General features: G+C 73.1%; 48 protein-coding genes and 1 pseudogene. 42 read left to right on the top strand and 7 right to left on the bottom strand.

Translation table 11 applies throughout. The annotated features are described in order from the left end of the window. The 4 genes from VIB11_RS10585 to VIB11_RS10570 form a co-directional block, all read left to right on the top strand. A partial coding sequence (locus VIB11_RS10585) for a CTP synthase (protein WP_332031016.1) occupies window positions 1-1,218 on the top strand: 1,218 nt, incomplete at its 5' end. Window position 1,219: 1 nt separating this feature from the next. Then, the gene (locus VIB11_RS10580) at window positions 1,220-1,930 is read left to right on the top strand and encodes an NUDIX domain-containing protein (RefSeq protein ID WP_414695809.1); all 711 of its coding nucleotides are present in this window, start codon (window positions 1,220-1,222) and stop codon (window positions 1,928-1,930) included. 52 nt (window positions 1,931-1,982) lie between these two features. Beyond that, on the top strand, window positions 1,983-2,702 hold the full coding sequence (locus tag VIB11_RS10575) for a VOC family protein (protein ID WP_332031014.1): 720 nt from the start codon (window positions 1,983-1,985) through the stop codon (window positions 2,700-2,702). Beyond that, window positions 2,699-3,097: a YchJ family protein gene (locus VIB11_RS10570; protein ID WP_332031012.1), complete on the top strand. Its 399-nt coding sequence runs from the start codon at window positions 2,699-2,701 to the stop codon at window positions 3,095-3,097. The genes VIB11_RS10575 and VIB11_RS10570 overlap by 4 nt, the downstream gene beginning before the upstream one ends. On the opposite strand, the gene VIB11_RS10565 is transcribed toward VIB11_RS10570, so the two are convergent. Then, window positions 3,070-3,954 (bottom strand): hypothetical protein, encoded by an 885-nt coding sequence (locus VIB11_RS10565; protein WP_332031010.1) that lies wholly within the window; start codon window positions 3,952-3,954, stop codon window positions 3,070-3,072. The genes VIB11_RS10570 and VIB11_RS10565 overlap by 28 nt on opposite strands. A 205-nt stretch (window positions 3,955-4,159) precedes the next feature. Between VIB11_RS10565 and aspS the strand changes: the two genes are divergently transcribed. From aspS to VIB11_RS10550, 3 genes are read left to right on the top strand one after another with little or no spacing between them, the layout of a single operon-like run. Continuing rightward, on the top strand, window positions 4,160-5,953 hold the full coding sequence (aspS, locus tag VIB11_RS10560) for an aspartate--tRNA ligase (RefSeq protein WP_332031008.1): 1,794 nt from the start codon (window positions 4,160-4,162) through the stop codon (window positions 5,951-5,953). 52 nt (window positions 5,954-6,005) lie between these two features. Continuing rightward, window positions 6,006-6,458: an AraC family transcriptional regulator gene (locus VIB11_RS10555; RefSeq protein WP_332031007.1), complete on the top strand. Its 453-nt coding sequence runs from the start codon at window positions 6,006-6,008 to the stop codon at window positions 6,456-6,458. A gap of 10 nt (window positions 6,459-6,468) precedes the next feature. Then, window positions 6,469-6,897, top strand: coding sequence for a VOC family protein (locus VIB11_RS10550; RefSeq protein WP_332031005.1), 429 nt, complete (start codon window positions 6,469-6,471; stop codon window positions 6,895-6,897). A 75-nt stretch (window positions 6,898-6,972) separates the two neighbouring features. Here VIB11_RS10550 and VIB11_RS10545 read toward each other — a convergent pair whose 3' ends face one another. The 3 genes from VIB11_RS10545 to VIB11_RS10535 form a co-directional block, all read right to left on the bottom strand. After that, entirely contained in the window at window positions 6,973-7,797 is an 825-nt protein-coding gene (locus VIB11_RS10545) for an alpha/beta hydrolase (protein WP_332031003.1), read from the bottom strand. A gap of 93 nt (window positions 7,798-7,890) precedes the next feature. Further along, entirely contained in the window at window positions 7,891-8,643 is a 753-nt protein-coding gene (locus VIB11_RS10540; RefSeq protein WP_332031001.1) for a GNAT family N-acetyltransferase, read from the bottom strand. After that, on the bottom strand, window positions 8,640-10,847 hold the full coding sequence (locus VIB11_RS10535; protein ID WP_332030999.1) for an MMPL family transporter: 2,208 nt from the start codon (window positions 10,845-10,847) through the stop codon (window positions 8,640-8,642). The genes VIB11_RS10540 and VIB11_RS10535 overlap by 4 nt, the downstream gene beginning before the upstream one ends. 19 nt (window positions 10,848-10,866) lie before the next feature. Between VIB11_RS10535 and VIB11_RS10530 the strand changes: the two genes are divergently transcribed. The 12 genes from VIB11_RS10530 to aroB all read left to right on the top strand — a co-directional run bounded on the left by VIB11_RS10530 (window position 10,867) and on the right by aroB (window position 24,598). Next, window positions 10,867-12,261 (top strand): replication-associated recombination protein A, encoded by a 1,395-nt coding sequence (locus tag VIB11_RS10530; RefSeq protein ID WP_414695808.1) that lies wholly within the window; start codon window positions 10,867-10,869, stop codon window positions 12,259-12,261. Between the two features lie 79 nt (window positions 12,262-12,340). Next, window positions 12,341-12,724, top strand: a complete 384-nt coding sequence (locus VIB11_RS10525; protein WP_332031024.1) for a DUF948 domain-containing protein — start codon at window positions 12,341-12,343, stop codon at window positions 12,722-12,724. Between the two features lie 5 nt (window positions 12,725-12,729). Next, window positions 12,730-13,038, top strand: coding sequence for a DUF6167 family protein (locus VIB11_RS10520; RefSeq protein WP_332030997.1), 309 nt, complete (start codon window positions 12,730-12,732; stop codon window positions 13,036-13,038). A 104-nt stretch (window positions 13,039-13,142) separates the two neighbouring features. Continuing rightward, complete coding sequence (gene alaS / locus VIB11_RS10515; RefSeq protein WP_332030995.1) at window positions 13,143-15,836, top strand: alanine--tRNA ligase; 2,694 nt, start codon at window positions 13,143-13,145, stop codon at window positions 15,834-15,836. 7 nt (window positions 15,837-15,843) lie between these two features. Beyond that, on the top strand, window positions 15,844-16,347 hold the full coding sequence (gene ruvX, locus VIB11_RS10510) for a Holliday junction resolvase RuvX (RefSeq protein ID WP_332030993.1): 504 nt from the start codon (window positions 15,844-15,846) through the stop codon (window positions 16,345-16,347). Next, window positions 16,344-17,495: an endolytic transglycosylase MltG gene (mltG, locus tag VIB11_RS10505; RefSeq protein WP_332030991.1), complete on the top strand. Its 1,152-nt coding sequence runs from the start codon at window positions 16,344-16,346 to the stop codon at window positions 17,493-17,495. The genes ruvX and mltG overlap by 4 nt, the downstream gene beginning before the upstream one ends. Then, window positions 17,489-18,292 (top strand): shikimate dehydrogenase, encoded by an 804-nt coding sequence (locus VIB11_RS10500; protein WP_332030990.1) that lies wholly within the window; start codon window positions 17,489-17,491, stop codon window positions 18,290-18,292. Before mltG ends, VIB11_RS10500 begins: the two co-directional genes overlap by 7 nt. Continuing rightward, a complete protein-coding gene (locus VIB11_RS10495) occupies window positions 18,289-18,990 on the top strand; it encodes a prepilin peptidase (RefSeq protein ID WP_332030988.1) in 702 nt (233 codons plus the stop codon). Before VIB11_RS10500 ends, VIB11_RS10495 begins: the two co-directional genes overlap by 4 nt. Window positions 18,991-19,043: 53 nt before the next feature. Then, window positions 19,044-21,710 carry a pyruvate, phosphate dikinase gene (gene ppdK / locus VIB11_RS10490; protein ID WP_332030986.1) on the top strand — a complete coding sequence of 889 codons (2,667 nt, stop codon included), beginning with the start codon at window positions 19,044-19,046 and terminating at the stop codon, window positions 21,708-21,710. A 46-nt stretch (window positions 21,711-21,756) separates the two neighbouring features. Next, the gene (aroC, locus tag VIB11_RS10485) at window positions 21,757-22,980 is read left to right on the top strand and encodes a chorismate synthase (protein ID WP_332030984.1); all 1,224 of its coding nucleotides are present in this window, start codon (window positions 21,757-21,759) and stop codon (window positions 22,978-22,980) included. Continuing rightward, on the top strand, window positions 22,974-23,501 hold the full coding sequence (locus tag VIB11_RS10480; protein ID WP_332030982.1) for a shikimate kinase: 528 nt from the start codon (window positions 22,974-22,976) through the stop codon (window positions 23,499-23,501). Before aroC ends, VIB11_RS10480 begins: the two co-directional genes overlap by 7 nt. Then, window positions 23,498-24,598 carry a 3-dehydroquinate synthase gene (gene aroB / locus VIB11_RS10475; protein WP_332030981.1) on the top strand — a complete coding sequence of 367 codons (1,101 nt, stop codon included), beginning with the start codon at window positions 23,498-23,500 and terminating at the stop codon, window positions 24,596-24,598. The genes VIB11_RS10480 and aroB overlap by 4 nt, the downstream gene beginning before the upstream one ends. Before the next feature lie 18 nt (window positions 24,599-24,616). Here aroB and VIB11_RS10470 read toward each other — a convergent pair whose 3' ends face one another. After that, a complete protein-coding gene (locus VIB11_RS10470) occupies window positions 24,617-26,329 on the bottom strand; it encodes a DUF4012 domain-containing protein (protein WP_332030979.1) in 1,713 nt (570 codons plus the stop codon). A gap of 86 nt (window positions 26,330-26,415) precedes the next feature. Next, complete coding sequence (locus VIB11_RS10465) at window positions 26,416-26,976, bottom strand: hypothetical protein (RefSeq protein WP_332030977.1); 561 nt, start codon at window positions 26,974-26,976, stop codon at window positions 26,416-26,418. Between the two features lie 271 nt (window positions 26,977-27,247). Between VIB11_RS10465 and VIB11_RS10460 the strand changes: the two genes are divergently transcribed. The 21 genes from VIB11_RS10460 (at window position 27,248) to VIB11_RS10360 (ending at window position 49,611) form a co-directional block, all read left to right on the top strand. Further along, entirely contained in the window at window positions 27,248-28,159 is a 912-nt protein-coding gene (locus VIB11_RS10460) for a 3,4-dioxygenase subunit beta (protein WP_414695807.1), read from the top strand. 144 nt (window positions 28,160-28,303) lie between these two features. Beyond that, window positions 28,304-28,864 (top strand): elongation factor P, encoded by a 561-nt coding sequence (gene efp / locus VIB11_RS10455; RefSeq protein ID WP_332030976.1) that lies wholly within the window; start codon window positions 28,304-28,306, stop codon window positions 28,862-28,864. Window position 28,865: 1 nt separating this feature from the next. After that, window positions 28,866-29,279, top strand: coding sequence for a transcription antitermination factor NusB (nusB, locus tag VIB11_RS10450; protein ID WP_332030974.1), 414 nt, complete (start codon window positions 28,866-28,868; stop codon window positions 29,277-29,279). Between the two features lie 313 nt (window positions 29,280-29,592). Further along, window positions 29,593-30,231 carry a bifunctional pyr operon transcriptional regulator/uracil phosphoribosyltransferase PyrR gene (gene pyrR / locus VIB11_RS10445; protein WP_332030972.1) on the top strand — a complete coding sequence of 213 codons (639 nt, stop codon included), beginning with the start codon at window positions 29,593-29,595 and terminating at the stop codon, window positions 30,229-30,231. After that, window positions 30,228-31,211, top strand: a complete 984-nt coding sequence (locus VIB11_RS10440; protein WP_332030970.1) for an aspartate carbamoyltransferase catalytic subunit — start codon at window positions 30,228-30,230, stop codon at window positions 31,209-31,211. Before pyrR ends, VIB11_RS10440 begins: the two co-directional genes overlap by 4 nt. Then, window positions 31,208-32,497, top strand: coding sequence for a dihydroorotase (locus VIB11_RS10435; protein WP_332030968.1), 1,290 nt, complete (start codon window positions 31,208-31,210; stop codon window positions 32,495-32,497). The genes VIB11_RS10440 and VIB11_RS10435 overlap by 4 nt, the downstream gene beginning before the upstream one ends. Then, complete coding sequence (locus VIB11_RS10430) at window positions 32,494-33,063, top strand: hypothetical protein (RefSeq protein WP_332030966.1); 570 nt, start codon at window positions 32,494-32,496, stop codon at window positions 33,061-33,063. Before VIB11_RS10435 ends, VIB11_RS10430 begins: the two co-directional genes overlap by 4 nt. Window positions 33,064-33,113: 50 nt before the next feature. Next, window positions 33,114-34,310, top strand: coding sequence for a glutamine-hydrolyzing carbamoyl-phosphate synthase small subunit (carA, locus tag VIB11_RS10425; RefSeq protein WP_332031020.1), 1,197 nt, complete (start codon window positions 33,114-33,116; stop codon window positions 34,308-34,310). After that, entirely contained in the window at window positions 34,310-37,645 is a 3,336-nt protein-coding gene (gene carB / locus VIB11_RS10420; RefSeq protein WP_332030964.1) for a carbamoyl-phosphate synthase large subunit, read from the top strand. The genes carA and carB overlap by 1 nt, the downstream gene beginning before the upstream one ends. Continuing rightward, the gene (locus VIB11_RS10415; protein WP_332030961.1) at window positions 37,642-38,538 is read left to right on the top strand and encodes a dihydroorotate dehydrogenase electron transfer subunit; all 897 of its coding nucleotides are present in this window, start codon (window positions 37,642-37,644) and stop codon (window positions 38,536-38,538) included. The genes carB and VIB11_RS10415 overlap by 4 nt, the downstream gene beginning before the upstream one ends. Further along, entirely contained in the window at window positions 38,538-39,626 is a 1,089-nt protein-coding gene (locus VIB11_RS10410) for a dihydroorotate dehydrogenase (protein WP_414695806.1), read from the top strand. The genes VIB11_RS10415 and VIB11_RS10410 overlap by 1 nt, the downstream gene beginning before the upstream one ends. Before the next feature lies 1 nt (window position 39,627). Next, window positions 39,628-40,482, top strand: coding sequence for an orotidine-5'-phosphate decarboxylase (gene pyrF / locus VIB11_RS10405; protein ID WP_332030959.1), 855 nt, complete (start codon window positions 39,628-39,630; stop codon window positions 40,480-40,482). 129 nt (window positions 40,483-40,611) lie between these two features. After that, complete coding sequence (mihF, locus tag VIB11_RS10400) at window positions 40,612-40,929, top strand: integration host factor, actinobacterial type (RefSeq protein WP_332030958.1); 318 nt, start codon at window positions 40,612-40,614, stop codon at window positions 40,927-40,929. Then, a complete protein-coding gene (gene gmk, locus VIB11_RS10395) occupies window positions 40,926-41,486 on the top strand; it encodes a guanylate kinase (RefSeq protein ID WP_332030956.1) in 561 nt (186 codons plus the stop codon). The genes mihF and gmk overlap by 4 nt, the downstream gene beginning before the upstream one ends. A gap of 85 nt (window positions 41,487-41,571) precedes the next feature. After that, window positions 41,572-41,835 (top strand): DNA-directed RNA polymerase subunit omega, encoded by a 264-nt coding sequence (rpoZ, locus tag VIB11_RS10390; RefSeq protein ID WP_332030954.1) that lies wholly within the window; start codon window positions 41,572-41,574, stop codon window positions 41,833-41,835. A 56-nt stretch (window positions 41,836-41,891) separates the two neighbouring features. Beyond that, on the top strand, window positions 41,892-43,163 hold the full coding sequence (coaBC, locus tag VIB11_RS10385) for a bifunctional phosphopantothenoylcysteine decarboxylase/phosphopantothenate--cysteine ligase CoaBC (protein ID WP_332030952.1): 1,272 nt from the start codon (window positions 41,892-41,894) through the stop codon (window positions 43,161-43,163). Between the two features lie 85 nt (window positions 43,164-43,248). Next, window positions 43,249-44,469, top strand: coding sequence for a methionine adenosyltransferase (gene metK / locus VIB11_RS10380; RefSeq protein ID WP_332030950.1), 1,221 nt, complete (start codon window positions 43,249-43,251; stop codon window positions 44,467-44,469). A 43-nt stretch (window positions 44,470-44,512) separates the two neighbouring features. Then, window positions 44,513-46,576, top strand: a complete 2,064-nt coding sequence (locus VIB11_RS10375; protein ID WP_332030948.1) for a primosomal protein N' — start codon at window positions 44,513-44,515, stop codon at window positions 46,574-46,576. A gap of 23 nt (window positions 46,577-46,599) precedes the next feature. Continuing rightward, entirely contained in the window at window positions 46,600-47,145 is a 546-nt protein-coding gene (gene def / locus VIB11_RS10370) for a peptide deformylase (protein WP_332030946.1), read from the top strand. A gap of 2 nt (window positions 47,146-47,147) precedes the next feature. Next, window positions 47,148-48,086, top strand: a complete 939-nt coding sequence (fmt, locus tag VIB11_RS10365) for a methionyl-tRNA formyltransferase (RefSeq protein WP_332030945.1) — start codon at window positions 47,148-47,150, stop codon at window positions 48,084-48,086. Further along, window positions 48,079-49,611, top strand: coding sequence for an RsmB/NOP family class I SAM-dependent RNA methyltransferase (locus tag VIB11_RS10360; RefSeq protein ID WP_332030943.1), 1,533 nt, complete (start codon window positions 48,079-48,081; stop codon window positions 49,609-49,611). The genes fmt and VIB11_RS10360 overlap by 8 nt, the downstream gene beginning before the upstream one ends. A gap of 31 nt (window positions 49,612-49,642) precedes the next feature. On the opposite strand, the gene VIB11_RS10355 is transcribed toward VIB11_RS10360, so the two are convergent. Further along, the gene (locus tag VIB11_RS10355) at window positions 49,643-50,143 is read right to left on the bottom strand and encodes an Lrp/AsnC family transcriptional regulator (RefSeq protein WP_332030941.1); all 501 of its coding nucleotides are present in this window, start codon (window positions 50,141-50,143) and stop codon (window positions 49,643-49,645) included. 96 nt (window positions 50,144-50,239) lie between these two features. On the opposite strand from VIB11_RS10355, the gene VIB11_RS10350 reads away from it, so the two are divergent. Together VIB11_RS10350 and VIB11_RS10345 are read left to right on the top strand one after the other, a co-directional pair. Continuing rightward, window positions 50,240-51,406, top strand: coding sequence for a PLP-dependent aspartate aminotransferase family protein (locus VIB11_RS10350; RefSeq protein WP_332030939.1), 1,167 nt, complete (start codon window positions 50,240-50,242; stop codon window positions 51,404-51,406). Window positions 51,407-51,493: 87 nt separating this feature from the next. Further along, window positions 51,494-51,630, top strand: a pseudogene (locus VIB11_RS10345) (ribulose-phosphate 3-epimerase); the annotation flags it as partial.

Here is a 51,630-nt window from a genome sequence, read left to right as displayed (position 1 = left end):
TTCCTGGAGGCGATCCGGCAGGTCCGCCACGACGTGGGCCGGGACAACTGCTTCTACCTGCACGTGTCGCTGGTGCCGTACCTGGCGCCCAGCGGCGAGCTGAAGACCAAGCCGACGCAGCACTCGGTGGCGGCGCTGCGGCAGGTCGGTATCCAGCCCGACGGGCTCGTGCTCCGCGCGGACCGCGAGATCCCCGACGGGATCAAGCGCAAGATCTCGCTCATGTGCGACGTCGACACCGAGGCCTGCGCGGCCGCGGTCGACGCGCCGAGCATCTACGACATCCCCAAGGTGCTGCACACCGAGGGCCTCGACGCCTACGTCATCCGCCGTCTCGGGCTGAACTTCCGTGACGTCGACTGGACCGACTGGGACCTCCTGCTGCGCCGGGTCCACAACCCCGAGCACGACGTCGAGATCGCGCTGGTCGGCAAGTACATCGACCTGCCGGACGCCTACCTGTCGGTGACCGAGGCGATGCGCGCAGGCGGCTTCCACCACGACGCCAAGGTGCAGATCCGCTGGGTCGCGAGCGACGAGTGCCAGACCGAGGCCGGCGCACAGAAGGCGCTCGGCGGCGTGGACGCCGTCCTCGTGCCCGGCGGCTTCGGCATCCGCGGCATCGAGGGCAAGCTCGGCGCGCTGAGGTGGGCCCGCGAGCGCCAGGTGCCGACCCTGGGCATCTGCCTGGGCCTGCAGTGCATGGTGATCGAGTTCGCCCGGGACGTCGCCGGCATCGAGGGCGCCTCCTCGACCGAGTTCGACCCGCAGACCCCGGCGCCGGTCATCGCCACGATGGAGGAGCAGAAGGCGTTCGTCGAGGGCGCCGGCGACCTCGGCGGCACGATGCGCCTGGGCTCGCAGCCGGCCACCCTCGTCGAGGGCTCACTGGCGGCAGAGGTCTACGGCACCACGACGGTCCACGAGCGCCACCGGCACCGCTACGAGGTCAACAACGAGTACCGCTCGCAGCTCGAGGAGGCCGGGCTCGTGATCAGCGGCACGCACCCCGACCTGGGGCTCGTCGAGTTCGTCGAGCTGCCCCGCGAGATGCACCCCTACTACGTCTCGACGCAGGCGCACCCGGAGTTCAAGTCGCGCCCGCACCGGGCCCACCCGCTGTTCGCGGGCCTGGTCGGGGCGGCGATCGACCGGCAGCGCGAGTCGCGGCTGCTCGACGTCGAGCGCCCGCGCGAGACCGCCGACGCCACGGCCTGACGTGCCCGGCGCCGAGCAGCAGGGGCAGCCGGAGCTGGATGCACGGGAGCCGGTGGAGCGGGAGCCGGTGGACCAGGTCGAGCCGCTGGCCGACCGCATCGGCGCCCGGCCCGTCGTCCGGTCCGAGGTCCTGCACCACGGCATGGTGTGGGACGTCGTCCGTGAGACGGTCGACCTCGGCGACGCCGGGGAGGTGACACGCGAGTTCGTCCGGCACCCCGGCGCTGTCTCGGTCGTCGCCCTCGACGACCGGGGCCGGGTCGCGCTGGTGCAGCAGTACCGCCACCCGGTGCGCGGCTATCTCTGGGAGGTGCCCGCCGGGCTGCTCGACGTCGACGGCGAGGACCCCTGGGTGGCCGCCGCCCGGGAGCTCCACGAGGAGGCGGACCTCAGCGCCGCCACCTGGCACGTCCTCGCCGACTACTTCTCCTCGCCCGGCGGCATGGACGAGGCGCTGCGGGTCTACCTCGCCCGCGACCTCACGGAGGTGCCCCACCACGAGCGGCACGAGCGCGAGGGGGAGGAGCTGGGCATGCCGCTGCGCTGGGTCGACCTCGACGAGGCCCAGGAGGCGGTGCTCACCGGACGCCTGCACAACCCCAGCGCCGTCGTCGGCCTGCTCGCCGCCCACGCCGCCCGCGAGCGCGGCTGGTCGACGCTGCGCCCGCACGACGCACCGTGGCCGGAGCACCCGGCCCACCGCGGCGCCTGACCCGCACGGCCTGACCCACGCCTGCGCCCGCCCTGCCCCTAGGCTCGGGCCCATGTTCCTCGAGAACCTCGTCTTCGACGCCGTGGACCCGCACCGCCTCGGGCGCTTCTGGGAGGCCGCGGTCGGCGCGACCACGCTGACCGACAACGAGCACGGTTACGAGACCCGGCTCACGGTCGACGGCGGGCCCACCCTCGACCTGTGCTTCCAGCCGGTGGCCAGCCCCACGACCAGCCACCCCCGGCTGCACCTCGACCTCCACGGCGGTGACGAGCAGCAGGCCGTCGTGGAGCGGCTGCTCGCCCTGGGGGCCGTCCCGTGCGACATCGGCCAGGGCGACGTCCCCTGGGTCGTCCTCGCCGACCCGGAGGGGATGCCCTTCTGCGTCATGGAGGAGCGGGCGGCCTACCGCGACACCGGCCCCGTCGCGGCGGTGCCGGTCCTCGGCGACGACCCGGAGCGCGACGGCCGGTTCTGGGCCGACCTCACCGGCTGGCAGGTCTACGACGGGTCGGCACCGGTGTCGCTGCGGCACCCCTCCGGCCGCGGCCTGATCCTCGAGTTCTTCGCGACCGACGAGCCCAAGGCCGGCAAGAACCGCCTGCACCTCGACGTCCGGCTCGAGCCGGGTGACGAGCGTGAGGCCGTGCTGGAACGCGTGCGGGACGCCGGCGCCCGCCGGCTCGAGCACGACTGGGGCGACCTGCCCTGGACCTCGTTCCTCGACCCGTCCGGCAACGAGTTCTGCGTGCTGCCCGCCCCCGCCGCGTGAGCGTGTTCGGGCGCGGCTCGGACACCGGTCCGTGCCCGTGCGGGAGCGGTGACGGGTATGCCGCGTGCTGCGGCAGGCTGCACCGCGGCGAGGCCGTCGCGGAGACGGCCGAGCAGCTGATGCGCTCGCGCTACGCCGCGTTCGTCGTCCGCGACGCCGGCCACCTCGTGCGGACCTGGCACCCGAGGACCCGCCCCGACGCGCTCGAGCTCGGCGACGACGACCCCGACTGGCTGGGCCTGACCATCCTCCGCACGAGCGGGGGCGGCGCGTCCGACGACTCCGGCGAGGTGGAGTTCCGAGCCGCCTACCGCGGCGGCGCGCTGCACGAGCGCAGCCGGTTCGTCCGCCGGGGCGGCCGCTGGGTCTACCTCGACGGCACCGTGCTCGACTGAGCGCTCGACTGAGCGCCCGGCTGGGGCCGCTCCTCCCGCGCAGCGCGCACCCGCTCCGCGAGGTCGCGCACCTGCCGGGCCATCTCGGCGTCGACCGACCCCCACCGCTCCAGGCACCCGAGGATCGCCAGCGCCGCCCGGTCGTTGTGGTCGTAGCCCGGGGCCAGGTCCGGCAGGGGGAGCAGGTCGGGACCGAACCGCCGCTCCACCCCGCGCTCCACGGCATACGGGTCCTGCTGGCCGGGACCGCCCGGGTGGAGGAGCCCGAGGAGCGAGACCAGCCGGTCCACGGCATGCCCCTGCACGAACCGCGTCGCGCTCAGCCGCTCCCCGCGCAGGTCGCGGTGCAGCCCGACCCAGAGGTTGGTCAAGGCCTCGCCGACCTGGTGGGCGGCGGTCGTGGCCGCCGGCGGGAGCGGCACGGCCGGAGCCTCGAGCCCTTCGGGGGCGTCGTCACGCCGCCACACGAGGCGGGCCGGCGGGTATGCCGCCGCGCGCAACCCCTCCAGCGTGAACACGGCGTACTCGGCGAACAGGCCGTCGGCGAAGAGCACCTTGCGCCCGTCGGGGGTGTTCTCGAACGAGTACGCCACCGGGGCCAGTGCCTCCAGCCAGTCGATGGCCCGGAGGTAGCGCTCGCGCGCCGCCTCGTCCTGCACCACGACGAAGAAGTCGGCGTCGGAGTGCTCGTCGAGCCGGTGGGTGTCGAGGCCGACCGAGCCGAGCCCGAGCAGGGCCAGGGCGTCGCCTCGGCGGTGCAGCTCCGTGCCGAGCCGGTCGAGGCGGTCGAGCAGCCGGCGGGGCACCGAGCCCTCGGGGAAGCCGGCGGCGAGGGTGGGGGAGGTGGGGTCGGTCACGGCGTCGCTCCTGGGGTCAGGTCGACGTGTCATCCCGCGCGGCCTGCTGCCGCCGGGGTCGCGACGGGGGGAGCCTACGGCCGCGGCCCGGTGCCGCACCAGCACCTGACAAACCGATTCGTATGCCGTGTGGCCCGGTCCGTTGGTTGGGCGGGTTGCGGCCACCGGGCCGCGCGCCCGCCCACACCCGATCGAAGGACTCCTCGTGCTCCGCACCCATGAGGCCGGCACCCTGCGCGCCGACCACACCGGCCAGACCGTCACGCTCACGGGCTGGGTGGCCCGGCGGCGCGATCACGGCGGGGTGGCCTTCCTCGACCTGCGTGACGCCAGCGGCGTCGCGCAGGTGGTCGCCCGCGACGAGGTGCTCGCCGAGGGTGGAGCGCACGACCTGCGCAACGAGTACGTCGTCAAGGTCGTCGGCGAGGTCAGGGCCCGGCCCGAGGGCAACGCCAACCCCGACCTGCCCACGGGCGACATCGAGGTGATCGCGGGTGCCATCGAGGTCCTGAACCCCAGTGCCCCGCTGCCGTTCCAGATCGACGAGCGCGTGACGGTGGGCGAGGAGGCCCGGCTCAAGCACCGCTACCTCGACCTGCGCCGGCCCGGCAACGGCTCCGCCGGCTACGCCCTGCGTCTGCGCTCGAAGGTCAACGCGGCGGCCCGCCGGGTGCTGGAGGAGCGCGACTTCGTCGAGATCGAGACCCCGACGCTGACCCGCTCGACCCCCGAGGGCGCCCGCGACTTCCTCGTGCCCGCCCGCCTGTCACCGGGCAGCTGGTACGCCCTGCCCCAGAGCCCCCAGCTGTTCAAGCAGCTGCTGATGGTCGCGGGCATGGAGCGCTACTACCAGATCGCCCGGTGCTACCGGGACGAGGACTTCCGTGCCGACCGCCAGCCGGAGTTCACCCAGCTCGACATCGAGATGTCGTTCGTCGACCAGGACGACGTGCTGGAGCTGGGCGAGGCGATCGCCACGGCCCTGTGGCAGCTCATCGACGTCGACGTGAAGGCGCCGTTCGAGCGGATGACCTACCTCGAGGCGATGCGCCGCTTCGGCACCGACAAGCCCGACCTGCGCTTCGAGACCGAGCTGGTGGAGTGCACGGAGTTCTTCAAGGACACCACCTTCCGCGTCTTCCAGCAGGAGTACGTCGGCGCGGTCGTCATGCCCGGTGGCGCCTCACAACCGCGCAAGCAGCTCGACGCCTGGCAGGAGTGGGCCAAGCAGCGCGGCGCCAAGGGCCTGGCCTACGTTCTGGTTCAGGAGGACGGCACCCTCGGCGGGCCCGTCGCCAAGAACCTCACCGACGCCGAGCGCGACGGCCTCGCCGCCCACGTCGGCGCCCAGCCCGGTGACTGCGTCTTCTTCGCCGCGGGCACGACCAAGGCCTCCCGCGCCCTGCTCGGCGCCGCCCGCCTCGAGATCGGGCGCCGCTGCAACCTCATCGACGAGGACGCCTGGTCGTTCCTGTGGGTGGTCGACGCGCCGCTGTTCGAGCCGACCGCCGACGCGGAGGCCTCGGGCGACGTCGCCCTCGGCTACAGCGCCTGGACCGCGGTGCACCACGCGTTCACGTCGCCGAAGGCGGAGTACCTCGACACCTTCGACACCGACCCCGGCCCCGCGCTGGCCTACGCCTACGACCTGGTGTGCAACGGCAACGAGATCGGCGGCGGGTCGATCCGTATCCACCGCCGCGACGTGCAGGAGCGCGTGTTCAGCGTCATGGGCCTGTCCGAGGAGGAGGCGCAGGAGAAGTTCGGGTTCCTCCTCGACGCCTTCCAGTTCGGCGCCCCGCCCCACGGCGGCATCGCCTTCGGCTGGGACCGCATCGTCGCCCTGCTGGCGGGCTCGGAGTCCATCCGCGACGTCATCGCCTTCCCGAAGTCCGGGGGTGGCTACGACCCGCTGACCGCCGCGCCCGCACCGATCACGCCGGAGCAGCGCAAGGAGGCCGGCGTCGACGCCACCCCGGAGCCGCGCGAGGAGGCCTGAGGCCCACCCCGCTCCCGAGGGCCCGGGAGGCGATGTGCCGGAGAATGGCCCCGTGCCGGCCAAGACCCCGCGAGCGCCCGACGACGTCCTCGCGCACCTGCGCGCGGCGCGGGACCTCGCCGACCGCGAGTACGCCCAGCCCGTCGACCTCGACCTCCTCGCGGCCACGGCCGGGCTGTCGAAGTACCACTTCCTGCGCCTGTTCCGGGCGACCTACGGGCTCACACCGGGGGAGTACGTCTCCCAACGGCGGATCGAGCGCGCCCAGGACCTGCTGCGCGCGACCAACCTCACGGTGACCGAGGTCTGCCACGCCGTCGGCTTCAGCAGCCTCGGGTCGTTCAGCAGCCGCTTCCGGGCGCTCGTGGGGGAGACCCCGAGCGACTTCCAGCGCAGGTATGCCGCGACCGGCGCCCCTCGCATCCCGGGGTGCTTCGTGTTCATGTGGGGCTTCGCCGAACGCTCCGCAATCGCGGAGAAGCGGGAACCCTCCGACGGTCCCTAGCGTGGTCCCCATGATCACCAACATCTCCATCGTCAGCGTCTTCGTGAAGGACATCGACGAGTCCAAGAAGTTCTACACCGACGTCCTCGGCTTCGAGGAGAAGGACGACATCACGCTCGGTGACGGCTACCGCTGGTGCACGGTCGTGCACCCCAGCCAGCCGGAGCTCAACGTCAGCCTCGCCGTGCCTGGCCCGCCGCACCCGCCCGAGCTGGTCGAGGCGATGAAGCGGGCGCAGGCCAACGGCACCATGCACGGGCTGGGCCTCAACGTCGACAGCTGCCAGCGCACCTACGAGGAGCTCAGCGCCCGCGGGGTCGAGTTCCTGCAGCCGCCGTCCGAGCGGCCGTACGGCGTCGAGGCGGTCTGCCGTGACAACTCCGGCAACTGGCTGGTCCTCGTCGAGCCGCGGGAGTACACGCCGTCGGACTTCAGCTGACCGGGCGCCTGGCGGCGCGCCCGGCCACGCGCATGGGTGTGCGGCCCGCTCGGGCGAGCGGGCGGCACACCGCGGCTAGCGGGCGAGGAACTCCAGGACTGCCGCGTTGAACTCGGCCGCGTGGCTGGTGTTGAGCCCGTGCGGCCCGCCCTCGATGACGACGAGGTCGCTGCCGGCCACCGCTTCGTGCGTGCGGCGACCCGAGACCTCGATCGGCACGATGGCGTCGCTGTCGCCGTGGACCACGAGCGTCGGCACGGTGATCGCGGCGAGGTCGCCCGTGAAGTCGGTGACCCACGAGCGGATGCACTCCGCGGCCGCGTGGAGGTCTGCCTCGGCGGCCAGGGCAAGGGCCTGCTGCCGCTGCTCCTCGGTGACCTTCAGCTCGCCGTCCGCAGAGAAGAAGTTGGTCAGGAAGCCGTCGAGGAACCCCTCGCGGTCGGCCCGCAGGCCCTGCTGCATCTGCGCGACGGTGTCGAGGTCGAGGGCGCCGTCGGGGTGCTCGTCGTCCTTGAGCAGGCACGGCGGGATGGCACCGGCGAAGACGACGCTGTGCACCCGGTCCTGCCCGTGGGTGCCGACGTAGCGGGCCACCTCGCCGCCGCCCATCGAGAAGCCGACGAGGCTGGCGTCGCGGAGGTCGAGGGCCGTCATCAGGGCGTCGAGGTCGCTGGTGAGCGTGTCGTAGTCGTAGGAGGAGGACTCGCCGGGCTTGGCGGACCGGCCGAAGCCGCGCCGGTCGTAGGCGACCACGCGGTAGCCGGCGTCGCGCACGGCCGGGGTCAGGTCCGACCAGGAGGCGCCACTGAGGGGCCAGCCGTGGATCAGGACGACGGGACGGCCCTCGCCGCCGGTGTCCTCGTAGTGGATGTCGACGTTGCCGTTGGTCACGGTCGGCATGGCGGTCCTCTCGTCGGTGGAAGGCGTCCACCACGAATCTAGGCGCACCGGAGCAGCCCGTGCGCGCCGAGGACGGACCGGCTGCGGTCGGCCTCAGCCGCGCCGCAGGCGCCGGCTGGACCACAGGTGGTCGCCGCGGTAGCCGAGGCCGTGGTACACCCGGCGCGCCACGTCGTTGTCGGAGTACATCCCGAGCGTGCAGACGCCGGACTCGTGGACCGCTGCGCGGGTCAGGTGTGCCGTGACGGCAAGACCTAGCCCGCGCCCGCGGTGGGAGGCCCGCACGGTGATGCCCGAGAGGATCGGGCGGCCGGCGACGTTCGGCTCGCGCACCCCGCAGGCGACCAGCCGGCCGCAGCCGTCGCGGCTCCCGACCCAGTGCTGGTCCGGCAGGTCGAAGGGCCTGGCGTCGGTGCGCGGGTTGGCCTCCGCGAGCAAGGTCGCGATCTCGGGGAGGTGCTCCTGCCCCAGCGCGACCAGCTCCTCCTCGCGGGCCACGGGCGGCGGGGCGGACACGGCATACATCCACTCCCACTCGTTCCCGTCGCCCAGCGGGAGGTGCTCACCCACGGCGGCCAGCGAGCCGCGGGAGACGGTCACGTGCGCGAGGTCGGCCGGGTGCAGGCCCTCCGCCGCCATGGCGCCGACGAGTCGGCCCGCGTCGTCCGGAGGGCCGATGACGAGGAGCCCGAGGCGTCGGGTGTGGGTCTGCCTGGGGAGCGCGACGGCCCTCCCCAGGGCGTACCCGGGCCGCGCGAGCGGGGTGGGGATGTCGTAGCGGACGAACGCGCTGTCGCCCGAGGCCTCCAGCAGGTCCTCGTGGGTCGCGAGCTCGCGCAGGCTCACTCGGTGATCCCGAAGCGGGCGTGCCACTTCTGCAGGCGGCGCGGCGCCCACCAGTTCCAGTCGCCGAGCACCGACATCGTCGCGGGCACCAGCAGCATGCGCACCAGCGTCGCGTCGAGCAGCACCGCCACGGCGAGGCCGACGCCGGTCTGCTTGATGACCAGCAGCTGGCCCGTCACGAAACCCGAGAAGACGATGACGACGAGGACCGCCGCCGAGGTGATGATCCGGCCCGAGCGCTGCAGGCCCATGACGACCGCGTCGTCGTTGCTGTACCCCTGTTCGTGCAGCTCGACGATCCGCGAGAGCAGGAACACCTCGTAGTCCATTGACAGGCCGAAACCGAACGCGAGGACCAGCAGGGGGATCATCGACTCGATCGCGCCGACGGAGTCGAAGCCGAGCAGCCCCTCGAGGTGCCCCTGCTGGAACACCCACACGAGGACACCCAGGCTCGCCCCCAGGGAGACGATGTTCAGCAGCAGCGCCTTGACCGGGATGACCACCGACCCGGTCATCAGGAACAGCAGCACGAGCGTCGCCAGCGCGACGAGGGCGAAGGCCAGCAGCGCCCGGTCCAGCATCGAGTCCGTGAAGTCCTGCAGGCCGGACGCCTGGCCCACGACGTGGGTCGGGAAGTCGGGGCGGTCGGCCTGCAGCAGGCGGACCATCTCGCGGGCCCCCTCGTCCAGGGGGCCGCCGGGGACGTCGACGCCGATCGCGCTGAGGCTGTCGCTGATCCGCTCCGGCACCCCGGTGACCGGCCGGCCGTCGAGCTCCGGAAGGGCCGCGGCGTAGGCGACCGCCTCCTCGGGGGTGGTCTGGGCGACCACGCGCAGGTCGGGTCCGTTCACCGTGGGGTAGTGCGTCGCGAGGTCGGTGAAGAAGACCCGCTGCTCGGCGTCCGGCGGGAGCATCTCCGCCCCGGAGGACGTCAGGCGCATGCCCAGGGCCGGCAGGGCCAGCGCGATGAGGACCGCCAGCACGCCGACGATGATCGGGACCGGCCGGTCGTGGACCCAGACCGCGAGCCGGGAGAAGATGCCGTGCTCGGGGGCCTGCTCGGTGCCCTTGCGCAGCAGCCGGCGGGCCCCCAGCGCGCACAGCGCCGGGACGAGCGTGACGGCGACGAGCATGGCGACCAGCACGACGGACAGGCCGGCCGAGCCGATCGCCTTCATGATGGGGGCCTCGAAGACGAGCAGGCCGCCCAGCGAGATGGCCACGGTCAGGCCCGAGAAGACCACGGTGCGCCCGGCGGAGTCGACCGTGCGGGCGGTGGCCGCCTCGATCTGCTCGCGGGTGATGTCCCTGGCGGGGATCCCCTGGGCGCGGGCGCGCAGCTCCTCGCGGAACCGGCTCACGGTGAGCAGGCCGTAGTCGATGCACAGGCCGAGGCCCAGGACCGTGACCACGTTGACGACGGAGGCGTCGAGGTCGATCGCGTAGGAGAAGGCCAGCAGGGAGGCCAGCGCCCCGCCGATCGAGGCGATGGCCCCCAGGATCGGCATCCCGGCAGCCACGAAGCCGCCGAACACGAGCACCATGAGCAGGAAGCTCACCGGGAGCGCCACGCCCTCGCCGGTCCGCAGGTCCTGCTCGACCTGGTGGGTGATCGAGTCGATGAGCTCGGTGAGGCCGCCGGTCGCCCCCTCCGCGCCGGGCATCGCGGCGAGCATCGCGTCGAGCTCCCGGTCGACCTGCTCACGGACCCTCGTGCCGTCCTCGTCGCTGAGCTCGGGGTCGAGGGTGACCACGGTCAGGAAGCCGTCGGAGGACGGGCGCTCGTCCTTGAAGAGCACCGCGGCCTGGGGGCTGTCCATCCCCTGGGGCACGACGTACGGCATCGCCACGGCCTCGACGCCCTCGATGGCCGAGAGGTCGCGGGCCGCGGCCTGCCCGGCCCGCGCCACCTCGGGCGAGTCGGCGTCGACCCCCGTCACCTGGAGCATGTAGCGCGTCGTCCCGGTCTCGCCCGCGGCGGTGAGGAGGTCCCGGCCGGTGAGGTTCTCCCCGGCGACCGTCGGCTCGCCCGAGCCGAGCCGGTCGAAGAGCGACTCGCCGGTCACGAGGCCCAGCGCGCTGGCGAAGGCGGCCCCCACGGCGAGGAGCCACACGGCGACCACGACGAGGGGGCGGCGGGCAACCCGCGCCCCGAGGTGGGAGAGCGCCGAGCGACGGCGGTCGGGGTGGAGGTCGGTCACGGGGGATAGCCTGCCACCCGTGGTAGCGAGCGCTGACGACGACCTGTTCGCCGTGTCTGCGGCCGAGCGGGGTCGCGACGCGGCCCCCGGTGCCGCCCTTCCGCCGCTCGCGGTCCGCATGCGCCCGCGCACCCTCGGGGAGGTCCGCGGCCAGGCCGACGTGCTGCGCCCCGGGAGCCCGCTGCGGCGGCTCATCGAGGGCTCCGGCGGGGCGGCCGGTCCGCTGTCGGCGATCATCTGGGGCCCACCCGGCACCGGCAAGACCACCCTGGCCCACCTCGTCGCCACGGCGGCTGAACGCCGCTTCGTCGAGCTGAGCGCCGTCACCGCCGGGGTCAAGGACGTCCGGGCGGTCATGGACGCCGCGGCCCGTGAGCGGGACATGTACGACCGCCAGACAGTGCTCTTCCTCGACGAGATCCACCGCTTCACCAAGGCCCAGCAGGACGCCCTTCTCCCCGGCGTCGAGAACCGCCAGGTGATCCTGGTCGCGGCGACCACGGAGAACCCCTCCTTCTCGGTCATCGCCCCGCTGCTGTCCCGCTCGATGCTGATCACCCTCGGCCCGCTCAGCGACGACGAGGTCGCCGACGTGCTGGAGTCCGCGGTCGCGGACGAGCGGGGTCTGGCGGGGGAGCTCACCCTCGCACCCGAGGCCACGAGCCACCTCGTGCGGATCGCGGGCGGCGATGCGCGGCGCGCGCTGACCTCGCTCGAGGCGGCGGCAGGTGTGGCGCTCGACGAGATCGCCCCGGGCGCCGAGACGGACGGGCCCGCCCCGATCACCCTCGCGCACGTCGAGCAGGCCGTGGCCCACGCGTCGGTCCGCTACGACAAGACCGGCGACCAGCACTACGACGTGGCCTCCGCGCTCATCAAGTCCATGCGGGGTTCCGATGTCGACGCCGCGCTGCACTACCTCGCGCGCATGCTCGAGGCGGGGGAGGACCCACGCTTCATCGCCCGGCGCATCGTCATCGCTGCCAGCGAGGACGTCGGGATGGCCGACCCGACCGCCCTGCAGACCTCCGTGGCGGCGATGCACGCGGTCGCCCAGATCGGCATGCCCGAGGCCCGCATCATCCTGGCGCAGGCGGTGGTCCACAACGCCCTGGCGCCCAAGAGCAACGCCACATACCTCGGCGTCAACGCCGCGATCGCCGACATCCGAGCGGGCCGTGGTGGAGCGGTGCCCGCCCACCTGCGGGGCAGCGGGTATGCCGGAGCGGCCAGGCTCGGGCACGGCGAGGGGTACGTGTACGCCCACGACGAGGAGGACGGGGTGGCCCGCCAGCAGTACCTCCCCGACGACCTCGAGGGGAGGGCCGACTACTACCGGCCGACGGGGCGCGGCTTCGAGGAGCGGCTCACCCAGCGGTGGCAGTGGCTGCGCGAGCGGATCCGCGGCAGCTGACGTCGCGAGCGTGTTCGGGGCCGCCCGTCGCGGCGGGCGGGCTCGCCCCCGGCCAGCGGGTAGGGTTGCCGCCATGGATGTGAGTCTGGGCGACATCGCCGGCATGATCGCGGCCCTCGCGTTCGCGTTCCTCGTGTTCCGGCTGGGGAGCGTGATCGGCAAGGCCGGCAAGATCCTCGACGAGACGCGGGTCAGCGTGCGCAGCACGACCGACAACGTCCAGCCGACGCTCATCAAGCTCACCGACACCGTCTCGCTCACCAACGACCAGCTCGCCAAGGTCGACGGCATCACGACGAACGTCTCGGCCATCACCACGAACGCCAGCGCCCTCACCGCCCTCTTCGCCGCGACGCTCGGCTCGCCCGTGGTCAAGGTGGCGGCCTTCACCTACGGTGTGCGCACCGCCCTCAGCGGCAACGCACGCCCGACCCGCGGCGCCCGCCGCAGGCGGAGGGGCTGACCGGCATGGCGCGTCTGTTCTGGATCGCCCTCGGCGCCGCGGCCGGTGTCTACGCCGTACGCAAGGTCGGCAAGGCCGCCGAGGCCTACACCCCTGCCGGTGTGGCCCACGGCCTGTCCGACTTCGGCGAGGGCCTGCGTGAGCTCGCGGACGCCATCCGCGAGGGCATGGCCGAGCGCGAGGACGAGCTCCGGCTCGCCCTCGGCATCGACACCGGCACGGCCGAGGACGTCGAGGCGGGCCGGCTCGACCCCGAGGCGGCCCGGCGGCTGCTCGACGACCCGACCGGCCGCTTCGACTCGCGAGCTCGCTAGGGGCCAGTGCCACCGCTGCGCCCCGCCGTCGCCCGCAACCCGCCCAGACCCGACCCGTACCATCGTCATGCCCGCACGTGCATGCTCCAAAGGACGTAACCCCCATGGAAACCGCCGAGATCAGGCGCCGCTGGCTCTCCTTCTTCGAGGGCAAGGGCCATACCGTGGTGCCCTCCGCCCCACTCATCTACGACGACCCCAACCTGCTCTTCGTCAACGCGGGCATGGTGCCGTTCAAGCCGTACTTCCTCGGCCAGCAGAGCCCGCCCTGGCAGCGCGCCACGTCGGTGCAGAAGTGTGTGCGCACCGGTGACATCGAGGAGGTCGGCAAGACCAGCCGGCACGGCACGTTCTTCCAGATGAACGGCAACTTCTCCTTCGGCGACTACTTCAAGGCCGGCGCCATCGAGTACGCCTGGGAGCTGCTCACCACCTCGCAGACGCAGGGCGGGTACGGCATCGAGGCGGACAAGCTGTGGGCGACCGTCTACGAGGACGACGACGAGGCGGCCGACCTCTGGGTGCAGCTGACCGGCATCCCGAAGGAGCGCGTGGTGCGCCGCGGGCTGGCCGACAACTACTGGCACATGGGGGTGGCCGGCCCCGGTGGACCGTGCAGTGAGATCTACGTCGACCGCGGCCCGGAGTACGGCCCGGACGGCGGCCCGGCCGTCGACGAGGACCGCTTCATGGAGGTCTGGAACCTCGTCTTCATGCAGTCCTCGCTCGGGGACGTCCGCACCAAGGTCGACTTCGACATCTCCGGCGACCTGCCGAAGAAGAACATCGACACCGGCATGGGGCTCGAGCGCATCGCCTCCATCCTGCAGGGCGTCGACAACATGTACGAGATCGACGAGGTCTACCCGGTCCTGGAGCGGGCCGCGGAGATGACCGGCAAGAAGTACGGCGCGCACTCCGGCCACGACGCGGCGCACAGCCACCCTGACGACGTCCGGCTGCGTGTGGTCGCCGACCACATCCGCTCGTCGCTGATGCTCATCGGCGACGGCGTGACCCCGGGCAACGAGGGCCGCGGCTACGTCCTGCGCCGGATGCTGCGCCGGGCGGTGCGCTCGATGCGCCTGCTCGGGTTCGACGAGCCCAGCCTGCCGCACCTCCTCCCGGTCTCGCTGGAGCGCATGAAGCAGTCCTACCCCGAGCTCGAGGACGGCTTCGGCCGGATCTCGCAGATCGCGTATGCCGAGGAGGACGCCTTCCGCCGCACCCTCGCCTCGGGCACGACGATCCTCGACACCGCCGTCGCGAGGACCAAGGCCGAGGGTGGCACTCAGCTCGCCGGCGAGCAGGCGTTCTCCCTCCACGACACCTACGGCTTCCCGATCGACCTCACCCTCGAGATGGCCGCCGAGCAGGGCCTCGCGGTGGACCGCGAGGGCTTCCGGCGCCTGATGCAGGAACAGCGCGACCGGGCCAAGGCCGACGCCAAGGCCAAGAAGGCCGGTCACGCCGACACCCACGTCTGGAAGGAGCTCCGCGAGCGCGGCGCCACCGAGTTCCGCGCCTACGAGGAGCTCACGAGCGAGGGCCACGTGGTCGGTCTCGTGCACGAGGGGCGGCGGGTCGACGAGCTCGAGCCGGGCCAGCGCGGCCAGGTGATCCTCGACCGCACGCCCTTCTACGCCGAGTCCGGCGGCCAGGTCGCCGACGAGGGGATCATCACCGCGGACGGCGCACACCTTCGGGTCGTCGACGTGCAGCGGCCGGTGAAGGGCCTCATCGCGCACACCGTCGAGGTGCTGCAGGGGCCGGTCCGCACCGGCGCCGAGGTCATCTCCGAGGTCGACCCGGAGTGGCGCATCTCCGCCTGCCAGGCGCACTCGGGCACGCACGTCGTCCACGCCGCCCTGCGCCAGGTGCTCGGCCCCTCGGCGCTGCAGTCGGGCTCGTACAACAAGCCGGGCTACCTGCGCCTGGACTTCGCCTGGAACCAGGCCCTGTCGCCGGCGACCCGCAGCGAGATCGAGGAGGTCGCCAACCTCGCCGTGCGAGGCGACCTGCCGGTCTCCGCGCAGTACATGACCCTTCCCGAGGCCCGGGAGTGGGGCGCCCTCGCGCTGTTCGGCGAGACCTACGACGAGATGGTGCGGGTCGTCGAGATCGGTGGCCCCTGGTCGCGTGAGCTGTGCGGTGGCACCCACGTGCAGCACTCCTCGCAGATCGGTGCGCTCACCGTCACGGGCGAGTCGTCCGTCGGCTCGGGCGTGCGACGGCTCGAGGCGTTCGTGGGCATGGACGCGCTGCACTACCTGGCCAAGGAGCGTGCCCTCGTCGCCGAGCTGACCGACCTGGTCAAGGTCCAGCCGGGCGAGCTCAAGGAGCGCATCGCCTCGCTGCTCGCGCGGGTCAAGGACGCCGAGCGGGAGATCGAGAAGATGCGCCAGGAGCAGGTCATGGCGCAGACCGGGAAGCTGCTCGACTACACCCGGGACGTCCGCGGCGTCCGCGTGCTCACCCACGACGCCGGCGACGGCGCGGGCGCAGACGACCTGCGCACCATGGCGCTCGACCTGCGGCACCGCCTCGGCGAGGCAGGGCCGGCGGTCGTCGCCCTGACCGGCGTCGCCAAGGGCCGGCCGGTCGTGGTCGTCGCCACCAACGCCGCCGCGCGCGAGCGCGGCATCAAGGCCGGTGCGCTGGTCAGGGTGGCGGCACAGGCCCTCGGTGGTGGAGGGGGCGGCAAGGACGACCTCGCGCAGGGGGGCGGCACCGACCCCGCCAGGACGGGTGAGGCGCTCGGGCGGGTCGACGCAGAGATCGCCGTGGCCGCCGGGTGACGACCTCGTGACGCGGTCCGGGGTGCGGCTCGGGGTCGACGTCGGCAGCGTGCGCGTCGGCCTGGCGGCCAGCGACCCCTCCGGGCTGCTGGCCACCCCGGTGCGCACCGTGCAGCGCGATGCCACCGGCGAGGACGCCGACCTCGAGGAGATCGCGCGGGCGGTGGCCGAGCACGAGGCGCTGGAGGTGCTGGTGGGGCTGCCCCGGACACTCGCGGGCGAGGAGGGTCCCGCCGCGGCGCAGGCCCGGCAGTATGCTCGTCGGCTGGCGGTGCGCATCGCCCCTGTCGGCGTTCGGCTCGTGGACGAGCGGCTCACGACGGTCGACGCCCACCGCTCGCTCCGCGAGAGCGGGGTCGGCGGGCGGCGCCAGCGGGCCGTGGTCGACCAGGCCGCAGCCGTGCTGATCCTCCAGGCGGGGCTGGACGCGGAGCGCACGACCGGGCGGCCGCCCGGAGAACTCGTCAGGCCAGATGGGCGCAAGCCCCGGACGAAGGACAGAGGTCGATGACCGAGCCGCACCTCGAGCAGTCGATCTTCGGTGCGCACGAGCCGGAGGGCCGGGCCGCGCGCCGCCGTGCCTCCCGTCGCCCGAAGCGTCGTCGCGGGCGCCGGTTCATCGTGCTGGCCCTGGCGCTGGCCATCGTCGGCGGCGCCGTGTTCGCGGCGTACACCGTGCTGCGTCCCGTGGTGGCCGACCTCACGGCGAGCAACGACTTCACCGGGCCGGGCTCCGGCGCGGTCCAGGTCACCGTCCAGGAGGGCGACTCCGGCCGGGCCATCGGCACGTCCCTGCAGAAGGCCGGGGTCGTGAAGACCTCCAAGGCGTTCCTCGAGGCGGCCCAGGCGGACTCCCGCGCGGCGGCCATCCAGCCGGGCACCTACACGCTGAAGAAGCAGATGGCGGCCAAGGACGCGCTCGCCATCCTCGTCAACCCCAAGAACCGGACCGTGCCGCGGGTGACCATCCCGGAGGGGCTGTGGGCCACCGAGGTCTTCGCCGCGCTGTCCAAGGGCACCAAGGTGCCGGTGGCGGAGTACCAGGCGGCGGCGAAGGACCCGGCCTCGCTGGGCCTGCCGGCCTCGGCGAAGGGCAACCTCGAGGGCTATCTCTTCCCCGCCACCTACGAGTTCCCCGCCAAGGCGACCGCGCGCGAGCAGCTCGCGACGATGGTCAAGAAGACCGTGTCCGAGCTGGACAAGGCGGGGGTGGCCGAGGCCGACATGGAGCGCACGATGATCGTCGCCTCGATCGTCGAGGGTGAGGTCAGCGGAGACGCCGACCGGGCCAAGGTGGCCCGGGTCATCGAGAACCGGCTGAAGGACACGACGGGCCCCACCAAGGGCCTGCTGCAGATGGACTCCACGGTGCACTACGCCGTGAAGAAGCGCGGCAAGGCCGGGACGACCGACGCCGACCGCCAGAGCGCCAGTCCCTACAACACCTACCGCGTCCAGGGCCTGCCCCCCGGCCCGATCAACAACCCCGGTGCGGCGTCCATCGCCGCCGCTGCGAGCCCCGCGGCCGGCTCGTGGCTGTTCTTCGTGACCGTCAACCCCGACACGGGCGAGACCCGCTTCGCCACGACCCCCGCCGAGCACCAGGCCAACGTCAACCAGTTCAACCAGTGGTGTCGGGACAACCCGGGCAAGTGCTGAACGCGGCCGTCCTCGGCTCGCCGATCGCGCACTCCCTGTCCCCGCTGCTCCACCGGGCTGCCTACCGCGCCCTCGGGCTCGAGCAGTGGCGGTATGCCGCGCACGAGGTCGACGAGGTGGCGTTCCTGCCGTTCGTGGCCGGCCTGGACGCGTCGTGGCGCGGGCTCAGCCTCACCATGCCGCTGAAGGAGGTCGCCTTCGAGGTGGCCTCCGAGGTGTCCGCCGCGGCGCGCGGCACCGGGGCGGTCAACACCCTGGTGCGGCGGGCGACGGGGGAGTGGGACGCCCACAACACCGACGTGCACGGCATCGTGGCCGCGCTGGCTCCTGCGGGCGCGCGCGGCTGCGCGACGGTGCTCGGCTCGGGCGCCACGGCGCGTTCCGCCATCGCCGCCCTGCAGCAGCTGGGCGTGTCGCAGGTGCGGGTCGCCGTGCGCTCCGGCGTCCGCCCGGAGACGGCCCGGATGTCGGCGGCGCTGGGTGTCCACCTGGACGAGGTGGCCCTGGACCACTGGGCCGACGAGGGTGGGCTCGTCGTCAGCACGCTGCCGGCGAGTGCCTCCACGTCTGCCGCCGAGGCCCTCGCGGGCCGGGTGCTGGAGGGCACGCTCCTCGACGTCGTCTACGCGGGCTGGCCCACCCCGCTGGCCCGGGCCGCCTCCGGCGCGGGACTCACCGTGGTCTCGGGGCTGGCCATGCTGGTGCACCAGGCCGCCGAGCAGGTGCGCCTGATGACCGGTCACGAGCCGCCCCTCGACGCGATGCTCGCGGCGGCAGGCGGGGCGGTTGCGGGGTGATCACCCTGGGGGAGGGCGCGGGGGCGCCGCCATGGGCCGTCGCCGTGCTGGTGGTCGCCGGTGGCGTGCTGGGGTGGGCGACCGGGCGGATCCTGGGCACCGGTGGCTACCGCATCGAGTCGGACGAGGCTGGTCCTGCGCTGCCGCGCGCACGCTGGTGGCCGGCGCCCGCGCTGGCGCTGGTGTGGGGCCTCCTGGCCTGGCGGATCGGTGACACGGCCGGCTGGGCCGCGCTCCCGGCATACCTGTTCTTCGGGTGGCTCGCGGTCGCGCTGGTCTGGATCGACATCGACGTGCACCGCCTGCCCGACGGCCTGGTGCTCCCCGCCTATCCTGCGCTGCTGGCGCTCCTCGCCTGCGCCACCCTCGGAGCGGGGGACTGGCGGCCGATGCTGGACGCGCTCATCGGGATGTCCGCCCTCTACGCGCTCTACTTCGTGATGGCGTTCATCTCACCGGCCTCCCTGGGCTTCGGTGACGTCAAGCTGTCCGGTCTCATCGGCCTGGTGCTCGGCTGGCTCGGGCTGGGCACGGCGCTGCTCGGCCTGCTCGCCGGCTTCGTCGCCGGCGGGGTCATCGCCATCGTCATGATCGTGGCCCAGCGCGCGGGCCTGCGCTCGCACATCGCCTTCGGCCCCGCCATGCTGCTGGGGGCCTTCGCGGCCCTGGCGCTGGAGTACCGCCTCGTCCCCGTCTGAGCGGGGGCCCCAAAGCCGTTCCCCTCCACGCCGTCCTCGGCCATGATCAGCCCATGGGGCGCTACGTGTACGACTTCGCAGAGGGCGGCAAGGACCAGAAGGACCTCCTCGGTGGCAAGGGGGCGAACCTGGCGGAGATGACCCGGCTCGGCCTGCCGGTGCCGCCGGGGTTCACGATCACGACCGACGCCTGCCGGGTCTACCTCGCCGAGGGGCACGAGCCGGAGGGGCTGGCCGAGGAGGTCGACCGCCACCTCGCGCGGCTCGAGGAGCGCATGGGCCGCCGCCTCGGGAACCCCGACGACCCGCTCCTGGTGTCGGTCCGCTCGGGCGCGAAGTTCTCGATGCCCGGCATGATGGACACCGTCCTCAACATCGGGCTCGGCGACCACTCGGTCGAGGGTCTGATCCGCCAGAGCGGCGGCAACGAGCGCTTCGCCTGGGACTCCTACCGGCGGCTCCTGTCGATGTTCGGCCAGACCGTCCTGGGGCTCGGCTCCCACGACTTCGAGCAGGAGCTCGACCGGCTCAAGGACGAGCGTGGGGCGTCCAGCGACCTCGACCTCACGGCCGAGGACCTCCGCGGGCTGGTCAAGACCTACCAGGGGCTGGTGCGCGAGCACTCCGGACGCGACTTCCCGCAGGACCCGCGCGAGCAGCTCGGCCTCGCGATCCGTGCGGTGTTCGACTCGTGGAACACCGAGCGGGCCACGATCTACCGCCGGCGGGAGCGGATCCCGGCGGACCTCGGCACGGCGGTGAACGTCGGGGCGATGGTGTTCGGCAACGGCGGCGCCGACTCCGGGACCGGTGTGGCTTTCACCCGGGACCCTGCGACCGGGGCGCAGGGGGTCTACGGCGACTACCTGCAGAACGCCCAGGGGGAGGACGTCGTGGCCGGTATCCGCAACACCGTCCCGCTGCACGACCTCGAGACCATCGACAAGGCGTGCTACGACGAGCTGCTGGGGATCATGGCGACCCTGGAGCGGCACTACCGGGACCTGTGCGACATCGAGTTCACCATCGAGCACGGCACGCTGTGGATGCTGCAGACGCGGGTCGGCAAGCGGACCGCCCAGGCGGCGTTCCGGATCGCCTCCGAGCTCGTCGACGAGGGCCTGATCGACCTCGACGAGGCGCTCCAGCGGGTGAACGGCGCCCAGCTGGCCACGCTGATGTTCCCGCGGTTCGACGACCGCCACGAGCGGCACCTGCTGGGCACGGGCATGAACGCCTCACCCGGGGCTGCGGTGGGGAGGGCGGTCTTCGACTCGCACACCGCGGCCGAGTGGGCCGAGCGGGGTGAGGACGTCATCCTGGTGCGGCGCGAGACCAACCCCGACGACCTCAAGGGCATGGTCGCCGCCCGGGGCATCCTCACCAGCCGCGGCGGCAAGACCTCGCACGCGGCTGTCGTGGCCCGGGGCATGGGCCGCACCTGCGTCTGCGGGGCCGAGTCGCTCGACGTGGACGTGCGGGCGCGCCGCTTCACGTGCGCGGACGGCACGGTCGTCAGCGAGGGGGACGTCATCTCGATCGACGGCACGACCGGCGACATCTTCGCCGGCGAGGTGCCGGTCATGGACTCGCTCGTGGTGCGGCACTTCGAGGGCGACACCACCGCCGACGACGAGACGGTCCGGGCGGTCGCCCGCCTCATGGAGCACGCCGACCGCACCCGCCGGATGGAGGTGCGCGCCAACGCGGACACCCCCGACGACGCCGCCCGGGCCCGCCGCTTCGGGGCGCAGGGCATCGGGCTCTGCCGCACCGAGCACATGTTCCTGGGCGACCGCCGCGAGCTGGTGGAGCACCTCATCATCGCGGAGACGCACGAGGAGCAGGAGGCGGCGCTCGAGGCGCTGCTGCCGCGCCAGCGGGAGGACTTCATCGGCATCCTGGAGGCCATGGACGGCCTGCCGGTCACGGTGCGGCTCATCGACCCGCCTCTCCACGAGTTCCTGCCCGACCTCACCGACCTGGCGGTCCTCGTGGCCCACGAGGACGACGCCGGCAACCCGGACAGCCGCCACCACAGGCTCCTGGAGGCGGTGAAGCGGATGCACGAGCAGAACCCGATGTTGGGCCTGCGCGGCGTGCGCCTCGGCATCGCGCTGCCGGGCCTGTTCGCGATGCAGACCCGGGCGGTCCTCGAGGCCGCCGCCGCCCGGCTCGAGGCCGGGGGCGACCCCAGGCCGGAGATCATGGTGCCGCTGGTCGCCTCGGCCGAGGAGTTCGAGATCGTGCGGGCCGAGGTCGAGCGGGTCGCGGCGGAGGTCCAGGACGCCGCCGGCCGCGAGATCCCCTACACGGTGGGGACGATGATCGAGCTGCCCCGCGCCGTGCTGACCGCGGACCGCATCGCCGCCACGGCGGAGTTCTTCTCGTTCGGCACCAACGACCTGACCCAGATGACCTGGGGCTTCTCCCGGGACGACGTCGAGAGCTCGTTCTTCTCGACCTACCTCGAGAAGGGCGTGTTCGGGGTGTCGCCGTTCGAGACGCTGGACGTCGACGGTGTCGGGGCCCTGGTCAGGTATGCCGCGCAGCGAGGCCGCGCGGCGCGGCCGGACCTTCACCTCGGTGTGTGCGGGGAGCACGGGGGCGACCCCGAGTCGATCCACTTCTTCGAGGGTGTGGGTCTGGACTACGTGTCGTGCTCGCCGTTCCGGGTGCCGATCGCGCGTCTCGAGGCGGCCCGCGCCGTTCCCAGATGACGGGCTCCCCGGCGGGGGCGCGGGACGGCCATGACAAGATCGCTGCATGCTGCGATGGCTGACTGCCGGTGAGTCCCACGGCCCCGCCCTGCTGGCCACCCTCGAGGGGCTGCCGGCGGGCGTGCGCGTGACCACCAAGGACGTCGCCTCCGCCCTCGCCCGCCGCCGGCTCGGCTTCGGCCGCGGCGCGCGGATGACGTTCGAGCAGGACGAGGTCGAGTTCCTCGGCGGGGTCCGGCACGGCGTGACCATGGGCTCGCCGGTGGCGATCCGGATCGGCAACACGGAGTGGCCCAAGTGGGAGACCGTGATGTCGCCTGACCCGGTCTCCGACGCCGCGTTCGCCGCAGCCGACGACGTGAACGCCGAGAGGGAGATCGCGCGCAACCGGCCGCTGACGCGCCCCCGGCCCGGTCACGCCGACCTCGTCGGGATGCAGAAGTACGGCTTCGACGACGCCCGGCCGGTGCTGGAGCGCGCCTCCGCGCGCGAGACCGCGGCTCGCGTCGCGCTCGGCGAGGTGGCCGCGCGCTTCCTGGAGCAGGCGTACGGCATCCGTCTCGTCTCGCACACCGTGGCCATCGGCGGCGCGGGGGTGGCCGACGACGCGACGCTGCCCACGCCGGACCAGGTCGGGGCCCTCGACGCCAACCCGGTGCGGACCCTCGACGAGGCCGGCTCCGCGGCCATGGTCGCCGAGGTCGAGGCAGCCAAGAAGGACGGCGACACCCTCGGCGGCGTCGTCGAGGTGCTCGCCTACGGCCTGCCCCCGGGGCTCGGCTCGCACGTCCACTGGGACCGCAGGCTCGACGCCCAGCTCGCCGCTGCCCTCATGGGGATCCAGGCCATCAAGGGCGTCGAGGTCGGCGACGGCTTCCGCACCGCGGCACGCCGCGGCTCGGCCGCCCACGACGAGATGGAGCGGGGCGCCGACGGGACGATCCGGCGGCGCACCGGGCGCGCCGGTGGCACCGAGGGCGGCATGTCCACCGGTGACGTCCTGCGGGTCCGCGCGGCGATGAAGCCCATCAGCACCGTGCCCCGCGCCCTCGACACGATCGACACGACGGGGGAGGAGGCCGCCAAGGCGATCCACCAGCGCTCCGACGTGTGCGCGGTGCCGGCTGCCGGCGTCGTGGCCGAGGCCATGGTCGCCCTGGTCCTGGCGCAGGCGTGCGTCGAGAAGTTCGGCGGCGACTCGGTCGTCGAGACATCGCGCAACCACGCGGCCTACCTCGCCTCGGTGCCGGAGGCGATGCGCACGTGGTGACGGCGGGGACGACCCGGCCACGCGCGGTCCTCATCGGGCCGCCGGGCGCCGGGAAGAGCACCATCGCGCGCAAGCTCGCCGACCGCCTGGGGGTCGGCTGGCACGACACCGACGAGGCCATCGAGGCCGCTGAGGGGCGACCGATCTCCGACATCTTCGTGGTCTCGGGCGAGGCGCACTTCAGGACCCTCGAGCGGACCGAGGTCGCCCGGTCTCTCGCCGCCTGCGACGGCGTGGTCTCCCTCGGTGGGGGCGCCCCCATGGATCCCGAGACGGCGGGCGCGCTGTCCGGGCACACGGTGGTGTTCCTCGACGTCGGCATCGCCGACGCCGCGCGGCGCATCGGCTTCGACGGCAGCCGCCCGCTGCTGCTGGTCAACCCGCGCGCCCAGTGGACCAAGATGATGAACGAGCGGCGCCCGACCTACGAGCGGCTGGCCAGCGTGCGCGTCGACACCGCCGGGCGGCGGCCGCGCGCCGTGGTCGACGAGATCGTGGCGTGGCTGGAGGGACACCGATGAGCAGCACGACCATCAGCGTGGGCGGCGACTACGACGTCATCGTCGGCACCGGGCTGCTCGACGAGCTCCCACGGCTCATCGGGGAGGGCGTGCAGCGGGTCCTCGTGGTCCACCCGCGGGCCCTCGCCGCGACCGGCGAGGCGGTGCGGGAGGACCTGGTCGCCAAGGGCTTCGAGGCGTATGCCGCGGAGGTTCCCGACGCGGAGGAGGCCAAGACCGCGCAGGTCGCCTCCTTCCTGTGGGGCGTGCTGGGCCAGGCGGGCTTCACCCGCTCCGACGCCATCGTCGGCGTGGGCGGGGGAGCGACCACCGACCTCGCGGGGTTCGTCGCGTCGACCTGGCTGCGCGGCATCAGGGTCGTGCAGGTCCCCACCACCCTGCTCGGCATGGTGGACGCAGCGGTCGGCGGCAAGACCGGCATCAACACACCCGAGGGCAAGAACCTCGTGGGGGCGTTCCACCCGCCGGCCGGCGTGCTGTGCGACCTCGCGACGCTGCAGACCCTTCCGCAGCACGACTTCGTCGCCGGGCTCGCGGAGGTCATCAAGTGCGGCTTCATCGCCGACCCCGTGATCCTCGACCTCGTCGGGGCCGACCTCGAGGGCGCGCGCTCGGCGCAGGGCCCGCACGTCCGCGAGCTCGTCGAGCGGGCCATCGCGGTCAAGGCCGACGTCGTGGCGCAGGACCTCAAGGAGTCGTCGCTGCGCGAGATCCTCAACTACGGCCACACCTTCGGCCACGCCGTCGAGCAGGTCGAGCGCTACCAGTTCCGGCACGGGGCCGCGGTCAGCATCGGCATGGTCTACGTCGCCGAGCTGGCCCGCCTGGCCGGGAAGATCGATGACGGCCTGGTCGAACGGCACCGCGCACTCCTGGGCGGCGTGGGCCTGCCGGTGACCTACCGCGGCGACCGGTGGCCGCAGCTCCTCGAGGCGATGAGGCGCGACAAGAAGTCCCGCGGGTCGATGCTGCGCTTCGTCGTGCTGGCCGGTCTCGCGAAGCCGGTGCGGCTCGAGGGGCCCGACCCCGCGCTGCTGCAGGCGGCCTACGGCGAGATCAGCGCGGAGACCCGAGGCCGGGCGATCCCGCTCGGCTGACCCAGCTCTGCCTGGCGGTCAGCCGTCCTTCGGGCCCCGGCCGCAGTCGGGAAGGTCGATGGTGGTGACCTGCGGCAGGACGAGCGGCTGCACCAGCGTCGTGACCGGGCCCTTCGCCTCCGGCGGCTCCTCGATCCGGATCACCAGCGTCCTGGTCTGGCCCGGCTCGAGCTCGAGCTCGGCGGTGAAGACGGGACGGCCGCGCTCGTCGTCGACCGCGAGGAACGTGGGCTCGCCGTCGAGGGTGGCATCGGAGAAGCCTGCCTCCTTGGTGGCGTAGTAGCCGACGAGCAGGCGGTTCGTACCCTCGGGGACCGGGTCGATGGGCTCGTCCGCGCGTCCTGCGACGTAGTCGGTCAGGCCCGACCTCGGGACCCGGTTGGTGAGCCGGATGGTCACCGTGGCACGCGGATCGGCTGCCCCGCACGCCGCGCCCTGGTAGCTCACCTCCCGGTGGAGGTAGTAGTCGAGCTTGTTGCCGCCGCCGTTGTTGATGACGACACCGCTGAACAGGCCCGACGTGTCGCTGAGCGTGCCCCCCACCGGTCGCGCGGCGATCACGCGCTGCTCCTCGGCATGCGTGCTGTAGAGGAGGACCCGGCGTTCGTCGACGGCGCCCGCGACGGCCGAGGCCAGCGCCGTGCCCTTGGCCGGGCCGCGCTCCAGCACGTCGTCGGCGATCGCCTTGGCCACCGTGATGAGGTACTGCTTGCGGACGACGGGGTCGGTGAAGCGGTCGTAGGCGTCCTTCTCCACGAGCGAGACCACCGAGGACGCCTTCAGGACGGTGCCGTCGGCCATCGTGGTGGGCCCGGTGACCTTGAGCATCATGGCCAGCGCGTTGGGGTCGATGGCCAGCGCCCCGTCGAGCTGCTGGCCGGTCCTGGCCTTCCAGAAGCGCATCATGAGCTCCGCGCCGTCAGGGAAGTGCGGACTGACGGTGGAGTTGCCGAAGACACGGTCCGGCGCTGCCCCCTGGTAGTGGCTGGCGAAGCCGGGGCTCAGCCCCTTCAACGAGACCTTCAGGCCACCGAAGTCGCCGGAGACGCCGTAGTGCTCGAAGCTGACCTTGCCCCGGTCGGCGCGCAGGACGGCGTACACACCCGGGAGCCCGCCGGCGCCGCGCGCCTCGGCGTTGTTCTGGAAGGCCACGAAGTAGTGGCGTGGGCCCTCGGCGCCCAGCATCGGGGGCAGCAGCTGCACGGCCTCGTGCGCAGAGCGGAGCTGGAGCGAGACCTCCTCGAGCTGCGCCGTGAGGTCCCCCTGTCCCTCGTCGATGGTCCCGATGCCGGTGGAGGGCAGGGCCCTGACCTCGTGCAGGGCAGCGTCGTTGGCCGCACGGGCCTGGGCGAGGGGCGCCTGCGCGGCCGCGATGGGAGCGAGGTCCAGGCCGCCCCCGTCGCGGGTCAGGTCCACGCCGACGAGGCGGTCCCGGACCGACCGCACGGGCGGCAGCACGTCGTCCGCGACGGCGGCGACCCCTGCCGAGACTCCTTGGACCGTCTCGAAGGGCCGGCCGGCCCACGGCAGGCTGGCCGGCACGTCCCAGAGGGGCCCGTCGGTGAGGTCACGGGCGGCCCGAGCCTCCACCTGGACGGCCCGCAGGTGACGGTCGATCTCCGCGCGCGGGGTGTCCTGACTCGTCAGCCCGGCACGCAGCAGGCCCACCGCCGCCTGCGCGTCGCGCAGGTGGCGGTGGGCCTGGACACCCGTGTACGCAAGCGCCAGCACGTAGAGTGCCGCGATCGCGATGGCGGCGACCCCCGCCCGCCGGACAGCAGACCGACGAGCGGAAAGGCGCACCAAGGACGGAAGCGTCAGATGCCGGCGTTGACGTGCTTGCGACGGCGGGCGGCGATCACGAGAGCGCCACCGCCGGCGAGCAGCACCGCACCAGCGCCCGCGGTGAGGGCGAGGTCCGAGCCGGTGAAGGCCAGCGAGGAGTCGTTGTTGTTGCCGTTGCCGTTGCCGTTGCCGTTGTTGGCGCGGCCGACCACCGTGAAGCGCGCGGTCTTGATGACGTTGGACTCGAGACCCCGCAGCTGGAAGGTGTGGCGACCCGGGCTCAGGCGGCGCGGGACGGTGAACCGGCCCTGCACGACACCGTTGCGGTTGGCCGTCCACGTGCCGACGCGGATCGGCTCGGAGAACACGGTGCCGCGCACCCGCTCGCCCGGCTCGTACCCGGTCGCGCGGAAGCCGACCTCCTCGCCGGGACGGACCCGGTTGTCGTTGAGGGCCACCGTGCACTGAGCCGGCGGGTAGCCCCCCTCGCAGGCGGCGCTGGCCGGGCCGGCGAGGCCCACAGCGGTACCGGCGAGAGCAGCAGAAAGACCGAGGGTGGCAGTGGCCACCTTGATACCGCGGATACCGCGCATGTGAAAGTTCTCCCCTGAAAAGCGATATGAAACGCCCGATGCTGGAGAAAAGTAGCACAGGCCCGGAACAGTGCCGTCGCCATTCCGCGTGAATGGCCAATTGTCGCGGGCCAGCCACCCGGAATTCATCCGAACGGCTGATATCCGGCAGATGCCCGCCGCTCTTCCCGGCGCGCACCTCCTGCCTCACAGAAGGCGCACAGCCGGCTCACGGCCTGCGCCGGGTCGGGCAGTCGAGGCTCGGTGGCACGAGCTCCGTCGGGGGCGTTTCATGGACACCGGGAAGGGCATCGAGATGGGCAGCGCGACGGCACGCCACGACACGAACGACAACCCCGACGGGAACGACGACCGCCACGACCGCGGGCTGGCCTTCGACGTGGGCACCCTCCTGGAACGGCGCAGGGCTCTGCAACTGCTCAGTGGCGCAGCGGTTTTCGCCATCGGTGCCTGCGCGGCGGGGCAGGACGGCACGACCGCCACCACCACCTCGGGCACCTCGAGCACGACGGCGGCCGCGGACGCCTCGGCGATGGCTGGTTCGTCGACGACACCGTCCAGCGAGGTGCCCGACGAGACGGGCGGGCCGTATCCCGGTGACGGCTCGAACGGACCCAACGTCCTCGACGACTCCGGGATCGTCCGCCCGGACATCACGACGAGCTACGCCACGTCGACGACGCGGGCGCAGGGCGTGCCGCTGACCGTGAACCTCACCGTGACGGACACGGCGAAGGGATATGCGGCCCTCGCCGGGGCTGCGGTCTATCTGTGGCACTGCGACAGGGACGGCAACTACTCGTTGTATTCACAGGGTCTGGAGAACGAGAACTATCTGCGTGGTGTCCAGGAGACCAGTGCTGCGGGGACCGTCACGTTCACCACGGTCTTCCCCGGCGCCTACTCGGGGCGCTGGCCGCACATCCACTTCGAGGTCTACGCCAGTGTCGAGGACGCCACCAGCAGCGGGCCGATCGTCAAGACCAGCCAGATCGCCCTGCCCCGGGCCGCGTGCGAGCAGGCCTATGCGGCCTCCGGCTACGAGCGCAGCGTGGAGAACCTCCAGGGGTCCTCACTGACGTCCGACAACGTGTTCGGTGACGACGGTGGGGTCCACCAGCTCGCCACCGTCACGGGGGACGCTGCCTCGGGCTTCGTCGCCAACCTGACGATCGGCGTCTGAGCGGCCGTCCGGGCCCGTCGGCGATTCGGGGGAGCGCAGCGCCGACCGCTAGACTGGCGGGGATCCCATCCCGCGCTGTACGGGCCTCTCGCGCGCCCGCGCGCACCCGGCACCCGGCGACGACGACAAGAAAGCGACTGACACGTGGCATCGACCAACGACCTGAAGAACGGCATGGTGCTCAACCTCGAGGGCCAGCTGTGGTCCGTCGTGGAGTTCCAGCACGTCAAGCCCGGCAAGGGACCGGCCTTCGTGCGCACCAAGCTGAAGAACGTGATGTCGGGCAAGGTCGTCGACAAGACCTTCAACGCGGGCGTCAAGGTCGAGACCGCGACGGTCGACCGCCGTGACATGCAGTACCTCTACAAGGACGGCTCCGACTTCGTCTTCATGGACGGCACGACGTACGACCAGATCCACATCCCCGAGGCGACCGTCGGTGACACGGCCGACTACCTCCTCGAGAACCAGACCGCCCAGGTGGCCACCCACGAGGGCACCGTGCTCTACGTCGAGCTGCCGGCGTCGGTCGTCCTCGAGATCACCTACACCGAGCCCGGCCTGCAGGGCGACCGCTCCACCGGCGGCACCAAGCCCGCGACCCTCGAGACCGGCGCGACGATCAACGTCCCGCTGTTCCTCGAGACCGGCACCAAGGTCAAGGTCGACACCCGCGACGGCTCCTACCTCGGTCGCGTGAACTGACTTGTCCGCCCGCAGCAAGGCCCGCAAGCGTGCCGTCGACCTCCTGTTCGAGGCCGAGCAGCGCGGGATCAACGCGCGTGACCTGCTCGCCGAGCGGCTGGCGAAGCCGGTCACCGAGGCGCCGCTGAACCAGTACACCGCGGACCTCGTGGAGGGTGTCGTCGCCCACTGGACCGACATCAACGAGCTGCTCTCGACGTACAGCCAGGGTTGGTCGCTCGAGCGCATGCCCAGTGTCGACCGGGCCATCCTGCGGCTCGGCGCGTACGAGGTGCTCTACGCCGAGGGCGTGCCCGAGGGTGTCGCCATCAGCGAGGCCGTCGAGCTGGCCACCACGCTGAGCACCGACGACTCGCCGAAGTTCGTCAACGGCCTGCTGGGCCGCCTCGCGGAGGTCAAACCGACCCTCGCCTGAGCACTGTTGTCGACGGCCCCCTCCCCGTCCGGGAGGGGGCCGTCGCGCTGTGCCGCCGTCGCACTGTGCCGCCGTCGCGCCGTGCCGTCAGGTGCGCGCCGCCGGCGGGCCCCCACGGGTGGTGGTCGCCACTGCCAGCCGTGCCCCGTGGACACCCCGCAAATCCGACCCACATATCCAGCCCGCGTGTCCATCCCGCGTGTCCATCCCGCGGGGCGCGTGCGCCTTCGGGACGGGATGCGGCTAGAGTGCTGCCCGTTAGACATCCTTTAACGACCTGTCCTGTGAGGCAGGGAAGGAGGTCCCGACGCTGATGCGTCCTGACTCTGGCGTACCCGCAGGCGTCGACCCGTCCGCCGGCGGCTCGGCTCCCACACCCCTCCCAGCATCCGCTCCGGCTCCCGAGAGCACCGCCCGGTCCGTGATGGGCGCCGGCGACGTCGCGCGGGCCCTGCGCCGGATCGCCCACGAGATCCTCGAGCGCAACAAGGGCGCCGACGACCTGGTGGTGCTCGGCATCCCGTCCCGGGGCGTCGCGCTGGCGCACCGCCTCGTCGGTGTGATGGAGTCCGTCGAGGGCCGCCCGGTGCCGGTCGGCGCGCTCGACGTGACGATGCACCGCGACGACCTGCGCCGGCAGCCGACCCGTTCGCCGATGCGCACCCAGATCCCCCCCGGCGGCATCGACGACAAGATCGTCGTTCTCGTCGACGACGTCCTCTACTCCGGCCGCACCGTCCGGGCCGCGCTCGACGCGCTCTCGGACCTCGGCCGTCCCCGCGCGGTGCGCCTGGCCGTCCTCGTCGACCGCGGCCACCGCGACCTGCCGATCCGCGCCGACCACGTCGGCAAGAACCTCCCGACGTCGAGCAGTGAGCGGGTGCAGGTCCGCCTCACCGAGCACGACGGCGTCGACGACGAGGTCACCATCAGCGGAGGGGAGCCCCGATGACCGCCACCCTGCACGCCCCGGCGACCGGCCGGCCGACGCGCCGGCACCTGCTGTCGGCCAACGACCTGTCCACCGAGCAGATCCGCGAGATCCTCGACACCGCAGCCGAGATGCACACCGTGCAGCGCCGCGAGGTCAAGAAGCTGCCGACGCTGCGCGGGCGGACCGTGGTCAACCTCTTCTTCGAGGACTCCACCCGGACCCGCAGCTCGTTCGAGATCGCCGGCAAGTGGCTGTCCGCCGACGTCATCAACATCTCCGGCAAGGGCTCCTCGACCTCCAAGGGCGAGTCCCTGCGCGACACCGCGCTCACCGTCGCCGCGATGGGCGTCGACGCGTTGGTGATCCGGCACAGCGCCAGCGGCGCCGCCCAGCAGGTCAGCCAGTGGGTCGACGCGCACATCGTCAACGCCGGCGACGGGACCCACGAGCACCCGACCCAGGCCCTGCTCGACGCCTACACGATGCAGCAGCGGCTCGGTGACCTCGCGGGCCGGCACGTCGCCATCGTCGGCGACCTCACGCACTCGCGCGTGGTGCGGTCCAACCTCATCTGCCTGCGCAAGCTCGGCGCCCGCGTCACCCTGGTCGCCCCGCCGACGCTCATGCCGAGCGGCATCGCCTCCTGGGCCGCGGTCGACGGGTTCGAGCTCTCCCACGACCTCGACGCCGTCCTGCCCACCGTCGACGCGGTGATGATGCTCCGGGTGCAGCGGGAGCGGATGAGCGGCGGCTTCTTCCCGACCCCCCGCGAGTACACCGTCGGCTACGGCCTCACACGGCAGCGGCTCGATGCCCTCGTCGCGGCGAATCCCGACGCCGTCATCTGCCACCCCGGCCCGATGAACCGCGGCCTCGAGATCGGTGCCGACGCCGCCGACGCCGCGCAGTCCCTCATCCTCGACCAGGTCAGCGCCGGTGTGGCGGTGCGGATGTCGGTCCTCTACCACCTGCTCTCCGGAGAGGAAGGCACCTCATGAGCACCCTTCTCGTCACCGGCGCCGACCTCGTGGGCGAGGGCCCCCAGGACCTCCTCGTCGAGGACGGCGTCATCACCGAGGTCGGCCGCATCCGCTCCGCGCGTGGCGCCGACGTGCTCGAGGCCGACGGCCTGGTCGCCCTGCCCGGGCTCGTCGACCTCCACACCCACCTGCGCGAGCCCGGGCGCGAGGACGCGGAGACCATCGCCTCAGGCTCCGCCGCCGCCGCGGTCGGCGGCTTCACCGCGGTGCTCGCGATGGCGAACACCGACCCCGTGACCGACACCGCGGAGGCGGCCGAGCGGGTCCTCGACCTCGGCCGGGCGGCCGGGCTGGTCGACGTGCAGCCCGTGGGGGCGGTGACCAAGGCCCTGGCCGGCGAGGAGCTCGCCGAGCTGGGGCTCATGCACCGCTCCCGCGCGAAGGTCAGCGTGTTCTCCGACGACGGGAAGTGCGTCCACGACGCCCGTGTGATGCGCCGCGCCCTGGAGTACGTCCGTGCCTTCGGCGGCGTCGTCTCCCAACACGCGCAGGACCCGCGCCTGGCAGGGCCGAGCGCCTGCTGCCACGAGGGCGAGCTATCCGGCCGGCTCGGGCTGCCCGGCTGGCCCGGCATCGCCGAGGAGACCATCGTCGCCCGCGACGTGATGCTCGCGCGCCACACCGGCTCGCGCGTGCACATCGCCCACGTCTCGACGGCGGGGTCGGTCGAGGTGCTCCGGTGGGCCAAGGCCCAGGGCATCGACGTCACCGCCGAGGTGACGCCGCACCACCTCGTGCTCACCACCGACCTGGTGTCCGGCTACGACCCGACCTTCAAGGTCAACCCGCCGCTGCGCCCCCTGGAGGACGTCGAGGCGCTGCGGGCCGCCCTCTCCGACGGCACCATCGACGCCGTGGCCACCGACCACGCGCCGCATGCCCGCCACGACAAGGAGCACGCGTTCGTCGACGCGGCCTTCGGGATGCTGGGCCTGGAGACCGCGCTCGCCGTCGTCAGTGACACCATGGTCCGCGCGGGGCTGCTGGACTGGGCAGCTGTCGCCCGGGTCATGTCGCAGGCCCCGGCCCGCATCGCCGGGCTGTCCGACCACGGGCAGCCGCTGGCGGCCGGGTCGCCCGCGAACCTGACGCTGGTGGACCCCACGGCCGAGGTGACGGTCGACCGGTCCGCGTCGCTGTCGCTGTCGCGGAACAACCCCTGGCACGGCCGCACCCTGCGGGGCGCCGTCCACGCGACGGTGCTCCGGGGCCGCGTCACGGCGATGAAGGGGGCCATCGCATGACCCGCGCGCAGGCCGTCGGCGTCGTGCTCATCGCCCTCGGCCTGATCTACGCCCTCCTGTATGCCGCGTGGCTGCGCAAGCGCCGCAGGCACCCTTCCGCCGCGGTGGCGGTCGCGGGGGTCGACGGTCGCGGGAGGGCCGCCGAGGCGCCCGGGGCCGCCGTGACGGCCGAGGGCACCTACGTGAGCACCACGACCGCCGCCTCACGCCACGAGCGCGTCGCCGTCGCCGGGCTCGGCAACCGGGCCCGGGCGACCATGACCGTGCGTCGCGGCGAGCCCGACGAGCTCGTCCGCTTCGAGCGGCAGGGGGAGTCGGCCGTCGTCATCCCCCGCGGTCGCCTCGTGCAGGTGCGCCGGGACCGCGGCATGGCCGGCAAGTTCGTCGGCTCCAGCCGGCTGCTGGTCCTGCAGTGGCGTGCCGACGACGACGCGATCTACGAGACCGGCTTCCTGCCCCGCTACCGGGCCGACCTCGACCGCCTCGAGGGGGCCCTCTGGTGGCACCAGGACGGCGCCAGCATCGACAGCGCACCCGAGACCCGAGAAGGGGACCCCAGCACGTGAGCACCACAACACCCAGCACCACCACGGCGGCACCGGCCGCCCGGACGGCACTGACCCCGCTGCGCGAGCCCGCCGTGCTCGTGCTCGAGGACGGGCGGTGCTTCCGGGGAGAGTCCTTCGGGGCGGTCGGGCAGACCGTCGGCGAGGCCGTCTTCTCGACCGGGATGACCGGCTACCAGGAGACCCTCACCGACCCGAGCTACCACCGGCAGGTGGTCGTGATGACGGCCCCGCACGTCGGGAACACCGGGGTCAACGACGAGGACGACGAGTCACGTCGCATCTGGGTGGCGGGCTTCGTCGTCCGCGACCCCGCCCTGCGGCCCTCCAGCTGGAGGTCCCGGCGCACGCTGGAACAGGAGCTCGCCGACCAGGGCGTCGTGGGCATCTGCGGCATCGACACGCGGGCCCTCACCAGGCACCTGCGTGAGCGGGGGGCCATGCGGGTGGGCGTGTTCTCCGGCGACCTGGCCGGGCGCCCGGTCGCCGAGCTGGTGGAGCGGGTCCAGGCGGCCCCGCAGATGAGCGGGGCGGCGCTGGCCGCCGAGGTGACAACCACCGAGCCGTATGTCGTGCCGGCGGTGGGGGAGAAGCGCTTCACGGTCGCCGCGCTGGACCTGGGCATCAAGGCGATGACGCCGGCGCTGATGGCCCAGCAGGGCATCGAGGTGCACGTGCTGCCCTGCACCGCGACGTTCGAGCAGGTCCGGGCGGTCGGCGAGCACGGCCCCGACGGGGTCTTCTTCTCCAACGGCCCCGGTGACCCGTCGGCCGCGGAGCACGAGATCGAGGTGCTGCGCGAGGTGCTCGCGGCGCGCATCCCCTTCTTCGGCATCTGCTTCGGCAACCAGCTCCTCGGCCGGGCCCTGGGGTTCGGCACCTACAAGCTCAAGTACGGCCACCGCGGCATCAACCAGCCCGTCCTGGACCGCGCCACGGGCCGGGTCGAGGTGACCGCGCACAACCACGGCTTCGCCGTGGACGCCCCTCTCGACGGAGCCGTCCATGCGCCGAGCGACGCCGCCGGCGACACGGCATACGGGCGGGTGCGAGTCTCGCACCTCTGCCTCAACGACGACGTCGTCGAAGGGCTGGAATGCCTTGACATCCCTGCCTACTCGGTCCAGTACCACCCCGAGGCGGCGGCCGGCCCGCACGACGCCGCCTACCTCTTCGACCGGTTCCTCTCGCTGATGGAGACACGGTCCGCCTCCGTCACCGCCGCTGCCAAGGAGACCCGCGCCTGATGCCCCGCCGCCCCGACATCGAGTCCGTCCTGGTCATCGGCTCCGGCCCCATCGTGATCGGCCAGGCCTGTGAGTTCGACTACTCCGGCACCCAGGCCTGCCGGGTGCTGCGCGAGGAGGGCATTCGCGTCGTCCTCGTGAACTCCAACCCGGCGACGATCATGACCGACCCGGAGTTCGCCGATGCGACCTACGTCGAGCCCATCACCCCCGAGGTGGTCGAGGCGATCATCGCCAAGGAGCGCCCGGACGCGGTGCTCGCGACCCTCGGCGGCCAGACCGCCCTGAACACCGCCATCGCCCTCCACGAGAACGGCGTCCTCGAGAAGTACGGCTGCCCGCTCATCGGGGCCAACGTCGAGGCCATCGAGCTCGGCGAGGACCGCCAGGCCTTCAAAGGCGTCGTCGAGCGCTGCGGCGCCGAGGTCGCGCGCTCGGTGATCGCGCACACCATGGAGGAGTGCCTGGCCGCCGCCGACGAGCTCGGCTACCCGATGGTGGTCCGCCCGTCGTTCACCATGGGTGGGCTCGGCTCCGGGTTCGCCCACGACGAGCGGGACCTGCGCCGCATCGCCGGCGCCGGCCTCCAGGCGAGCCCCACGACCGAGGTCCTGCTCGAGGAGTCGATCCTCGGCTGGAAGGAGTACGAGCTCGAGGTGATGCGCGACCACGCCGACAACGTCGTGGTGGTCTGCTCCATCGAGAACCTCGACCCCATGGGCGTGCACACCGGCGACTCGATCACCGTCGCGCCGGCGCTGACCCTGACGGACCGGGAGTACCAGCGGCTGCGGGACATCGGCATCGCGGTCATCCGTGAGGTGGGCGTCGACACCGGCGGGTGCAACATCCAGTTCGCGGTCAACCCCCGGGACGGCCGCATCATCGTCATCGAGATGAACCCTCGCGTCTCGCGGAGCTCGGCGCTGGCGTCGAAGGCGACCGGGTTCCCGATCGCCAAGATCGCCGCGAAGATGGCCATCGGCTACACCCTCGACGAGGTGCCCAACGACATCACCCGTGAGACGCCCGCCTCGTTCGAGCCGACGCTGGACTACATCGTCGTCAAGGTGCCCCGGTTCGCGTTCGAGAAGTTCCCCGCCGCCGACCCGACCCTCACGACGACCATGAAGTCCGTCGGCGAGGCGATGGCCATCGGCCGCAACTTCACCGAGGCCCTGCAGAAGGCGCTGCGCTCGATGGAGGCCAAGCACTCCTCGTTCCACTGGGACGGCGACGTGCCGACCACGGAGCAGGCCCGCGCGCTGCTCCAGCAGGCGGTCGTCCCCACCGACGGTCGGATCGTCACCGTGCAGCAGGCCCTGCGCGGCGGGCTGTCCGTCGAGGAGGTGCACGCGGCGACCGGCATCGACCCGTGGTTCCTCGACCAGATGGCGCTGGTCAACGAGGTCGCCGACAGGGTCGCGGCCGCCCAGCAGCTCACCCCCGACCTGCTGCGGCTGGCGAAGCGACACGGCTTCAGCGACGCCCAGATCGCCTCCCTCGCCGGTATGCCGGAGGCGGTCGTGCGTGGTGTGCGCCACGCCCTGGGGGTGCGGCCGGTGTACAAGACCGTGGACACCTGTGCGGCCGAGTTCGCCGCCCAGACGCCGTACCACTACAGCTCCTACGACGAGGAGACCGAGGTGGAGCCGCGGGAGCGGCCGGCGGTGCTGATCCTCGGGTCGGGCCCCAACCGCATCGGCCAGGGGGTGGAGTTCGACTACTCCTGTGTGCACGCCTCGTTCGCGCTCCGCGACGCCGGCTACGACACCGTGATGGTCAACTGCAACCCCGAGACGGTCTCGACCGACTACGACACCAGCAGCCGTCTCTACTTCGAGCCGCTGACGCTCGAGGACGTGCTGGAGGTCTACCACGCCGAGAAGCAGGTCGGCCCGATCGCGGGCGTCATCGTCCAGCTCGGTGGCCAGACCCCCCTCGGTCTCGCGAAAGCCCTGCAGGCAGAGGGGGTTCCGGTCGTCGGCACCTCTCCGGACGCGATCCACCTGGCCGAGGACCGCGGCGCGTTCGGCCGGGTCCTGCACGAGGCGGGCCTGAACGCCCCGCGGCACGGCACGGCCTACAGCGCCGCGGAGGCGGTCGAGGTGGCCCGTGAGATCGGGTACCCCGTCCTCGTCCGGCCCTCGTACGTCCTCGGCGGTCGCGGGATGGAGATCGTCTACGACGACGACACCCTCTCGGGCTACGTCACCCGGGCCACCGTCGCCTCCCCGGAGCACCCGGTGCTGGTCGACCGGTTCCTCGACGACGCCATCGAGATCGACGTCGACGCGCTCTACGACGGCGAGGAGATGTACCTCGGCGGGATCATGGAGCACATCGAGGAGGCCGGCATCCACTCCGGCGACTCCGCCTGCACGCTGCCTCCGGTCACCCTCGGTGACGAGGAGCTCGAGCGCGTCCGGGCAGCCACGCTGAAGCTCGCGAAGGGCATCGGGGTCCGGGGCCTCATGAACGTCCAGTTCGCGCTCGCCCAGGACGTCCTCTACGTCCTCGAGGCCAACCCGCGCGCCTCCCGCACGGTGCCGTTCGTGGCCAAGGCGACCGGGGTGCCGGTGGCCAAGGCGGCAGCCCGCATCATGCTCGGCGCGAGCATCCGCGAGCTCCGCGAGGAGGGCCTGCTCCCGCCCGCCGGCGACGGCGGTCGGATGCCGAGCCACGCGCCCGTCGCGGTGAAGGAGGCGGTCCTGCCGTTCAAGCGGTTCCTGACCAAGGAGGGCCAGGTCGTCGACAGCCTGCTCGGGCCGGAGATGCGCTCGACCGGCGAGGTCATGGGCATCGACGCCGACTTCGGGGCTGCCTTCGCCAAGAGCCAGCTCGGCTCGTACGGCGGACTCCCCACGCACGGCACGGTCTTCGTGTCTGTGGCCAACCGCGACAAGCGCGCCATGATCTTCCCGGTCAAGCGCCTGGCCGACCTCGGCTTCACGCTGATCGCGACCACCGGTACCGCCGAGGTCCTGCGCCGCAACGGCATCACCGCCACGGTGGTCCGCAAGGTCAGCGAGCGCCGGACCACCGCGGCCGAGACAGGGGCGGCGGGTGCCGCCGAGCCGAGCATCGTCGACCTCATCCTCGGGGGAGAGATCTCCATGGTCGTCAACACGCCGTCCGGCCCGAACGCGCGGGCCGACGGCTACGCGATCCGGGCGGCCACGACGTCGATGGACAAGCCCATCATCACCACGGTCCAGGAGCTCGCCGCCGCGGTGCAGGGCATCGAGGCGCAGCTGCACGGCGAGCTGAGGGTCAAGCCACTGCAGGAGCACGCCCGGGACCTCGACCTGTACGGGCGGGAGGTGCGCGCGTGAGCACCACGGCGGCGCGGCCCGGCGCGGGGGTCGTGCAGGTGACGGGCGAGCTCATCGCGACGCGACGGGTGGGGGCCTACCACCACCTGACGTTCGTGGCTCCCGGTGTCGCGGAGCAGGCCCGGCCAGGGCAGTTCGTGGCGCTCGCTGTCGGGGGCCCCACCTCGGCCAACCTGCTGCGGCGGTGCTTCTCGATCCACAAGGTGAGCCCCTCGGGCACCTACGGAGGCACGGTCGACATCGTCGTCTCGGCCCACGGTCCGGGCACCCGGTGGCTCACCGGCCTGCGCGCCCACGACGAGGTCGACATCGTCGGCCCGCTCGGTCGTGCGTTCCCGCTGCCCACCGAGCCGGTCACCGCCGTCCTGGTCGGCGGCGGCTACGGCAGTGCGCCGCTCTTCTGGCTGGCCGAGGCACTGCGCGAGCGGGGCTGCCGCGTCGAGATGGTCCTCGGCGCGGCGACCGAGTCGCGTCTCTTCGGCGTCGTCGAGGCCCGCCGCTGTGCCGACGGGGTGGCGATCACCACCGACGACGGGTCGCTGGGCCACCGCGGCTGGGTCTCCGACGTCCTGCCCGACCTGATCCGCAGCTCGGGCGCGAGCGTGGTCTACGGCTGCGGCCCGATGGGCATGCTGCGCTCGATCACCGAGGTGGCCGAGGCAGGGGGCGCCGTCGCCCAGGTCGCGGTCGAGGAGTCGATGGCGTGCGGTGTCGGGGTCTGCATGACCTGCGTCATGCCCGTGCGCGGCAACGACGGGGTGACCCGGATGGTGCGCTCGTGCGTCGAGGGACCCGTCTTCCGCGGAGACCGGGTGCGCTGGGACGCCTTCGCCGACGGCTGGTGCCGGGTGCCGGCCGACGCCCTGGGCGCACCGAAGGAGGGGGGTCACTGATGGGCGTCTTCGGGAGCACCCGGTTGCCCGGCTTCACGGCGCCCGCAGGGCACTCGGGCCACCTGGGCCACTCGGGCCATTCACTGGCCGACGCCGCGGACGCCGAAGCGGTGCGCGGGGCCCACCCCGCGCCGGCGGTCGACATGAGCGTGGACCTCGCCGGGGCGCTGCTGCCCAGCCCGATGATGACCGCCTCGGGCTGTGCCGCGAACGGCAAGGAGCTGCACCGGTTCTTCGACGTCGCCGAGCTCGGCGCCTTCGTCACCAAGTCCGTCATGGCCGCACCCCGCTCGGGCCGCGGCACGCCGCGGATGGCGGAGACGCCGTCGGGGATGCTCAACTCCATCGGCCTGCAGGGGCCCGGCATCGAGGCCTTCGTCCGGAACGACCTGCCGTGGCTGAAGGAGGCGGGGGCCAGGGCCCTGGTGTCCATCGCCGGCTCGACCAGCGGTGAGTTCGCCGACGTCGCCGCCCGGCTGCGCAGGAGCGAGGCCTTCGACGCCGTCGTGGGAGTCGAGGTCAACATCTCCTGCCCCAACGTGGCGAACCGCGGGCTGGTCTTCGCGTGCGACCCGATGGCGTCGGCCAAGGTGATCGCGCTCGTGCGCGAGCAGCTGCCGCGCGACATGCCGATCTTCGCCAAGCTCACCCCGGACGTCACCGACATCGTCAGCATCGCGCAGTCCGCGGTGAAGGCGGGAGCGAGCGGGCTGACCATGATCAACACGCTGCTCGGCATGGTCATCGACACCGACCTGCTCCGGCCCCAGCTCGGCGGCATCACCGGTGGCCTCTCCGGCCCCGCGGTGCGACCGGTCGCCGTGCGCGCCATCTGGCAGGTGCGCTCGGCCATGCTCGAGGGCCGGCTGCCGACCGTGCCCGTGATCGGGGTGGGCGGCGTCCGCACCGGTCGTGACGCCCTCGAGCTCGTGGCAGCAGGCGCCAGCGCCGTGCAGGTGGGCACGGCGACGTTCAACGACCCGACCGCCCCGGTGAGGGTGGGGGTCGAGCTGCGGGACCTGCTGCAGGACAAGGGATTCGAGCGTTTCACCGATGCTGTGGGCATCGCCCACGAGAGGCTGGGCTGACATGGCGGTCACCACGTTCGGAACCCGGCTGCGGGAGGCCATGGACCGCCTCGGCCCGCTCTGCGTCGGCATCGACCCGCACCCGGGGCTGCTCGACCACTGGGGCCTGCCACACACCGCCGCGGGCCTGGAGACGTTCGCCCTGACCTGCGTCGAGGCCTTCGGCGGCGAGGTCGCGGTGGTCAAGCCGCAGTCGGCCTTCTTCGAGCAGTTCGGGTCCGCCGGCGTCGCCGTGCTGGAGCGCGTCCTGGCCGGACTGCGGGACAGCCGCACGCTCAGCCTGCTCGACGCCAAGCGGGGCGACATCGGCTCCACCATGGCGGCGTATGCCGCGGCGTACCTCTCCGACACCGCGCCGCTGCGCGCCGATGCGGTCACGGTGAGCCCCTACCTCGGGTACGGCTCCCTGCGGCCCGCCCTCGACACGGCCCTGGGCACCGGGCGAGGCGTCTTCGTCCTGGCCCTCACCTCCAACCCCGAGGGCCCGACCGTGCAGCACGCCGGGGGAGCGGGGCACTCCGTCGCCGGAGGGGTGGTCGCCGGGGTCACCGGCGACAACGCGGCTTCCGCGGCGGCCCGGCAGCTGGGCAGCGTCGGCATGGTGGTCGGCGCCACCGTCGGCGACGCGGTGCACGACCTCGGGCTCGACCTGGCCGCCGCGAACGCGCCGCTGCTCGCCCCCGGGCTCGGCGCCCAGGGCGCCACTGCCGCGGACCTCCGCCGGGTCTTCGGGGGTGCGCTGCCGAACGTCCTCGCGAGCACCAGCCGCGAGGTCCTGTCGGCCGGCCCCGACGTCGCGGCGCTGCGCGCCGCGGCCCGGCGCAGCGCGGACGGCCTGGCGGGCCTTCTCCACTAGCCCCGGGGCCCTTCCCGACCCCCGTCGCGGCGCCCGCCCGGGAGGCGCCGGGACGGATTCCGTTGGTACAGTCCCAAGTCAGCCGATCACATCGTCTACCAGCCGTTTTCGACCCTGAGGAGCAGTCCCGTGGCCCTTCCCCCGCTGACCCCGGAGCAGAGGGCGGCTGCCCTCGAGAAGGCGGCGGTGGCCCGTCGAGAGCGGGCCGCGGTCAAGAACCGCCTGAAGTACGCCCAGGGCTCCCTGGCCGAGGTGATCGCCGACGGCAAGGACAACGACGTCGTCGGAAAGATGAAGGTCTCCGCGCTGCTCGAGTCGCTGCCCGGCGTGGGTCGGGTCCGGGCCCGCCAGATCATGGAGGAGGTCGGCATCTCCGAGAGCCGGCGTGTGCGCGGTCTGGGCCAGAACCAGATCTCCGCCCTGCTGTCCCGCTTCGACCAGGCGTGAGCCGCCCGCACCGTCTCGTCGTCCTCGCAGGGCCGACGGCCGTCGGCAAGGGCACGGTGGCCGCCTACGTCCGCGACAACTTCCCCGAGGTCTGGCTGTCCGTCTCGGCCACGACGCGCACACCCCGCCCGGGGGAGGTCGACGGCGTCCACTACCACTTCGTGGACGACGCGGAGTTCGAGCGGATGCGGGAGTCGGGCGACCTGCTCGAGTCCGCTGTCGTCCACGGGCTCGCGAGCTACGGCACCCCGCGCAAGCCGGTCGAGCAGGCCCTGGCGGAAGGTCGCATGGCCCTGCTGGAGATCGACCTGCAGGGCGCCCGCCAGGTGCGCAAGGCGATGCCCGAGGCGCTGTTCGTCTTCCTGGCGCCGCCGAGCTGGGACGAGCTGGTCCGGCGCCTGGTCGGTCGCGGCACCGAGAGCCTCGAGGAGCGGGAGGCCCGGCTGGCCACCGCGAGGCGCGAGCTGGCTGCGTCGCGGGAGTTCGACGTGACCATCGTCAACGACGAGGTTCGGCACGCGGCGGAACAACTCGTATCATTGATGCGCTCGCACTGACGGATTCCCTCCAGAGTCCGTCAGTGAGCCGACAGACTGACGCAAGACCCCCGCAGAACAGCACCCAACAGATCGAGAGACACCCGTGTCCGGTACGCAGGCCAACCCCATCGGCATCACCAACCCGCCGATCGACGACCTCCTCGAGAAGGCGGACTCCAAGTACGCCCTGGTCATCTACTCGGCCAAGCGGGCCCGCCAGATCAACGCGTACTACAGCCAGCTGCAGGAGGGCCTGCTCGAGTACGTCGGCCCGCTCGTCGACTCGCAGGTCCACGAGAAGCCGCTGAGCATCTCGCTGCGCGAGATCAACGAGGGCCTGCTCACCTCCGAGCCCATCGAGGGCTGACCCGGTCCACCCGGACCGGGCCACCACCGGACCACCAGGGACAGGGGCACACCGGCGTGCGCATCGTCCTCGGCGTCAGCGGCGGCATCGCGGCCTACAAGGCCTGCTCGCTGCTGCGCCTGTTCACCGAGGCCGGCCACGACGTCACCGTCGTGCCGACCGCCGCGGCACTGCAGTTCGTCGGCGCCCCCACCTGGGCGGCGCTGTCCGGCAGGCCCGTGCAGACCGACGTGTGGACCTCGGTCCACGAGGTGCCGCACGTCCGGCTCGGCCAGGACGCCGACCTCGTCGTCGTGGCCCCTGCGACCGCCGACCTGATCGCCAGGGCCGCAGCCGGGATGGCCGACGACCTGCTGACGTCCACGCTGCTGACCGCTCGCTGCCCCGTCGTGCTGGCCCCGGCGATGCACACCGAGATGTGGGACCACGCCGCCACCCAGGCCAACGTCGTCACCCTCACCGAGCGCGGCGTCCACGTGATCCCCCCGGCCTCCGGTCGCCTCACCGGCGCCGACACCGGCCCCGGCCGGCTGCCCGAGGCCGAGGAGCTGTATGCCGTGTGCCAGCGGATCCTGGCCCACCACCACACCGACTCCGGCGCCCGGTCCGGCACGGACGGCGCACCAGCGGCACATCACGCCGTGGGGCCGCTCGCGGGCCGCAAGGTCGTCGTGACCGCCGGGGGCACGCGCGAGCCGCTCGACCCGGTCCGCTACCTGGGCAACCGCAGCTCGGGGAAGCAGGGCTACGCGCTGGCCTCGGTGGCCGCCCGCCGCGGGGCGGAGGTCACCCTCGTCTCGGCGAACAGCTCGCTCCCGGCGCCGGCGGGAGTCACCGTGGTGCCCGTCCAGACCGCGCTCGAGCTCGAGCAGGCGGTGACCGAGGCCGCCGCTGCCGCCGACGTGGTGGTCATGGCCGCAGCCGTCGCGGACTTCCGGCCCCGCGAGTACCAGCGCTCCAAGATCAAGAAGACGCACGGCCCCGGCGAGGAGGACCACGCGCCGACCGTCGAGCTGGTGCGCAATCCCGACGTCCTGGCGGGCCTGGTCGCGGCGCGGGGCGACGCGCCCTCACCCGTGATCGTCGGGTTCGCGGCGGAGACCGGCGACGACGAGGGCTCGGTCCTCGACCACGGCCGGGCCAAGCTGGCTCGCAAGGGCTGCGACCTGCTCGTGGTCAACGAGGTGGGCGAGTCCGTGACCTTCGGGCAGGACCACAACACGGTGCACATCCTGCGACGCGGTGCGGAGGAGGTCGTCGACGCCGGTCCGGCGTCGAAGCACGACATCGCGGCCGCGGTGTGGGACGCCGTGCAGTCAGCCCTGTAGCGCGGGCTAGACTCTCCGGAGCCTCCGGGGCTCCACCAGCCCCCACAGCACCAGTCAGCAGCCGCTGCCACGAAGGAGATCCTGGGTGTCCGCACGCCTGTTCACGTCCGAGTCCGTCACCGAGGGCCATCCCGACAAGATCTGCGACCAGATCTCCGACGCGATCCTCGACGCCATGCTCGACCAGGACCCCGGCAGCCGCGTCGCCGTCGAGACCATGGTGACGACCGGTCTCGTGCACGTGGCCGGCGAGGTCACCACCGAGGCCTACGTCGAGATCCCGCGCATCGTGCGCGACACCGTGCTGACCATCGGCTACGACTCCTCCACGAAGGGCTTCGACGGCGAGTCGTGCGGCGTCGAGGTGTCCATCGGGCAGCAGAGCCCCGACATCGCCCAGGGCGTCGACACCGCCTACGAGAACCGCACCGGCGGCTACGACCCGCTCGACAAGCAGGGCGCCGGTGACCAGGGCCTGATGTTCGGGTACGCCTGCGAGGACACCCCCGAGCTCATGCCGCTGCCGATCTTCCTGGCGCACCGGCTCTCCGAGCGCCTGACCGCCGTCCGCAAGGTGGGGGAGATCCCGTACCTCCGCCCCGACGGCAAGACCCAGGTCACCATCGAGTACGACGGGGACCGCCCGGTCCGCCTCGACACCGTCGTGCTCTCCACCCAGCACGCCGCGGACGTCTCGCTCGACGACCTGCTCACGCCGGACATCGAGCACCACGTCATCCGCCCGGTGCTCGATGAGCTGCAGGAGCACGGCACCGACCTCGACACCTCGCGCTACCGGTCGCTGATCAACCCGACGGGCCGCTTCGAGATCGGCGGGCCGATGGGCGACGCCGGGCTCACCGGCCGCAAGATCATCGTCGACACCTACGGCGGCATGTCCCGCCACGGTGGCGGCGCCTTCTCCGGCAAGGACCCGTCGAAGGTCGACCGTTCGGCGGCCTACGCGATGCGCTGGGTGGCCAAGAACGTCGTCGCGGCGGGGCTGGCCCGCCGGTGCGAGGTCCAGGTCGCCTACGCCATCGGCAAGGCCCAGCCGGTGGGCCTCTACGTCGAGACCTTCGGCACCGAGAGCGTCCCGGTCGACAAGATCCAGGCCGCCATCGCCACGGTGTTCGACCTGCGGCCGCTGGCGATCGTCGAGGAGCTCGACCTGCTCCGCCCGATCTACAAGCCCACCGCCGCGTACGGCCACTTCGGTCGCACCCACGCCGACGGCATCAAGAACGCCTTCACCTGGGAGCGGACCAACCGCGTCGAGGCGCTCCAGAAGGCCGTCAAGGACTGACACCGCCGCCCGGGGCGTCGGCGGCCCCCGATAGGTTCGCGTGGTGGGTGAGACGGACGGCGTGGAGCAGCTCGAGCTGATCCGCTCCCGCCTGCCCGGCTCGGCCCGCCGCGCTCGAGCCGCCGGGGGGAGCGAGGCCACCGCCGCCACCGACCCGGTCGCCTCGGTCCACGTCGACACCGGTCTGCCCCACCTCGACCGGCCCTTCGAGTACCTCGTCCCCGAGTCCTGGGCCGAGCAGGCCCAGCCGGGAGTTCGGGTCAAGGTCCGCTTCGCCGGCCAGGACCTCGACGGGTTCGTCCTCGAGCGCCGGGCGGAGCCCGAGCACGAGGGCCGGCTCGCGCCGCTGCGCCGGGTGGTCTCGCCCGAGCCCGTGCTCACGCCGGCCGTGCTGGCGGCGGCACGAGCGGTGGCCCGCCGGTACGCCGGGACGCTGGGGGACGTCCTGCGACTGGCCATCCCGCCGCGGCATGCCGCGGCCGAGAAGGCGCTGGCGGCGCAGGCGCCCGAGGCGCCCGACCTGCCGGCCGCCCCCGAGACCGCGGCGTGGAGCCGCTACCCGGCAGGGCGCCACTTCCTGGCCCACGTCGCAGGCGGCGGCGCGCCCGCGGCGTCGTGGCTCGCGGCCCCGGCGACGGATCCGTCCCTCGACTGGCCGGCGGCACTCGCCGACGCCGCGCGCACGGCACTGCGGGCAGGGCGCGGCAGCCTGCTGGTCGTGCCCGACCACCGCGACGTCGCACGCGTCGACGCCGCCCTCACCGCCGCGCTCGGCAGGGGCCAGCACGTCCGCCTCACCGCGGACCAGGGCCCGCAGGCGCGCTACACCGCCTGGCTGAAGGTGCTGCGCGGGCACGTGCGAGTCGTCGTGGGCACCAGGGCCGCGGCCTTCGCACCCGTCCGCGACCTCGGGCTGCTCGCCTGGTGGGACGACGGCGACGACCTCCACGACGAGCCGCGCGCGCCCTACCCACACGTGCGGGAGGTCCTCGCCGTGCGCGCCCGGCAGGAGGGCGCCGCCCTGCTCAGCGGTGGCTTCGTCCGCACCGCGGCGGTGCAGGCCCTGGTCGAGAGCGGGGACCTCAAGCCGCTCGCTGCGCCGGCCCCCGCGGTCCGTGCCGCAGCGCCACGGGTGCTCGTCGCCGGCGAGGGCGTCGAGCTCGAGCGAGACCCGGCCGCGGCCAGCGCCCACCTGCCGTCCGTCGCCTGGCGCACCGCGAAGGACGCCCTCATCCACGGACCCGTGCTGGTCCAGGTGCCGCGGCGCGGGTACCTCCCCGCGCTGTCCTGCCAGACCTGCCGGGCCCCGGCGCGGTGCGGTCACTGCGGCGGGCCGCTGGCCCTGCCCGCCCCCGACGCCGCGGCGGCCTGCCGTTGGTGCGGCCGTGCCGCTGCGGGTTTCGAGTGCAGGCACTGCGGCGGCTCCCGGCTGCGCTCCACCGCCGTCGGTGCCCGACGCACGGCCGAGGAGCTGGGGCGTGCCTTCCCGGGGGTGCCCGTGCACACCTCGGGGTCGGGGGAGGTGCTCGACCGCGTCGGCGCCGCACCGAGCCTGGTCATCGCCACGCCCGGGGCCGAGCCCATGGCCGACGGCGGCTATGCCGCAGTGCTGCTGCTCGACGCCTGGGCCTCCCTGGACCGCCCGGTCCTCAGCGCGGGGGAGGAGGCCCTGCGCCGCTGGCTCGCCGCCGCGGCGCTCTGCCGGGGGGCGGCGGACCGCGGCGTCGCCGTCCTCTGTGGGGCGCCCGGGCACACCACCCTCCCCGCGGTGGAGGCCCTCGTCCGCTGGGACCCTGCCTGGTTCGCCGAGCGGGAGCTCGCCGATCGCCGCGAGCTCCGGCTCCCGCCGACCGTCCGCCTGGCGTCTCTGACCGCGCCGCGCCGGGCGCTGGAGGACGCACTGGCGTCGCTGCGGCTCCCCGAGTCGGTGGAGACCCTGGGCCCGCTGCCGGCAGGTGAGGACTCCGTGCGCTACCTGCTGCGCGCCCCCCTCGACCAGGGCGACTCCCTGGGGTCCTCGCTGGCCGTGCTGCGGAGGGTGCGCAGCGCGCACAAGGAGGCCGTGTCGGTCGGGGTGCGGCTCGACCCGCCCGACATCGGTGGCTGAGGGCTGTCCCTAGACTGGCGCACGTGTCGATCCAGAACATTCGCCTCTTCGGGGACCCTGTGCTCCGCACGCCGGCTGAGCCCGTCGTCGACTTCGACAGGGAGCTTCGCCAGCTGGTGCGCGACCTGACCGACACGATGGTCGACGCCCCCGGAGCCGGGCTGGCCGCGCCCCAGATCGGCGTGGGTCTGCGGGTCTTCACCTACTGGGTCGACGGCGAGCTCGGTCACCTCGTCAACCCCGACCTCGACCTCTCCAGCGAGATGCAGGAGGGGCCGGAGGGCTGCCTGTCCTTCCCGGGGCTGCAGTTCGACACCCCTCGAGCGCTCCGCGTCGTCGCCAAGGGCTTCAACCAGTTCGGTGAGCCGGTCCTGCTCGAGGGCTCCGAGCTGCTGGCCCGCTGCATCCAGCACGAGACCGACCACCTCGACGGCATCCTGTTCATCGACCGGCTCGACCGGGAGCAGCGCAAGCAGGCGCTGCGTGCCATCCGTGAGGCGGAGTGGGCCGGGCAGCCGGCACCCAGGGTCAAGGTCAGCCCGCACAGCACGTTCGGGCGAGGGATGTAGCCGTGCGGCTCGTCTTCGCCGGGACCCCCGAGGTCGCCCTGCCGTCCCTCGAGGCCCTGCTGGTCTCCGACCACGAGGTCGTCGCCGTCGTCACGCGTCCGGACGCCCGCGCAGGCCGCGGTCGCTCGCTCGTCCCGTCGCCGGTGCGGACGCGCGCCGAGGCGGCCGGCCTCGAGGTGCTGACCCCCGCGCGGCCGTCCGACGCGTCGTTCCAGCAGCGGCTGCGCGAGCTGGCCCCCGACGTGTGCCCCGTCGTCGCGTACGGCGCGCTGGTGCCGCAGTCGGCCCTGGAGATCCCCCGGCACGGGTGGGTGAACCTGCACTTCTCGCTGCTCCCCGCCTGGCGCGGTGCGGCACCGGTCCAGCACGCGATCATGGCTGGCGACGAGGTGACCGGCGCCTCGACCTTCCTCCTGGAGCCGGGGCTCGACACCGGGCCGGTGTTCGGCGTGATGACCGAGACGGTCAAGCCTGCGGACACCGCGGGCGAGCTCCTGGACCGGCTCGCCCACGGTGGGGCCGGCCTGCTGGTGGCCACCCTCGACGGGATCGCCGACGGGAGCCTGAGCCCCGTCCCGCAGCGCACGGACGGGGTCTCGCTCGCGCCGAAGATCGAGGTCGAGGACGCCCGCGTGCGCTGGGCCACCCCCGCCCTCGTCGTCGACCGCAGGGTGCGGGGCTGCACGCCTGCGCCCGGGGCCTGGACGGTGTTCCGCGGCGAGCGCCTCAAGCTCCTGCCGCTCTCGGTGGAGCCGGGGTATGCCGGTCGGCCCCTCGCCGCGGGCGAGCTCGCCGTGGGCAAGCGCGAGGTCCTCGTCGGCACGGCCTCGGGCGCGGTGCGGCTGGGGGACGTCCGGCCGCACGGCAAGAAGCAGATGCCCGCGGCGGACTGGGCCCGCGGCGTGCGGATCGAGGACGGCGAGAGGTTCGACGATGACTGACCAGCCGCGCCGCCCCGGCGGCAGTCACAGAGGCAGCGGCAACCACGGTGGAGGCCGTGGCCGTCAGGGTGGCGGCGGGCGGCGCCACTCGGCGCAGCGGCCGAGCGAGCGGTCCCGCACCACCGACCCGCAGCGGCTCGCCGCCTACACCGTGATGCGCGCCGTGGCGGAGGGGGCCTACGCCAACCTCGAGCTGCCGCGTGTCCTGCGCGAGAAGCGCATCGGTGGCCGGGACGCGGCCTTCGCGACGGAGCTGGTCTACGGCGCGATCCGGCTGCAGGGTTTCTACGACAGGGTCATCGCCGATGCCGCCGGCCGGCCCCTCTCGCGCATCGACGCGAACGTGCTCGACACCCTGCGCCTGGGTGCCCACCAGCTCCTCGGGATGCGCGTGCCTGCGCACGCCGCCGCCGACGAGACCGTCGGGCTCGCCCGGAAGGTGAACGGCGTCGGGGCGGCGGGCTTCGTCAACGCGGTGATGCGCCGGATCAGCGAGCGGTCACGGGAGGAGTGGCTCGCCGCGGTCGTGCCACCCACCGCGGCCCCGTCGGAGCAGCTCGCCGTCGGGTACAGCCACCCGGAGTGGGTCGTCAAGGCCCTGCGGGCGGCGCTGCTGGGCCACGGCGCATCCTCCCCGGAGACCGTCGACACCGACCTCGCCGCACTGCTCGCCGCCGACAACGACCCGCCGCGGGTGACCCTCGTGGCCCGCCCGGGACTGGCGGACGTCGACGAGCTGGTGTCCGCGGGCGCGGAGCGCTCGGTGCTCTCCCGCGTCGGCGCGACACTGCCCGCCGGGGACCCCGGCGGCCTGCGGGCGGTGCGGGAGGGGCGCGCCGCGGTCCAGGACGAGGGCTCCCAGCTGCTGGCGCTGGCCCTCGCGGCCGTCGAGGTCGAGGCAGAAGGCAGGGAGCGCTGGCTCGACCTGTGCGCCGGCCCGGGCGGGAAGGCGGGTCTCCTCGCGGGGCTCGCGCTGCAGGCGGGAGCCGACCTCACCGCCAACGAGGTCAGTCCCCACCGCACCGACCTGGTGCGCCAGACCCTTCGGGCCGCGGTCGCGGAGGCGCCGTCCCACGGCTCGACGATCGAGGTGCGCACGGGCGACGGACGCACCGCGGGTGAGGACGAGCCGGGCCGCTACCACCGGGTCCTCGTCGACGCCCCGTGCACGGGCCTCGGAGCCCTGCGCCGGCGCCCGGAGGCCCGCTGGCGGCGAACGCCGGCAGATCTCGCCGACCTGGGCAGGCTGCAGCGTGAGCTGCTGGCCTCGGCGATCGACGCGACGGCGCCGGGCGGGGTCATCGCGTATGCCACGTGCAGCCCGCACCTGGCCGAGACCCGCTTCGTGGTGGGTGATGTCACCAAGCGGCGCGACGACGTCGAGCTCCTGGACGCCCGGCCCCTCCTCGTCGACGCGGCGGGCGAGCCGCTGACCGGGCTGGGGGACGGCCCCACGGCCCAGCTCTGGCCGCACCTGCACGGCACCGACGGGATGTTCCTCGCACTGCTCCGCAAGCGCGCCTGAGCTGATCGCTGCCGGGCGGGCGCGGCACCCGTCACGCCCGAGGTGGCAGCACCCCAGCGCCCGGGACGACCTCGAAGACCAGCTGGGTCTCGGTGTGCCGCACGGCGGGGTGCACCGTGATGTGCTCGAGCACCAGGTCGCGCAGTGCTTCGGCGGACTCCACCGCGACGTGCACGAGGTAGTCGTCCTCACCGGCCACGTGGAAGATCGTGAGGGCGTGGGGGATCTGCTGCAGCGTCGCGTGGAAGCTGTGCACGACGTCACGGCTGTGGCTCCCCAGGCGCACCTTGATGACCGCCTGGATACCGAGCCCCAGGGCGGCGGGGTCGATCTCCGCGCGGAACCGGGTGATGACGCCGTTGTCCCGCAGGGCCCGCACCCGCTGCACGCAGGTGGACTCGGCGATCCCGACGCGGGCGGCGAGCGAGGCGTTGGTGAGCCGGCCGTTCTCCTCCAGCTCGGCGAGGATCCGAAGGTCCGTGGCGTCGAGGGGGGACCGCCGTGGTTTCTTCGGCGCGGGGGCACTCGGCACCCTCACATTGTGCAGGAACCATCAGGTTGTCCGTTGGCCATTCCGGATTCTTCGGCGGTTGTTGCCGAGGGCCGCGGAAACCAACACGATCGCGGCATGAGCACTGATGCCGCCCCGGACTCCGTCGCCGTCCACGCCGGGCGTGAGGACCTGACCGCGCTGGGCGTGCACGCACTGCCCATCGACCTGTCCTCGACGAACCCGCTGCCCACCGTGGAGTGCGGTGGCGCGTCGTACGAGTCGATGGCCGGCGGCGGCCTCCCCACCGACGGCGGCAACGTCTACGCCCGGCTGTGGAACCCCACCGTCGCGCGGTTCGAGAGCGCCCTCGCCCAGCTCGAGGGGACGGACGAGGCAGTCGCCTTCGCCTCCGGCATGGCCGCGGTGACCGCGGCCGTCCTCGCTGCCCGCGCGCGGCAGGGAGGGTCCCACATCGTGGCGGTCCGCCCGCTGTACGGCGGCACCGACCACCTGCTGGCATCGGGTCTGCTGGGCGTCGAGACCAGCTACTGCGGGCCCGGCGGCGTCGCGGCTGCGGTGCGCGCGGACACCTGCCTGGTCGTGCTGGAGACGCCGGCCAACCCCACCCTGGACCTCGTCGACATCGGGGCGGTCGTCCTGGCGGCGCAGGGCCGCCCGGTCCTCGTCGACAACACCTTCGCCACGCCCGTCCTGCAGAACCCGGCGTCACACGGGGCGTCGCTCGTCCTGCACAGCGCCACGAAGTACCTGGGCGGACACGGTGACGCCGTCGGCGGTGTCGTCGCGGGGGACGCGGAGTGGGCGACCGCGCTGCGGCGAGTGCGGGCGGTGACCGGCGGCATCCTCCACCCCATGGCCGCCTACCTGCTGCACCGCGGCCTGCCGACCCTGCCGGTGCGCGTCCGCGCCCAGCAGGCCAGCGCCGAGAAGGTCGCCCTGTGGTTGGCCGACCACCCGGCGGTCGAGCGGGTGTTCTACCCCGGGGTCGCCGAGTGCGACCCCACCGGGCTGGTCGGACGCCAGATGCGCGGGCCGGGCGCGGTCCTCGCAGTCCAGCTGGCAGGCGGTTTCGCGCAGGCAGCCAGGGTGGCCGAGCGCGTGCGCCTGTTCACGCACGCCGTGTCCCTCGGCGGGGTCGACTCGCTCATCCAGCACCCGGCGGCGCTCACGCACCGTCCGGTCGCGCCCGAGGCACGTCCCGGCGCGGACGTCCTCCGGCTCTCGATCGGCCTCGAGGACCCCGCGGACCTGCAGCGCGACCTCGCCCAGGCGCTGGGCTGAGGGGCGGGGGCGCCCGGCCGGGACGCGGCCCTGGCCCGCCCCGCCGGGGCGTTCAGGGCACCGCGGACGGCCGTTAGGGTGAGGGCCGTGCAGATCTCCCCGAGCATCCTGTCCGCCGACTTCGCCAACCTCGAGGCCGAGCTGAAGCGCATCAGCAACGCCGACTGGGCGCACGTCGACGTCATGGACGGGCACTTCGTCCCGAACCTGACGCTCGGCCTGCC

It is taken from the genome of Pedococcus sp. (assembly GCF_036554925.1).
In the GTDB taxonomy this organism is placed as follows: Bacteria; Actinomycetota; Actinomycetes; order Actinomycetales; family Dermatophilaceae; genus Pedococcus_A.
Note: the sequence above shows the minus strand (reverse complement) of the source record. Positions and strands in the feature narration are given on the sequence as shown.

Coding starts and splice junctions, on each gene's coding strand:
- VIB11_RS10575 (WP_332031014.1), top strand. CDS start 1,983: ATGTTCCTCGAGAACCTCGTCTTCGACGCCGTGGACCCGCACCGCCTC.
- VIB11_RS10550 (WP_332031005.1), top strand. CDS start 6,469: ATGATCACCAACATCTCCATCGTCAGCGTCTTCGTGAAGGACATCGAC.
- VIB11_RS10545 (WP_332031003.1), bottom strand. CDS start 7,797: ATGCCGACCGTGACCAACGGCAACGTCGACATCCACTACGAGGACACC.
- VIB11_RS10520 (WP_332030997.1), top strand. CDS start 12,730: ATGGCGCGTCTGTTCTGGATCGCCCTCGGCGCCGCGGCCGGTGTCTAC.
- alaS (WP_332030995.1), top strand. CDS start 13,143: ATGGAAACCGCCGAGATCAGGCGCCGCTGGCTCTCCTTCTTCGAGGGC.
- mltG (WP_332030991.1), top strand. CDS start 16,344: ATGACCGAGCCGCACCTCGAGCAGTCGATCTTCGGTGCGCACGAGCCG.
- ppdK (WP_332030986.1), top strand. CDS start 19,044: ATGGGGCGCTACGTGTACGACTTCGCAGAGGGCGGCAAGGACCAGAAG.
- aroC (WP_332030984.1), top strand. CDS start 21,757: ATGCTGCGATGGCTGACTGCCGGTGAGTCCCACGGCCCCGCCCTGCTG.
- aroB (WP_332030981.1), top strand. CDS start 23,498: ATGAGCAGCACGACCATCAGCGTGGGCGGCGACTACGACGTCATCGTC.
- VIB11_RS10465 (WP_332030977.1), bottom strand. CDS start 26,976: ATGCGCGGTATCCGCGGTATCAAGGTGGCCACTGCCACCCTCGGTCTT.
- VIB11_RS10460 (WP_414695807.1), top strand. CDS start 27,248: ATGGACACCGGGAAGGGCATCGAGATGGGCAGCGCGACGGCACGCCAC.
- pyrR (WP_332030972.1), top strand. CDS start 29,593: ATGCGTCCTGACTCTGGCGTACCCGCAGGCGTCGACCCGTCCGCCGGC.
- VIB11_RS10440 (WP_332030970.1), top strand. CDS start 30,228: ATGACCGCCACCCTGCACGCCCCGGCGACCGGCCGGCCGACGCGCCGG.
- VIB11_RS10435 (WP_332030968.1), top strand. CDS start 31,208: ATGAGCACCCTTCTCGTCACCGGCGCCGACCTCGTGGGCGAGGGCCCC.
- VIB11_RS10430 (WP_332030966.1), top strand. CDS start 32,494: ATGACCCGCGCGCAGGCCGTCGGCGTCGTGCTCATCGCCCTCGGCCTG.
- carB (WP_332030964.1), top strand. CDS start 34,310: ATGCCCCGCCGCCCCGACATCGAGTCCGTCCTGGTCATCGGCTCCGGC.
- VIB11_RS10410 (WP_414695806.1), top strand. CDS start 38,538: ATGGGCGTCTTCGGGAGCACCCGGTTGCCCGGCTTCACGGCGCCCGCA.
- pyrF (WP_332030959.1), top strand. CDS start 39,628: ATGGCGGTCACCACGTTCGGAACCCGGCTGCGGGAGGCCATGGACCGC.
- VIB11_RS10360 (WP_332030943.1), top strand. CDS start 48,079: ATGACTGACCAGCCGCGCCGCCCCGGCGGCAGTCACAGAGGCAGCGGC.
- VIB11_RS10350 (WP_332030939.1), top strand. CDS start 50,240: ATGAGCACTGATGCCGCCCCGGACTCCGTCGCCGTCCACGCCGGGCGT.